Origin of the sequence: Herbaspirillum sp. GCM10030257 (assembly GCF_042666555.1) — a bacterium.
GTDB lineage: Bacteria > Pseudomonadota > Gammaproteobacteria > Burkholderiales > Burkholderiaceae_D > Noviherbaspirillum.
The window spans coordinates 55,972-110,446 of record NZ_JBHTDH010000004.1 but is presented as its reverse complement, the minus strand read 5'-3'; the positions used below and the strand labels follow the sequence as shown (position 1 = coordinate 110,446).

The 54,475-nt window shown below is 57.1% G+C and carries 60 protein-coding genes; 38 read left to right on the top strand and 22 right to left on the bottom strand.

Going from position 1 to position 54,475, the window contains the following annotated elements:
* The first annotated feature begins 16 nt into the window (after positions 1-16).
* The 6 genes from ACFQUU_RS07475 (at position 17) to ACFQUU_RS07450 (ending at position 5,787) form a co-directional block, all read left to right on the top strand.
* Positions 17-1,255: a CaiB/BaiF CoA transferase family protein gene (locus tag ACFQUU_RS07475; RefSeq protein ID WP_382244939.1), complete on the top strand. Its 1,239-nt coding sequence runs from the start codon at positions 17-19 to the stop codon at positions 1,253-1,255.
* A 197-nt stretch (positions 1,256-1,452) separates the two neighbouring features.
* A complete protein-coding gene (locus ACFQUU_RS07470) occupies positions 1,453-3,051 on the top strand; it encodes a gamma-glutamyltransferase family protein (protein ID WP_382244936.1) in 1,599 nt (532 codons plus the stop codon).
* Between the two features lie 147 nt (positions 3,052-3,198).
* Entirely contained in the window at positions 3,199-3,579 is a 381-nt protein-coding gene (locus ACFQUU_RS07465) for a DUF2306 domain-containing protein (RefSeq protein WP_382244933.1), read from the top strand.
* Positions 3,580-3,635: 56 nt separating this feature from the next.
* A complete protein-coding gene (locus ACFQUU_RS07460) occupies positions 3,636-3,911 on the top strand; it encodes a 2TM domain-containing protein (protein ID WP_382244930.1) in 276 nt (91 codons plus the stop codon).
* Positions 3,911-4,990, top strand: coding sequence for a sensor histidine kinase (locus ACFQUU_RS07455; protein WP_382244927.1), 1,080 nt, complete (start codon positions 3,911-3,913; stop codon positions 4,988-4,990). Before ACFQUU_RS07460 ends, ACFQUU_RS07455 begins: the two co-directional genes overlap by 1 nt.
* A complete protein-coding gene (locus ACFQUU_RS07450; RefSeq protein ID WP_382244924.1) occupies positions 4,987-5,787 on the top strand; it encodes a LytR/AlgR family response regulator transcription factor in 801 nt (266 codons plus the stop codon). The genes ACFQUU_RS07455 and ACFQUU_RS07450 overlap by 4 nt, the downstream gene beginning before the upstream one ends.
* Positions 5,788-5,842: 55 nt before the next feature.
* Here ACFQUU_RS07450 and ACFQUU_RS07445 read toward each other — a convergent pair whose 3' ends face one another.
* Together ACFQUU_RS07445 and ACFQUU_RS07440 are read right to left on the bottom strand one after the other, a co-directional pair.
* Complete coding sequence (locus ACFQUU_RS07445) at positions 5,843-6,256, bottom strand: hypothetical protein (protein WP_382244921.1); 414 nt, start codon at positions 6,254-6,256, stop codon at positions 5,843-5,845.
* Between the two features lie 398 nt (positions 6,257-6,654).
* Positions 6,655-7,737, bottom strand: a complete 1,083-nt coding sequence (locus ACFQUU_RS07440; RefSeq protein ID WP_382244918.1) for a DUF2157 domain-containing protein — start codon at positions 7,735-7,737, stop codon at positions 6,655-6,657.
* 152 nt (positions 7,738-7,889) lie between these two features.
* Here ACFQUU_RS07440 and ACFQUU_RS07435 point away from each other — a divergent pair, with 152 nt between their 5' ends.
* From ACFQUU_RS07435 to ACFQUU_RS07420, 4 genes are all read left to right on the top strand, one after another.
* Complete coding sequence (locus tag ACFQUU_RS07435) at positions 7,890-8,222, top strand: YnfA family protein (protein WP_382244915.1); 333 nt, start codon at positions 7,890-7,892, stop codon at positions 8,220-8,222.
* Between the two features lie 18 nt (positions 8,223-8,240).
* The gene (locus ACFQUU_RS07430) at positions 8,241-8,831 is read left to right on the top strand and encodes a class I SAM-dependent methyltransferase (protein ID WP_382244912.1); all 591 of its coding nucleotides are present in this window, start codon (positions 8,241-8,243) and stop codon (positions 8,829-8,831) included.
* A gap of 99 nt (positions 8,832-8,930) precedes the next feature.
* Positions 8,931-10,697: a glutamine--tRNA ligase/YqeY domain fusion protein gene (locus tag ACFQUU_RS07425; protein WP_382244909.1), complete on the top strand. Its 1,767-nt coding sequence runs from the start codon at positions 8,931-8,933 to the stop codon at positions 10,695-10,697.
* Between the two features lie 216 nt (positions 10,698-10,913).
* A complete protein-coding gene (locus ACFQUU_RS07420; RefSeq protein ID WP_382244906.1) occupies positions 10,914-11,291 on the top strand; it encodes a hypothetical protein in 378 nt (125 codons plus the stop codon).
* Between the two features lie 132 nt (positions 11,292-11,423).
* On the opposite strand, the gene ACFQUU_RS07415 is transcribed toward ACFQUU_RS07420, so the two are convergent.
* The 3 genes from ACFQUU_RS07415 to ACFQUU_RS07405 form a co-directional block, all read right to left on the bottom strand.
* Complete coding sequence (locus ACFQUU_RS07415) at positions 11,424-12,224, bottom strand: DUF3014 domain-containing protein (RefSeq protein ID WP_382244904.1); 801 nt, start codon at positions 12,222-12,224, stop codon at positions 11,424-11,426.
* 184 nt (positions 12,225-12,408) lie between these two features.
* Positions 12,409-13,260, bottom strand: coding sequence for an endonuclease/exonuclease/phosphatase family protein (locus ACFQUU_RS07410; protein WP_382244901.1), 852 nt, complete (start codon positions 13,258-13,260; stop codon positions 12,409-12,411).
* 235 nt (positions 13,261-13,495) lie between these two features.
* On the bottom strand, positions 13,496-13,894 hold the full coding sequence (locus tag ACFQUU_RS07405) for a hypothetical protein (protein WP_382244898.1): 399 nt from the start codon (positions 13,892-13,894) through the stop codon (positions 13,496-13,498).
* 322 nt (positions 13,895-14,216) lie between these two features.
* Between ACFQUU_RS07405 and ACFQUU_RS07400 the strand changes: the two genes are divergently transcribed.
* Entirely contained in the window at positions 14,217-14,831 is a 615-nt protein-coding gene (locus tag ACFQUU_RS07400) for a hypothetical protein (protein ID WP_382244895.1), read from the top strand.
* Positions 14,832-14,942: 111 nt separating this feature from the next.
* On the opposite strand, the gene ACFQUU_RS07395 is transcribed toward ACFQUU_RS07400, so the two are convergent.
* Positions 14,943-15,755, bottom strand: coding sequence for a CBS domain-containing protein (locus ACFQUU_RS07395; RefSeq protein WP_382244892.1), 813 nt, complete (start codon positions 15,753-15,755; stop codon positions 14,943-14,945).
* A 474-nt stretch (positions 15,756-16,229) separates the two neighbouring features.
* Between ACFQUU_RS07395 and ACFQUU_RS07390 the strand changes: the two genes are divergently transcribed.
* The 3 genes from ACFQUU_RS07390 (at position 16,230) to ACFQUU_RS07380 (ending at position 18,741) form a co-directional block, all read left to right on the top strand.
* Entirely contained in the window at positions 16,230-17,300 is a 1,071-nt protein-coding gene (locus ACFQUU_RS07390; protein WP_382244889.1) for an SDR family oxidoreductase, read from the top strand.
* Positions 17,301-17,441: 141 nt separating this feature from the next.
* A complete protein-coding gene (locus ACFQUU_RS07385) occupies positions 17,442-17,810 on the top strand; it encodes a hypothetical protein (protein ID WP_382244886.1) in 369 nt (122 codons plus the stop codon).
* A 256-nt stretch (positions 17,811-18,066) separates the two neighbouring features.
* Positions 18,067-18,741: an alpha/beta hydrolase gene (locus tag ACFQUU_RS07380; protein WP_382244883.1), complete on the top strand. Its 675-nt coding sequence runs from the start codon at positions 18,067-18,069 to the stop codon at positions 18,739-18,741.
* A gap of 7 nt (positions 18,742-18,748) precedes the next feature.
* Here ACFQUU_RS07380 and ACFQUU_RS07375 read toward each other — a convergent pair whose 3' ends face one another.
* Positions 18,749-19,732 carry a lysylphosphatidylglycerol synthase domain-containing protein gene (locus ACFQUU_RS07375; RefSeq protein WP_382244880.1) on the bottom strand — a complete coding sequence of 328 codons (984 nt, stop codon included), beginning with the start codon at positions 19,730-19,732 and terminating at the stop codon, positions 18,749-18,751.
* The gene (gene clsB, locus ACFQUU_RS07370; RefSeq protein WP_382244877.1) at positions 19,729-20,964 is read right to left on the bottom strand and encodes a cardiolipin synthase ClsB; all 1,236 of its coding nucleotides are present in this window, start codon (positions 20,962-20,964) and stop codon (positions 19,729-19,731) included. The genes ACFQUU_RS07375 and clsB overlap by 4 nt, the downstream gene beginning before the upstream one ends.
* A 205-nt stretch (positions 20,965-21,169) precedes the next feature.
* On the opposite strand from clsB, the gene ACFQUU_RS07365 reads away from it, so the two are divergent.
* Entirely contained in the window at positions 21,170-21,742 is a 573-nt protein-coding gene (locus ACFQUU_RS07365; RefSeq protein WP_382245763.1) for a hypothetical protein, read from the top strand.
* A 40-nt stretch (positions 21,743-21,782) separates the two neighbouring features.
* Here the strand turns inward: ACFQUU_RS07365 and ACFQUU_RS07360 are convergent, their stop codons facing one another.
* Entirely contained in the window at positions 21,783-22,058 is a 276-nt protein-coding gene (locus ACFQUU_RS07360; RefSeq protein ID WP_382244874.1) for a hypothetical protein, read from the bottom strand.
* A 290-nt stretch (positions 22,059-22,348) separates the two neighbouring features.
* A complete protein-coding gene (locus ACFQUU_RS07355) occupies positions 22,349-22,573 on the bottom strand; it encodes a hypothetical protein (RefSeq protein WP_057293471.1) in 225 nt (74 codons plus the stop codon).
* A gap of 282 nt (positions 22,574-22,855) precedes the next feature.
* Between ACFQUU_RS07355 and ACFQUU_RS07350 the strand changes: the two genes are divergently transcribed.
* Genes ACFQUU_RS07350 through ACFQUU_RS07340 form a run of 3 tightly spaced genes read left to right on the top strand, consistent with a single transcriptional unit; the run spans position 22,856 to position 25,707 of the window.
* Entirely contained in the window at positions 22,856-23,791 is a 936-nt protein-coding gene (locus ACFQUU_RS07350; protein ID WP_382244871.1) for an ABC transporter ATP-binding protein, read from the top strand.
* Positions 23,788-24,549 (top strand): ABC transporter permease, encoded by a 762-nt coding sequence (locus tag ACFQUU_RS07345; protein WP_382244868.1) that lies wholly within the window; start codon positions 23,788-23,790, stop codon positions 24,547-24,549. The genes ACFQUU_RS07350 and ACFQUU_RS07345 overlap by 4 nt, the downstream gene beginning before the upstream one ends.
* Positions 24,550-24,579: 30 nt before the next feature.
* The gene (locus ACFQUU_RS07340; protein ID WP_382244865.1) at positions 24,580-25,707 is read left to right on the top strand and encodes a glycerophosphodiester phosphodiesterase; all 1,128 of its coding nucleotides are present in this window, start codon (positions 24,580-24,582) and stop codon (positions 25,705-25,707) included.
* A gap of 9 nt (positions 25,708-25,716) precedes the next feature.
* Here ACFQUU_RS07340 and ACFQUU_RS07335 read toward each other — a convergent pair whose 3' ends face one another.
* The 5 genes from ACFQUU_RS07335 to ACFQUU_RS07315 all read right to left on the bottom strand — a co-directional run bounded on the left by ACFQUU_RS07335 (position 25,717) and on the right by ACFQUU_RS07315 (position 29,064).
* Positions 25,717-25,908 (bottom strand): hypothetical protein, encoded by a 192-nt coding sequence (locus ACFQUU_RS07335; protein WP_382244862.1) that lies wholly within the window; start codon positions 25,906-25,908, stop codon positions 25,717-25,719.
* 24 nt (positions 25,909-25,932) lie between these two features.
* Positions 25,933-26,586: a DsbA family oxidoreductase gene (locus ACFQUU_RS07330; RefSeq protein ID WP_382244859.1), complete on the bottom strand. Its 654-nt coding sequence runs from the start codon at positions 26,584-26,586 to the stop codon at positions 25,933-25,935.
* Entirely contained in the window at positions 26,583-26,951 is a 369-nt protein-coding gene (locus ACFQUU_RS07325) for a hypothetical protein (protein ID WP_382244856.1), read from the bottom strand. Before ACFQUU_RS07325 ends, ACFQUU_RS07330 begins: the two co-directional genes overlap by 4 nt.
* 162 nt (positions 26,952-27,113) lie before the next feature.
* Positions 27,114-28,121 carry an HDOD domain-containing protein gene (locus ACFQUU_RS07320; RefSeq protein WP_382244853.1) on the bottom strand — a complete coding sequence of 336 codons (1,008 nt, stop codon included), beginning with the start codon at positions 28,119-28,121 and terminating at the stop codon, positions 27,114-27,116.
* A 409-nt stretch (positions 28,122-28,530) separates the two neighbouring features.
* Positions 28,531-29,064, bottom strand: a complete 534-nt coding sequence (locus ACFQUU_RS07315; RefSeq protein WP_382244850.1) for an RBBP9/YdeN family alpha/beta hydrolase — start codon at positions 29,062-29,064, stop codon at positions 28,531-28,533.
* Between the two features lie 124 nt (positions 29,065-29,188).
* Between ACFQUU_RS07315 and ACFQUU_RS07310 the strand changes: the two genes are divergently transcribed.
* The 7 genes from ACFQUU_RS07310 (at position 29,189) to ACFQUU_RS07280 (ending at position 34,806) form a co-directional block, all read left to right on the top strand.
* Entirely contained in the window at positions 29,189-29,656 is a 468-nt protein-coding gene (locus tag ACFQUU_RS07310; protein WP_382244847.1) for an Lrp/AsnC family transcriptional regulator, read from the top strand.
* The gene (locus ACFQUU_RS07305) at positions 29,653-30,696 is read left to right on the top strand and encodes an HDOD domain-containing protein (RefSeq protein ID WP_382244844.1); all 1,044 of its coding nucleotides are present in this window, start codon (positions 29,653-29,655) and stop codon (positions 30,694-30,696) included. The genes ACFQUU_RS07310 and ACFQUU_RS07305 overlap by 4 nt, the downstream gene beginning before the upstream one ends.
* A 108-nt stretch (positions 30,697-30,804) precedes the next feature.
* Positions 30,805-31,713: a PRC-barrel domain-containing protein gene (locus tag ACFQUU_RS07300; protein ID WP_382244841.1), complete on the top strand. Its 909-nt coding sequence runs from the start codon at positions 30,805-30,807 to the stop codon at positions 31,711-31,713.
* Between the two features lie 188 nt (positions 31,714-31,901).
* Entirely contained in the window at positions 31,902-33,077 is a 1,176-nt protein-coding gene (locus ACFQUU_RS07295) for a glycosyltransferase (RefSeq protein ID WP_382244838.1), read from the top strand.
* Positions 33,078-33,335: 258 nt separating this feature from the next.
* Positions 33,336-33,686 (top strand): CzcE family metal-binding protein, encoded by a 351-nt coding sequence (locus tag ACFQUU_RS07290; protein WP_382244835.1) that lies wholly within the window; start codon positions 33,336-33,338, stop codon positions 33,684-33,686.
* A 167-nt stretch (positions 33,687-33,853) separates the two neighbouring features.
* The gene (locus ACFQUU_RS07285; protein WP_382244832.1) at positions 33,854-34,204 is read left to right on the top strand and encodes an antibiotic biosynthesis monooxygenase family protein; all 351 of its coding nucleotides are present in this window, start codon (positions 33,854-33,856) and stop codon (positions 34,202-34,204) included.
* On the top strand, positions 34,201-34,806 hold the full coding sequence (locus tag ACFQUU_RS07280; protein WP_382244829.1) for a LysE family translocator: 606 nt from the start codon (positions 34,201-34,203) through the stop codon (positions 34,804-34,806). Before ACFQUU_RS07285 ends, ACFQUU_RS07280 begins: the two co-directional genes overlap by 4 nt.
* 91 nt (positions 34,807-34,897) lie before the next feature.
* Here the strand turns inward: ACFQUU_RS07280 and ACFQUU_RS07275 are convergent, their stop codons facing one another.
* The 3 genes from ACFQUU_RS07275 to ACFQUU_RS07265 form a co-directional block, all read right to left on the bottom strand.
* Positions 34,898-35,737, bottom strand: coding sequence for a MipA/OmpV family protein (locus ACFQUU_RS07275; RefSeq protein WP_382244826.1), 840 nt, complete (start codon positions 35,735-35,737; stop codon positions 34,898-34,900).
* Between the two features lie 156 nt (positions 35,738-35,893).
* Entirely contained in the window at positions 35,894-37,189 is a 1,296-nt protein-coding gene (locus ACFQUU_RS07270) for a hypothetical protein (protein ID WP_382244823.1), read from the bottom strand.
* Positions 37,190-37,250: 61 nt separating this feature from the next.
* Positions 37,251-37,700, bottom strand: coding sequence for a DUF2846 domain-containing protein (locus ACFQUU_RS07265; RefSeq protein ID WP_382244820.1), 450 nt, complete (start codon positions 37,698-37,700; stop codon positions 37,251-37,253).
* 243 nt (positions 37,701-37,943) lie between these two features.
* Between ACFQUU_RS07265 and ACFQUU_RS07260 the strand changes: the two genes are divergently transcribed.
* Together ACFQUU_RS07260 and ACFQUU_RS07255 are read left to right on the top strand one after the other, a co-directional pair.
* Complete coding sequence (locus ACFQUU_RS07260; protein WP_382244817.1) at positions 37,944-41,090, top strand: NEL-type E3 ubiquitin ligase domain-containing protein; 3,147 nt, start codon at positions 37,944-37,946, stop codon at positions 41,088-41,090.
* Positions 41,091-41,233: 143 nt separating this feature from the next.
* A complete protein-coding gene (locus ACFQUU_RS07255) occupies positions 41,234-41,425 on the top strand; it encodes a hypothetical protein (protein ID WP_382244814.1) in 192 nt (63 codons plus the stop codon).
* 116 nt (positions 41,426-41,541) lie between these two features.
* Here the strand turns inward: ACFQUU_RS07255 and ACFQUU_RS07250 are convergent, their stop codons facing one another.
* From ACFQUU_RS07250 to ACFQUU_RS07240, 3 genes are all read right to left on the bottom strand, one after another.
* Entirely contained in the window at positions 41,542-41,721 is a 180-nt protein-coding gene (locus ACFQUU_RS07250; protein ID WP_382244811.1) for a hypothetical protein, read from the bottom strand.
* A gap of 123 nt (positions 41,722-41,844) precedes the next feature.
* Positions 41,845-42,087 (bottom strand): GlsB/YeaQ/YmgE family stress response membrane protein, encoded by a 243-nt coding sequence (locus tag ACFQUU_RS07245; RefSeq protein ID WP_382244808.1) that lies wholly within the window; start codon positions 42,085-42,087, stop codon positions 41,845-41,847.
* A 250-nt stretch (positions 42,088-42,337) separates the two neighbouring features.
* The gene (locus ACFQUU_RS07240; protein WP_382244806.1) at positions 42,338-42,742 is read right to left on the bottom strand and encodes a nuclear transport factor 2 family protein; all 405 of its coding nucleotides are present in this window, start codon (positions 42,740-42,742) and stop codon (positions 42,338-42,340) included.
* Between the two features lie 155 nt (positions 42,743-42,897).
* Between ACFQUU_RS07240 and ACFQUU_RS07235 the strand changes: the two genes are divergently transcribed.
* The 4 genes from ACFQUU_RS07235 (at position 42,898) to ACFQUU_RS07220 (ending at position 45,911) form a co-directional block, all read left to right on the top strand.
* Positions 42,898-43,407 (top strand): DUF1993 family protein, encoded by a 510-nt coding sequence (locus tag ACFQUU_RS07235; RefSeq protein ID WP_382244803.1) that lies wholly within the window; start codon positions 42,898-42,900, stop codon positions 43,405-43,407.
* Positions 43,407-43,658, top strand: a complete 252-nt coding sequence (locus ACFQUU_RS07230; protein ID WP_382244800.1) for a hypothetical protein — start codon at positions 43,407-43,409, stop codon at positions 43,656-43,658. The genes ACFQUU_RS07235 and ACFQUU_RS07230 overlap by 1 nt, the downstream gene beginning before the upstream one ends.
* Before the next feature lie 80 nt (positions 43,659-43,738).
* Positions 43,739-44,365: a DsbA family protein gene (locus tag ACFQUU_RS07225; protein ID WP_382244796.1), complete on the top strand. Its 627-nt coding sequence runs from the start codon at positions 43,739-43,741 to the stop codon at positions 44,363-44,365.
* Positions 44,337-45,911 (top strand): glycine betaine ABC transporter substrate-binding protein, encoded by a 1,575-nt coding sequence (locus ACFQUU_RS07220; protein WP_382244793.1) that lies wholly within the window; start codon positions 44,337-44,339, stop codon positions 45,909-45,911. Before ACFQUU_RS07225 ends, ACFQUU_RS07220 begins: the two co-directional genes overlap by 29 nt.
* Positions 45,912-45,939: 28 nt before the next feature.
* On the opposite strand, the gene ACFQUU_RS07215 is transcribed toward ACFQUU_RS07220, so the two are convergent.
* Positions 45,940-47,979 carry a fused MFS/spermidine synthase gene (locus tag ACFQUU_RS07215; protein ID WP_382244790.1) on the bottom strand — a complete coding sequence of 680 codons (2,040 nt, stop codon included), beginning with the start codon at positions 47,977-47,979 and terminating at the stop codon, positions 45,940-45,942.
* A gap of 282 nt (positions 47,980-48,261) precedes the next feature.
* Between ACFQUU_RS07215 and ACFQUU_RS07210 the strand changes: the two genes are divergently transcribed.
* The 7 genes from ACFQUU_RS07210 (at position 48,262) to ACFQUU_RS07180 (ending at position 54,125) form a co-directional block, all read left to right on the top strand.
* A complete protein-coding gene (locus ACFQUU_RS07210; protein ID WP_382244787.1) occupies positions 48,262-48,588 on the top strand; it encodes a hypothetical protein in 327 nt (108 codons plus the stop codon).
* 111 nt (positions 48,589-48,699) lie between these two features.
* A complete protein-coding gene (locus tag ACFQUU_RS07205) occupies positions 48,700-49,770 on the top strand; it encodes a flavodoxin family protein (RefSeq protein WP_382244784.1) in 1,071 nt (356 codons plus the stop codon).
* Positions 49,771-49,890: 120 nt separating this feature from the next.
* Complete coding sequence (locus tag ACFQUU_RS07200; protein WP_382244781.1) at positions 49,891-50,742, top strand: SMP-30/gluconolactonase/LRE family protein; 852 nt, start codon at positions 49,891-49,893, stop codon at positions 50,740-50,742.
* 252 nt (positions 50,743-50,994) lie between these two features.
* The gene (locus tag ACFQUU_RS07195; protein WP_382244778.1) at positions 50,995-51,636 is read left to right on the top strand and encodes a LysE family transporter; all 642 of its coding nucleotides are present in this window, start codon (positions 50,995-50,997) and stop codon (positions 51,634-51,636) included.
* A gap of 162 nt (positions 51,637-51,798) precedes the next feature.
* On the top strand, positions 51,799-52,077 hold the full coding sequence (locus ACFQUU_RS07190) for a hypothetical protein (protein WP_382244775.1): 279 nt from the start codon (positions 51,799-51,801) through the stop codon (positions 52,075-52,077).
* A gap of 201 nt (positions 52,078-52,278) precedes the next feature.
* Positions 52,279-52,899 (top strand): class I SAM-dependent methyltransferase, encoded by a 621-nt coding sequence (locus ACFQUU_RS07185; RefSeq protein WP_382244773.1) that lies wholly within the window; start codon positions 52,279-52,281, stop codon positions 52,897-52,899.
* 119 nt (positions 52,900-53,018) lie between these two features.
* The gene (locus ACFQUU_RS07180; protein WP_382244770.1) at positions 53,019-54,125 is read left to right on the top strand and encodes an S-(hydroxymethyl)glutathione dehydrogenase/class III alcohol dehydrogenase; all 1,107 of its coding nucleotides are present in this window, start codon (positions 53,019-53,021) and stop codon (positions 54,123-54,125) included.
* Positions 54,126-54,475: the final 350 nt, after the last annotated feature.

Here is a 54,475-nt window from a genome sequence, read left to right as displayed (position 1 = left end):
CCGACCCCAATCGAACATGACTGACCTGCCTGTCAAGAAAGCACTTGGACATATCCGCGTACTCGACCTGACCCGCGTGCTCGCGGGCCCCTGGTGCGCACAAAACCTGGCCGACCTCGGCGCCGATGTGATCAAGGTCGAACGCCCCGGCGCAGGTGACGACACCCGTTCCTGGGGCCCGCCCTACCTGCGCGATGCGCAAGGCAAGGACACCAGCGAAGCCGCTTATTACCTTGCAGCCAATCGTAACAAACGTTCGGTGACGCTCGATATCGCTTCATCCGAAGGGCAGCAGATCGTGCGCGAACTGGCGCGGCAATCGGATGTGGTGCTGGAAAATTACAAGGTCGGCCAGCTGAAGAAATATGGGCTGGACTACGACTCCCTGAAGAAGGAAAAGCCGGACCTGGTCTATTGCTCGATCACCGGTTTCGGCCAGAGTGGTCCCTATGCGCAGCGCGCCGGCTACGATTTCATTATTCAGGGCATGGGCGGCTTCATGTCCATCACCGGCGAGCGGGACGACCAGCCGGGCGGCGGTCCGCAAAAGGCCGGCGTGGCCATTTCCGACCTGATGACCGGCATGTACGCCACCATCGCGGTGATGGCTGCACTGACGCACCGTGACCGGACCGGCGAAGGCCAGTACATCGACATGGCGCTGCTTGACGTACAGGTCGCCATGCTGGCGAACATGAACACCAACTATCTTGCCAGTGGCAATCCGCCACATCGCTGGGGCAATGCTCATCCCAATATCGTCCCCTACCAGACCTTTCCTACTGCGGACGGCCATATCATCGTGGCAGTCGGCAATGACGGACAGTACCGTCGCTTCGTGGAAGCCGGTGGGAGGCCGGACCTGTTTGCCGACGAGCGCTTTGCCACCAACCCAATGCGAGTACGCCATCGCGATATCCTGGTGCCGCTGCTCGCCGAGATGGTCAAGACCAAGACCAAGCAGGAATGGATTGACGCCCTCGAATCAGCGGGCGTGCCCTGCGGCCCAATCAACAACCTCGACGAAGTCTTCGAAAACCCGCAGGTGGTCGCGCGCGAACTGCGGGTCGATCTGCCGCACCCGACAGGCGCCCAGGTCAAACTGGTCGGCAGCCCGATGAAAATGTCTGCCACGCCGCCGCGCTACGACATGCCGCCGCCGCTGCTGGGCCAACATACCGACGAGGTGTTGCGCGACGTGCTCGGCCGCAGCGCGGAACAGGTGGAAGAATTGCGAAAGAAGGGCATCGTCTGACGCCCACGAATTGAGCTGATCGCTGCATCGCCAGAAATTCACGCACAATTCCAACAGATTCTAAGAGCATCTATCAAAATGACGATGGCAAGGCGCGCCGACGAAGACAGTACAGGCGTACGGCTAGGAGGCCTCGGCGGCCCCAAGCAACGCGGCAAGCGGCATTTTGATAGGTGCTCTAAAACTCGGGAGCAGGCATGGTCGACTTTAACTGGAGCAACCCCTATCCGACGAACCGCAGTCCGCTGCTCGCCCGGAATGTCGTCGCCACCTCCCATCCGCTGGCGGCGCAGGCGGGATTGCGCATGCTGGATGCCGGCGGTAATGCGGTCGATGCGGCGATTGCCGCTGCCGCCACGCTGACCATTGTCGAACCGGTGTCCTGCGGCCTCGGCGGCGATGCGTTTGCGATCCTGTGGGATGGCCATGAGCTGCATGGACTGAATGCATCCGGACCGGCGCCGCAAGCCTGGACCACCGAGTATTTCAGGCAACGGCATGACGGGCGTATTCCCTCCCATGGCTGGGATACCGTCACGGTGCCCGGCATGGTTGCCGGCTGGGTCGCCTTGTCGGAGCGTTTCGGCAAGCTGCCTTTTACCCAGTTGTTTGAAACGGCGATCGACATTGCCCAGCGTGGCCATCTGGTCGCACCTATTGTGCAGTCGAAATGGGCCCGCGCAATACCCCAACTGAAGGACCAGCCCGGATTTGCCCGTGCGTTCATGCCGCATGGCCGGGCACCGCATGTTGGTGAGAACTTTGTCTTCGCCGAAGCGGCGCATACCTTGACCCGCATCGCCGAAACCCATGGCGAAGCGTTTTATCGCGGCGAACTGGCGGAAGCCATGGCATCGCATGCGAAACAGCATGGTGCCGCACTCGGCATCGATGATCTGGCCGCTTTTGCCCCCTCGTGGGTCACACCGATTGCGCGCGACTATGGCGACTACACCGTCCACGAAATCCCCCCCAATGGTCAGGGAATTACCGCACTGATCGCGCTCGGTCTGATCGAACAACTGGATATCGGACGCTTTGCACTGGATTCGGCGGATTTCCATCATTGCCAGATTGAAGCGATCAAGCTGGCATTTGCCGATACCTACCGCTGGGTCGCCGACCACCGTGCAATGACGGAAGTCACCGCCGCCCACTTGCTTGACAATAATTATCTGGCCGAGCGTGCCAGACGCATCGACCTGCATCGCGCGGGAACGCCGGAACATGGCTTGCCGCCCCAGGGTGGCACGGTCTATCTCAGCGCTGCCGATGAAAGCGGCATGATGGTCAGCTTCATCCAGTCCAATTTCCATGGCTTCGGTTCCGGCGTCGTGGTGCCGGAAACCGGGATCAGTCTGCACAATCGCGGCCGCGGCTTTTCACTCGATAGCCGCCACCCGAACTGCGTGGCGCCGGGCAAGCAGCCATTTCACACGATCATCCCGGGATTCCTGACACGGGATGGCAAGGCGCAAATGAGTTTTGGCGTGATGGGCGCCAACATGCAGCCTCAGGGCCACCTGCAAACGCTGTTGCGCATGTTGACTTACGGACAACAGCCACAGGCGGCGTGCGATGCGCCGCGCTGGAAAGTCAACAGCGGCCTTGACGTCGATATCGAAGCCACGATGCCGGCGGACGTCGTGGCCGAGCTGGCGGCACGTGGCCACAAAGTCAATACACGCACCGACAGCAACCATGATTTCGGCTCCGGCCAGTTCATCTGGAAAACGGATGATGGCTACATCGCGGCCAGCGACAGTCGGCGCGATGGCCAGGCGGTAGGCTTTTAACCGGCATTTTCCATTAGTCTGTCCTGCATTTCGCTCCCCAAATGGCAGGGTTTGCGGCGAAGTTCGGCAGCTCGTCGCATTCCGCTGTAAAAGTCTGCCGCCCATGTCCAGAATGGCTCCATCGAAACGCACTACCGGGAGCGCATCATGGCCTTCACCCCGATCATCCTCACCCATGTTCTGGCAGCAACGTCGGCCATCGCCGTTGGTGGCGCGGCCCTGTTGTCGAAAAAGGGGACACCCCTGCACCGCCTGCTTGGTCGTGGCTGGGTAATCCTGATGCTGATTGCCGTATTGTCTTCCTTCGGCATCAAGACCCATGGTCATTATTCCTGGATTCACCTGCTGTCCCTCATCACTATCGCAGGACTCGCCGGTTCCATCTATGCGGTGGCGAAAGGAAACATCCACGCCCATCAGCGCGGCATGCGTTCCCTTTACATCGGTCTGGTGGTTGCCGGTAGTTTTACGCTGCTGCCGCAACGTCTGCTCGGCCATCTGGTGTGGCAGTCGGTAGGCTTGATCTGAACCGATCGACGACCCAGACACGTTACCCTTTCAACGCATTACCAAGGAGATCCATCATGGAAACCAATGACGCCTACCGTGCAGCCAAACGCCATGTCGAACGCAAGATCGGCTTTGCCATCCATCTCTCCGTCTATGTGCTGGTGAACGCCGGACTGATTCTGACCAATGTCTTGTTCTCGCCAGACAAGGTCTGGGCGGTATGGCCGCTGTTTGGCTGGGGAATCGGGTTACTATTCCACGGATTGGCGACCTACCTGCACGGCCCGGGCATGAACTGGAAGAACCGGATGATCGAACAGGAACTGAAAAGAAATCACGCTTCGCATTAATGAACACCACCGTACTTCCCGCTCTTGCCGCTTATCCGCGCCTGCGTCGCTTTGTCATCGATGTGGCGATCACCAGTGTGTTCAACACGGCGATCGCCCTGATGATTACCTATGTGATGCGCATACACAGCAGCTTCTATATCAACTTTGTCATCTCGATGTGCATCGGCACCCTGATGGTGACTCTGCTTGACGGCGGCAGGCTGCTTATCTGGGGACTCGAAAAGCCACCTCGCCTGCCCTTCCTGTTGATGTTTCTTGTCGCGTTACCGTTATCGCAGTATGGCGGCAACAGCATTGCGAGCTGGCTGCTCGACATTCCCAGGGAAAGCTTCGCAGCGGCGCGCTCCAATAACCTGGTAGGTTTTCTTGTGCTGTTTGCGGTGGTTTGCGGCAGCATCACCTGGTTCTTCTGGAGTCGCAGCGTGATGGAACACTTCAAGGCCGAAGCGGCCAATGAAAAGGCGCGTGCGTCGGCGATCGAGAAACAGGCATTGCAGGCGCAGCTGCAGATGCTGCAGGCGCAGATCGAACCGCACATGATGTTCAATACGTTGGCGAACCTGCAGGGGCTGATCGCCATCGATCCACCGAAGGCGCAGCACATGCTCGACCAGCTGATCCAGTACCTGCGTGCGACGCTGGCATCGTCGCGCTCGGACAAGACTTCGCTGGCGAATGAATTTTCATTGATGGAAGCCTATCTGGGGCTAATGCAGGTACGCATGGGTGCGCGCCTGTCGTACCAGCTCGATTTGCCGGACGAACTCAAGCAGGTCGGCATCCCGCCGATGCTGCTGCAACCACTGGTGGAAAACGCCATCAAGCACGGCATCGAACCAAAGGTCGGCGGCGGACGGATCACGGTGCAGGCGGCGCGTCACAAGAACATGCTGCATCTGGATGTGATCGATACCGGCCTCGGACTTGGCGCCACTCCGGAAAACAAGCTCAGTACCCATCTCGGCGTCGAAAATATCCGTGAGCGTTTGCGCGCCCTGTACGGCGACGCGGCGCAATTTACACTTGGTTCCAACACGCCGGAAGGCGTGATTGCCGCATTGAGGATACCCGTATGAATCATCCACGCGCACTGATCGCAGAAGACGAACCGATTCTTGCCTATACCCTGCAGCAGACACTGCAGCGCCTGTGGCCCGAGCTGCAGGTATGCGGTGTCGTCGATAACGGCGCAAGCGCGGTGCAGGAAGCGCTGGCGCAACGTCCTGATGTGCTCTTCCTGGACATTAAAATGCCCGGCAAAACCGGGTTGGAAGCCGCTCAGGAACTTGCCGAAGACTGGCCCGAAGGCCCCCATTTTCCACTGGTCGTGTTTGTCACCGCTTACGATGAATATGCCTTGCAGGCCTTCGAGTATGCGGCGGCAGACTACGTCCTCAAGCCAATCAGCGATGGCCGCCTCGGCAAGACCGTCGAGCGGCTCAAGGCGCGCTTGCAGCACGATGTCGAACGCGGTGCCGAACTGGAGCGTATCGTCGGCCAGCTTCGCTCACTGGTGCCGGGTATGCCGGGTGCGCAGGGTGCGGGCGAACGCCTGAACATGATACGGGCCGCTGTTGGCAACCAGATCCGACTGATTCCGGTTGACGAGGTCCAGTATTTCGAGGCGACCGACAAATATGTCAACGTCGTCACCGCTGAAAGCGAATCCCTGATCCGCACCAGCCTGAAGGACTTATTGCCGCAGCTTGACCCATCGCGCTTCTGGCAGATACATCGCGGAACGGTGGTGAACGTGCATTGCATTCAGGCCGCGCTGCGTGACGAGACCGGCAAGCTGTCGCTCAAACTGAAGAATCGCGAACAAATGCTACCGGTCAGCCGTGTTTATGCGCATTTGTTTAAACAAATGTGATCTGGCAAGCGGCGCGATCTTTGCAATGAGACGAAGCCCGACGCGATCAAAATCTTTACACCTGCTGGAGAGCGAACACGGCAAGCGGCGAAGCGGTCAGCAGAACAGCGAGCGATACCCGCGCACGGCCACCCAGACCCTGGCGCTTGAACCAGCTCGATACACCAAATCCGCCCAGCGCATAAAACAACGTGATGAAAAACAACGCACCCACGCCCATGGTCTGCACCGCCCGACCAGTGAACAGCACGGCAAACATCGCTGCCGTGACCAGACCCAATGCAATCGCGATCCACGATAGCGTCGTGGCGAGGCTGCCGGGCTGTCGCGGATGTAGATGTGCGCCAAGTTCGAGACGCTTCTTGATCACGTCACGCTGAAGCAGGAAAACCAGCAGCGGATCGATCTGCCTGTATTGCAGCAAGCCTACGGCAGCGGCGGCTACCAAGTCCTCGCGTTGGATAGTCATTCTCGCTCCTTTGATTTTCCGACGTTCATCGTGAGCGGCTTTGCGCTGTCGGACTCCACTTTCCTGTGGCTTGCCTGACCATCGTCAGGAGGCTGGCTAACGGGTCGCTGGCCCTGATGGTTTCGACGGTCCTGACGAGGAAAAACCTCGTTAGATTAAAAGCGGCAAAAGTCGTGAAAACGGAGGAATTCGACGGAATGAAACGTCCTGCCTGCACATCGTCGATAGATTCTCATAATGTATTTAAGCGACTTTCAAAACACACCAAATAGATATACATCAAGCGCTTAGCCGACATTGACGCCTGATTTACGCACCATCAAACCAGAGTTACCAACAGTTAAAAATGGATAGCGTTTGGCGGTGCACCGCCTTTCCATGACGCACCGCTGGATGCCTCACATCGGGCGATTGTCGATGAGCTCACGCACATTCCTAGGCAGGAGTCCACGCAGGCGCGACGAGATGCGTGCTTCATGCTTGCTCCACCACACGCCGACACCGATCAGCGCAAAACCGAGCACGGTCAGCACAAGCACAAACGCAATACTGTTCTTGAACAGGTTCCATGACAGATCGCCCAGCACCATCGCGATGCCAATGCCGCCAAACACGGCAAATACCCGTCGCCCCAGCAAGGCGCCGACAAAGACCATGCCAAAGTTGATACACAGATAAACCAGTTTGCCAGGCAGTTTGCCGGACCCCATCATCGACAATGCGCCCCAGAAGCTTAACAAGCCGAACAGGTAGAGCCAGTACGCGTAGTCCCTGTCGTGCCGGAACCGCAAATCAACAAAGAACGCCAGCAGCAGCATGGCCATGCCAAAGGCGAGCGATATCTGTTTGCGCATTTCCCATGTGGCACCGCTGAACCAGTCGTTTTCGTTCCCTGCTTGTGCGAGGAGTGCCGGGATGATGTCCATGCCCATGTACCACAGTGTGATCGCAATCGGCATCATCAGGAAAGGATAACGAAAGCGCCACAGCAACAGAGCGCCGGCGGCCAAGGTAGCCAATTCCATGATTAACCAGCGCCAGTCGATGTAGCGATGATAGTCACGATAGTGCTGGGCATGCGCGCCATCGACCCAGAAGCCGAGGACATGCTGGAGCGCAAACACGGCCAGCGGAACCAGGGCCACCGCAAGGGTTGCGAAGATACCGGCCGGAATACCGTAACCACGCTTTTCCAGTATCGCCGCAATCGCCACGGCCGCCACCATGTATAGCAGTGACAGGATGAACAACGCAGGCATTCCGGCCGCTTCGACTGCCAAAGTCGCGAACAGCGACGCCGCGCCGATTGCCAGCATGCCGCCCAGGTAGTACAGGACATGCGTGCCGGAAAATCGCGGCGAAGCCCCCTGTCCCGGCAAGCCCTCGTATCGGCTCAGGAAGGCCAGCAAGCCATCAATTTCAAGGGGATTGAGCACGCCGGCATCGGCTGCCGCCTGCAGAACTTCACGTTTTATTTTCATCGAACGCTCCGGGTTATCATGCGCAGGTAATGTAGCGCAACTTCCTGCGCCCGGAAGACTAAATGCGTGATCCCGAGCCAGGATGCTCTTCCCGCTACCCAGGGTCGCGTTTTCTGATACAAGCGACTGGTCAGCCTCTACAGATAAAACCCATGTTTGCCGCAAAAACCCTGTTACTGTTCGTCCTGACCGCGATCGCTGAAATTCTTGGTTGCTACCTGCCCTATCTTTGGCTGAAGAAAGGCGCAAGCGCCTGGCTGCTGATTCCGGCCGCATTGAGCCTTGCAGTGTTCGCCTGGCTGCTTACACTGCATCCTGACGCCGCCGGTCGTATCTATGCCGCGTATGGCGGGGTGTACATTACGGTCGCGCTCGCATGGCTATGGCTGGTTGACGGCATGCGTCCCACGACCTGGGACGTCGTCGGCGTGCTGGTATCGCTGGCCGGCATGGCAATCATCATGTTTGCGCCGCGTGGCGCATAGGGACCTTTGGGAACAGGCATGCAAACGGATCTCTGGCTGGAAAGATGGATTCCCTTCATCAGGGCGCAGGCTCCGGTGCCGGCGGTGCTAGAGCTTGGCAGCGGTCCCGGTGGCGACTCGGCTTACCTGGTTGAGCAGGGTATCACCAGCCTTATCTGCACCGACGTCTCGCCCAAGGCACTCGCGCGCTGCGCCCGTGCCGCGCCCGGCGCGCTGACGGTATGCCATGACCTGCGTGAGCCGCTGCCGTTTGCCGAACGCAGCTTTAATGTGGTGATTGCCAGTTTGTGCCTGCATTACTTTGCATGGGACAAGACCGGGACGATACTGCGCGACATCGCACGCTGCCTGACATCAGGGGGCATCCTTCTGTGCCGGCTGAACTCGACGCGGGATGTCCATTACGGTGCGGTCGGACATGAGCAGGTTGGGCAGAATTATTATCTGGTGGACGGTTTTCCGAAACGCTTTTTTGACCGGGAATCCGTCGATCTTCTTTTTGCGCATGGGTGGGAGAGAATTTCCACCGAGGAATTGTCGATCGCCCGCTATGAGAAGCCGAAGATTGTGTGGGAAGTCATCCTGCGACAGGCAAACGGCAAGGATTAACGCAGTTTTCCGATATGCAGCCTCTCGGAAGCGCCGAGCTTACCCTGCTACGGTAAAATGCCCGTCAATCCATTCATTTCAACGCATTTTGCGAAGCACATGAGCACCGACTCCAAGAACACCAGTAAACCAGCCCCAGCAGGCGCTGCGGACAACGCACCGGCCTCCAATTTCCTGCGCGGCATCATTGAAGCCGACAACGCCGCTGGCAAGTACAGCAACCGCACCGACTCGCTCGGTCGTCCGCTACCCCCTGTCGTCACCCGTTTCCCCCCTGAACCGAACGGTTACCTGCATATCGGCCATGCCAAGGCAATCTGCATCGACTTCGGCCTTGCACGCGATTTCGGCGGACGCTGCCACATGCGCTTCGACGATACCAATCCGACCAAGGAAGAACAGGAATACGTCGACACCATTCTCGACAGCGTCAAGTGGCTGGGCTTCGACTGGAAAGACGACACTGGCGAGCATTTGTATTTCGCCAGCGACTATTTTGACAAGTTCTATGAAATTGCCGAATACCTGATCAGCGCCGGTCACGCTTATGTCGACAGCCAAAGCGCCGACGACATGGCAAAGAATCGCGGCAATTTCGGCGAGCCCGGCAAGAACTCGCCCTTCCGCGACCGCCCCGCCGCCGAATCGCTGGACCTGTTGCGCCGCATGAAGGCAGGCGAGTTCAAGGATGGCGAACATATCGTACGCGCCAAGATCGACATGGCGTCGCCCAACATGAACATGCGTGATCCGGCGATCTACCGTATCCGCCATGCGCATCATCACCGCACCGGCGACAAGTGGTGCATCTATCCGATGTACGACTACGCGCATCCGCTGGAAGATGCGATCGAACACGTCAGCCACTCCTTCTGTACGCTGGAATTCCAGGATCATCGTCCATTCTATGACTGGGTACTCGAACGCGCGGCGGAAGGCGGCTTCTTCAAGCATCCGCTGCCGGAGCAAACCGAGTTCGCGCGCCTCAACCTGACCTATGCGATCACCAGCAAGCGCAAGCTGCGCCAACTGATCGATGAAAACATCGTCGATGGCTGGGACGATCCGCGCATGCCCACCATCGTCGGCATCCGCCGTCGCGGCTATACGCCGGAATCGATTCGCCTGTTCTGCGAACGTGTCGGCGTCGCCAAGGCTGATAGCTGGATCGACATGAGCACGCTCGAAGGCGCATTGCGTGACGACCTCGACGAGAAGGCGCCGCGTGCTACCGCCGTACTGCGTCCGCTCAAGCTCATCATCGACAACTTCCCCGAGAACCTGATCGACGAATGTACTTCACCGGTGCACCCGCACCATCCGGAACGCGGCAATCGTCACTTCCCGATCACCAAGGAACTCTGGATTGAAGCGGAAGACTTCATGGAAGTGCCGAGCAAGGGCTACTTCCGCCTGTTCCCAGGCAACAAGGTCCGTCTGCGCTATGGTTACGTCGTTGAGTGCACCGGTTGCAACAAGGATGCGGATGGCAAGGTTATCGCCGTACACTGCAACTATTTTGCCGACAGCAAGAGCGGCACCGAAGGCTCCAACAACTACAAGGTCAAGGGCAATATCCACTGGGTCAGCGCAACACATGCGCTGGAAGCCGAGGTACGCCTGTACGACCGCCTGTTCACCGATCCGCATCCCGACGCCGGCGGCAAGGATTTCAAGGCGGCATTGAACCCGAACGCAAAGGAAGTGATTACCGCTTACCTGGAACAAGGGATGAAGGCCGCGCAACCGGACGAAAAATTCCAGTTCGAACGGCACGGTTATTTCGTTGCCGACCGCGTGGACTCGCAACCTGGAAGACCGGTGTTTAACCGGGTGGTGACGCTGAAGGATTCGTGGAGTAAGTAAACGTTTTTCGGACTGCTGGCGATACGGGTGACGAACGATACCTCATTCCGCATGGCCGGCGTTACTGGTCTCGCTGCAGTTACCTGCATTTACCATGGGCACCTTGATGGTGCCCATTTTCATCGTAGAAGTATTTTGCCAATAGCCTTGTTGCCATATTCGCCGACGCGTACCATAGCACGCACTGCAAATGACACGATGCGCAAAGGATAACAATTGAACGACAGCCTTACCAAAGACGAATACGACGCGCTTTTCCAGATCACCAAACTGAAACGTGGCGAGCGTCCCAATGCTTGCGTCGCGCGAAATACCAAGCGGCTGATCGGGCTGAAGTACGCCGCGTTTGAAAAGAGTGGACAACTGATCCTGACGGAAAAAGGTCAGACGACCTTATTCATCAAGCGTTGTATCGATGGCCTGCGTGCGGTCGCTAATGATCCTCTTACCAAACTGGATACCGGCGTCGCAACCTTTCTCAGCAAGAAGGGCCATATCATTCCGAGGCCATCGGGCGATGGCTTTGACATTACACAGCGCGGACAGGAATCGCTGGCGGATATCGATTCCAAGACAGCCCCTAAAGACGTTTAGGTAAACGTCCAATCTATCATCAGCGGTTCCTCGCCAGCTTCGCGGACCATGGTTCGTCGGACCCATGTGCCGTGGCCCCAATGACAGCGTGATGGCAGGTTGGATGAGGCGAAGCGCACGAGGCGCTCTGTCTCACTTCGACTTCGTCTTCGCCTCCTCGCTGGCCCTCACCAGTTCCCCGCGGATTTCACGCAGCTTCTTCTTGATCCTCGCCGCGTTGTCATTCCCGACCCGCAGCATCAGCTTATGGCCCGCTGATAAGGACTCCAGCTCAGGGTCTGCGAATTTGTAAAAGACATGCGGCTGCTCCAGCATGATAGGTCCATCGCTTTGCGGCGCCTGCAGCATATGGTCGATGACAGCGACCAGCCTGTCGTTAAAATAACCCTTGGGATAGCCAAGGTCACGATAGGCTTTCTGGAACAAGGGATAGTAGTGGATATACAGGTCCGTCAGCTTCTTCGAATCCACCCTCTCCAGCAATCGCACAAAGGACGTATAGCGCTCGGTATTAAGTGCGGACATGGCGAGATTGTCGCCCTTGCCCGTCGTGCGGAATTTGCCTGGTACCGGTGTTGTCGGCATCAGTTGGGCCGATATGACGCTGCGCGGAATATTGTCGACCGTGACCACGATGCGCCTGACGATTTCCTGGGGCTGGATAAACTGCTTGACCGCCGCATTGCCGATCAGGTCACCCAGCGCAGACAGCAGCGGCACATCGCTTTTCTCCAGCGTCGGCAACGGCTCGGTTTTCGCTTCAGGCAGCGGATAATGGGTCTCCGGCTCTGTAGCGGCCACGGGCGGCGGCGGGACATCGGCCGGTCCGGTGGGCGGCCCCTTCAATGTCGGGCCTTGCTGCCATAACAGGACGGCGAATGCCGCGGCACCCAGCAACAGCGCAATCAACGCCCACTTCATAACCCTTTTCATTTGTCTGGTCCTTTGCATTACCAGGGAAAACGGCACGGGATGTATGTCTCCCATGTTCCTGCAGTCTAAGGTAGATCATTTTCGTACGAGATACAAAGTTCCTTAAAACAGTCGTTACATTTTCTCAAGGAGGCAGCAATATATTGAATATCAGCAATGCATCCTGTCGGCGCTGCAAAGCAAATCAATCAATGTCAATCATGACAGGCTGATGATCCGATGCATCAGTTTCCTGATCGACACGGATGTCTCGCAAGCGCCCCATGAGATCTTCGCTGACAAAGACGAAGTCGCAGGTGAAGGGGGCGTCGGGCCACTGTACTTTGTCATAAAGACCAACGGTTGCCGGATGCGATTGTCCGGGGCGAAGGACCTGCCACGCATCGTGAAAAGCCGGTGTTGCATTGTCAAAGGACACCAGCAGGCGTGCATGTTCTTCCGATTCCGGCCTGCAGTTGAAATCACCGGTAAGGATCGCGGGCTTGCCACGCTCAGGCTGGAAAAAAGGCCCGTCTGCAGGTTTGCCGACGCCGGGATGATGGGCATGACTGACTGCTTCCTGCTGCAATGCACGCAATTGCTCCACTTGAGCCCACCGCTGTTTTGCCGAATAGTATTCAAGATGCGTCGTGATTACCCGCACTGCGCCGGCAGGAGTTTCAATGCTGGCTTCAAGGGCAATGCGCTGCATGGTTTTGGTTGTAGGATCGGCGGGCCATGCCAGCAAATGGCGATACACCGGACCAACCGGCAAGCGTGACAGAATCATGTTACCGAAGCGCTTACGTCCGCGCTCAGGATGCGGAAGATCGACGGCGATACCATCGATCGCCTGATAGCCGGGCAAACGTCGCGCGATGCCCTCGAACTGATCGCTATCATCATTACCCGGGAGTTCGGGGAAACCGGCAGAAACTTCCTGCAGGCACAGTACATCGAAATCTGCGAATCGCCGGGCATGCGCAATAATACGGTCGAGATCGACGCGCCCATCCGCTCCACGCCCCCACTGGATATTCCAGGTCATCAGTTTCATTGTTACCTCATGATGACGAACAACGCCCACAGCACGGACACCGGGCTGTGGGCTAACGTTGTAGTGATTACTTTCAGGGATGCTGTTACTGCAGTATAAGTACCATGAATTACCAGCATGAACTAGCAGCAGTAAGCAGGAGCGACACTGGTACAGGCCAGCAAAACTCGTACGCCTGGCGGAAGGCTTCTGTCACGGTGTCGCTTGCTATTCGGGTCGAACCCGGTCTGCCTGCTTATGACGTGCCGCCTGTGCCGGACGCTGGTGTACCGAATGGCGGTGCACCTGCTGCGGGAGCAGCCGGTGGTGTACCTGGGGGAGTTCCCGGCGTGGTGGTTGCAGCCGGTATCGGTTGTGTCGTACAAGTAAAGGTTTGCGTACCTGAAGGGGTACCTGTGCCACCAGCCGATTGTGAACAGAACACGACCTGCCGGTTCGTCACATCGATAAACCAAGTGGATGCATTTGCGGTTCCACCCGCGGAAGAGTTGCTGCCGGTACTTCCGAACAGAGGAATAAACAGCTCCTGTGTGCTTGGTGTGGTCGGCGTTGTAGGGGTGGTTGGGGGAATTTGCGCGATGGCAAACGAGCTCGATAGCGCAAGGGCGGGAATGATGAAGGGAAGAATTTTCATTGATTGCTCCTGAAGATGGACAAGTTGGATAAACCAGGCGTGAAGTTCAGTATGACGAACAGGATGCAAAGCGCAATGTGACGCTGGAAAGCATGCAGGTATTCGCCAGAAAAATACCGTTGCTGAACGCTTTTGTTCGCTCTTTGATGATGAGGCTTTCCGCGGCTCATGCATGACTCCGATGCCCGACTTGTGTTATCGCATCGCTGTACGCTGACACAGATGTATGCGTTGCAATGCACGCAGTGCCATGCATTCGTCACAGGAAGACCGAGTTGAACGTTTTTCCGGAATGGACGCCAAACCGTGTTTTGGAGGCACTATGAGCCAACATAGCCCTGACGGTATTAATCGTCTGGTAGGCGACTTCATGGATTTGCAGGAACAATGGGAAAACGATCGGGAAAATTTCGATTGGCGCGTCTTGCAAGAACTCGCCCAACGCAGTGTCCATGCCTATAACGAAGGCGCGGGGCCTTCCTTTCAAGCACTGGCGCTCGACGGCATGCGTCACAACGAATTCCATGAACGGTTTTTGAGCTATCTATTACAGGCCGGATTTGATCCCTTCCATCTTTCCAGTGCCGGATCGGGAGCGGCAGAAATTCCTGTGATCGATCACGCCAGTCTTGCCGAAGCCGCAGAGTCGAATCCATTCTCCGCACGCATGCGATCCATGCTGATGGATCTTGCGCGAAAACATTTTGAACCGCTTGCGCGGGATGTCGAGTCGGGCATGCAGGCATCCGCTGCGCCACTATTCCCGGCGGCAAAGGCGTGTGCCGAATCGATACCGGAAGACCTGATGCAAAGAATTGCACCGGAACTGGTTGCCCAAGTTGGTGCGATGCCATCACGCCAACAGATTAATCCGACGGAAGGTTACCTCAGCGCCGCAGAAGTAGAAACTGATAACAGCAGGCGTCCTTACGGTTAAACACTATCCCCGTTATCGGCACTTCCAGTGTCATTTCAGCCTGGTCGCGAAGGCAACTCAGCACAAGACTGGCGGTCTTGCTCCGCGATCAGACCGACATGGCATTGTGTTTCAAGGTTTGGCGCCGATACCCGTACCTGCCGATCCTGCTGTACCGGCCGTTCCACCCGAAGCCCCTACCGCGCCCGCGGCATCTGTCCCTCCCGGTGCACCTGACTCACCGGAAATGTCAGTGGTGCCTGCCGTCTGCGCCATCTTGGCGCCGCCTGTAGCAGCGGTATTCTTTGTTGCGCGTTCGGACCCGATTGCGACCTCCTTGCCGGCATCATCCCGATCTTCGAGCGGATGCTCGTCTTTCGCGAGCAGCGCATCGGTACCCGCAAAGCCGGTGGCGGTACCGGTGTTCGATGCAAGGCGCTCATTGCTGGCCGCACTATCATCAACATGGCGTGAATCAGGGCGTGCGCCAACCACCGAACGGTCGGGCTCGGAAGGTGAAGAAATTTTTCCCACCACTTGCTCCGCCCGGTCCCGGCTTGTTCCGTCCGCAGTCTTGGTCACCAGGTCGCCGAGCGCCACGATGCCAACCAGCTTGTGCGATTCATCATGCGACACCACGGGAATACGGCGAACCTGCGTATCGGACATTTGTCGCATCACCTCATCCAGCGGCTGATCCTCGAAGCACCAGCGCACATCGGTACTCATCACTTCGTCGACATGGGCTTCGCCCGGCGCGCGCCCTGCCGCCGTCGCACGAACCGTGATATCGCGATCAGTTACCATGCCGACCAGGCGCTCGCCGTCGCACACCGGCAGTGCTCCGACATTCAACTCATCCATCATTTGTGCGGCACGCTGCAGACTTTCCTGCGGCGACACAAAACGTACGTCCCGGGTCATGACTTCTGAAACCATCTGCATCACTTTCTCCTCAACGTAAGTTTCAAACCTGATGTACACCAAACGAAAGCAGTCAAGCGTTAATGGGCGTAGCGCCCATCGGTGACATCTGCTTCAAGAGTGGATGAGTAAGACAACATGTAATGAAAAGGTTTTCAGCACGTGAAGATATCGTCAACGCTGACTGGCGTTCCAGGGCAAGTGCGTATCGTCAAGTTGCTGCAAGGTTTCCACTTCTTGCATGTGACGGCCACACACTACAAGCCAGGAGCAAAGTTCGTGTCACCGGTCGTGGGAAAATAGACACACTCACCTTCGCTGCGCCATGTGTAGAAAACGCGCATGACCGCGTAATAACTTCATGGCGATCTTGCGATCCCGTTTATCTGTCGGCACGTGCATCGACGACGCTGCAGGCGTATCCAACGGCTTTCCGTGGTACAGCAACACTGGCATGCTTTTCGCGCCTGTCACCGCTTTTCACGGGAGACCATTATGGCTATGCAACTCAAGAAATTATCGGAGCAGGTAATCGTTATCACTGGCGCCAGCAGCGGTATCGGGCTGGCAACGGCACGCAAGGCAGCAAGGCAGCGCGCCAAACTGGTGTTGGTAGCGCGCAATGAAAATGCACTCAAGCAGATTTCGGACGATATCAATATGCAAGGCGCGGAAGCGATCTACGTAGCAGCCGATGTTGCCAACGAAGCCGACATGCAACGGGTCGCCAGCATGGCGATTGAACGCTTTGGCGGTTTCGATACCTGGATGAACGTTGCCGGGGTGAGTATTTTCGGCAAGAATGAAGAGGTATCGATGGACGACATGCGCCGCCTGTTCGACATTAATTTCTGGGGTGTCGTGAATGGATCGCTGATCGCTGTAAAACATCTCAAGACCCGCGGTGGCGCGCTGATCAATATGGGGAGCGAAACGTCCGATCGGGCAGTGCCGCTGCAGGGCATTTATTCGGCATCCAAACATGCGGTAAAAGGCTTCACTGATTCGCTGCGCGTCGAACTGGAAGAGGAAGGCGCGCCAGTATCGGTGACGCTGATCAAGCCGGCTTCCATCGATACCATGCTGGTCACCCACGCAAAAAATTACCTGGAAGTCGAGCCCAAGCTTCCTCCGCCTATCTATGCACCCGAGATTGCCGCTGATGCACTGTTGTATGCAGCGGAACATTCTGTCAGGGACATGTACGTCGGAAGTCGTGCCCGCCTGATGGGCGCCAGCGCCCATTACATTCCGCGCTTGCTGGACAAGGGCATGCAGCGTTTCATGTACAAGCTGATGAAGTCCGACAAGCAAGCCGAACACCGTGAAAACAATAATCTCTATACCCACAAGACCGATCTGCTGGAACGTGGAGGTGTCGGCGGGACCGCGCGGGAAACCAGTGTTTATACCAGTGCTGTCACCCATCCCCGCACAACAGGCGCGGTGATGCTGGGATCCGGTCTGGCGCTGATGGCACTGTGGCAAATGAAGAAGCGCCGCCAGCATACTTCTGGCACCTCCGGCACTCTCAACACATCCAGCTATGGCAGGACGCGCTGGTGAAACCTGCCGCGCGGTGAGCCCATCTGCGCACTGAAGTTGCGGGCGTTCCCGCCCGCACGGTGTAGCGTGGGCTAGCGTCCAATGCCGTTTGTCGGGCCGCTGACGCCAGGGCCCGTCGGTGATCCGCTGGAGCCGCTACCCATGGTGCCCACCCCCTGTGTGGCCGGGCTGGTCGCGGTACTGAGTCCCGACGCGCCGGTGCCACGTGTTCCTGACGTTCCTCCCGATGCCGCTGATGCACAATTGGTGTTGCCGGCCGATGAAGCTGTTCCCGCGCCGCCTGTGCCACCGGTGCTGTTGTTGCGACCGTTGGCTTTGGCATCGCTGCTGGTGGCGCCGCTGGTGCTCCCTGGAGCACAATCACTGCTGCTGGCGGCCGATGTTCCCGGGCCACCGGCCCCTGCCGTTGAACCGCTGGAACCGGAGCTTGGTTGGGTATTGGGTTCTACCGAACTGCCGCTGCCCATCGTCCTTGAACTCACGCCGGGAGAACTTGGCGTGGAGGTTTGAGCCCAGGCTAGTTGCGAAGCTGCCAGCAATGCAGCCAGCAACATCGATGTTGAGGTCTTCATGTTTCCTCCATGGGGATATATCAGTGAATCCCCATGTGCAGCAAGGAGCATGCCATTTTTACTGCCAACACTAGCCGGGAATGATTACTGGAATTAAAACGCGCAGGTCAATTTCCCCGCGCGGTCAGGAACCAAAACAAGAATGCGTGGCCAGTCCTGATATAAGTGCATGTACCAGTTTCACGATGCCGATCATGTCCAGGCAAGCTCACTTACACGCCCGCCCATCAGCTGTTAGCAAGCTGGCCCCAACCGGCCGCCATACCTTGCCATCCGGAACAGCACGGGACCATTATCTCTATGTACCGCCGCAGTATGGTCCTGATACACCGTTGCCGCTCGTCTTGTTGTTGCATGGCGCCGGCGGGCATGCGCAGCATGGCCTTGACTTGCTACAGCACCTTTCCGATGCTCATGGGCTGATTCTTGTTGCCCCGGCATCGACCGCACCCACCTGGGATGTCATCATGGCACGCGAGTACGGACCGGACGTCGAACTGGTCGACCGTGCACTGGATCACGTGTTCAGCCACTATGCGGTCGACCGCGATCATCTTGCTATCGGTGGATTTTCCGATGGCGCTTCCTATGCCCTGTCGCTAGGTCTGGCAAACGGCGAATTGTTCTCGCATGTGATTGCCTTTTCACCGGGTTTCATCGCTCCAATTACACCAAGCGGGCAACCGAAGATCTTTATTTCGCATGGAACCAGGGATACGGTTTTGCCGATCGAACCATGCAGCCGACGCATTGTTCCTCAGCTAAGGCGTGCCGAATACACCGTCAGGTATGAAGAGTTTGAAGGTGGGCACATCATCCCGGCCGACATTGCAGATATTGCCGTGGACTGGTTTCTTGACACGGCTTGAAGCACTGTCATGTGTCGGCGGCCGCCGATTGCCGGGCACGCGCTTCCATCGCAAGATAAGCTACCGTCGCCACCGCAAGCGGCATCAGGTAATAAATCGCGCGATAGGCAATCAGCGCAGCAAGCAGTTCGCTCTTTGGCAGTTGCTCCGACAATAGGGCAACGAACACGGTTTCGAGCACACCGAGCCCTGCAGGCACATGGGTAATGACGCCGGCAATCGCCGCCAACAACAACACACTCAATACCGTCAGAAAATCAATCTTTTGCCCCAGCAAGAAGTAGATTGCACACGTGATGAACAACCAGTTCGTCGATGACATCAACAGCTGCAATGCCGTAAGACGGAGAGAAGGCAAGGTAAAATCCTGCCCCTTGATGGTCCAGGTACGTTTACGCGACATGGCGCAGCAGAGAACGTAGGCGAGGATAGCGATGCAGAGCACACCGCCCAGTACGTGCAGGCCCAGCGTATCGAGATTCCAGCCCAGCGGCAACGGCGGCGGCTGCAACAGATAGACCAGGCCAGCCAGCAATACGTAGCCGAGCCAGTTGGTCAGCATGCTCATGATAACGACGCGCGTGGTGACGGCTGCCTCTAGTCCGAAACGCGAGTACAACCGGTAGCGGAAGGCAACCCCGCCGACCAATGAACCTAGATTGAGATTGAATGCATAAGAGACAAAATTGACCAGCATGACCTTGGGTACCGCAAGGCCATGCCCGGTGGTGTAACGTCCAATCAGGTCAAAGCAGCTGTACAGCGCATAGCTCGCCGCACCGAATGCGCAGGCAATGAAAATATCCCGCAAGGGTCGGCGCTGCACAGTGTCGATGACTTCGCCCCATTCGACGGTGCGTGCCTGTGTGAAAAGCAGGTAGGCAACCAGGATGAAGAACACCAGCGAGCCGCCCCGTTTCAGCCATGGCCACCAGGGCTTTGATGTCAGTCCATGCTTTTCATTTCGCTTGGTTTGCGTGGCCCCCCTCATTGTATGGCCTTGTCATCGAGGCGGTCCGCACCGTCGCGTTCGATGACGGCCTCCGGCAAGGACGCGAGTCTTGGTGCATGCGCCGGCAGGTATCCGGCCCACGACGGGTAGCGTCTCAGCACATGGAACAGGAAAAAGCTTCTGACCTGCCACCAGGCGGTGGACTCGGTCAAGTCCTGTGTCTCGATGCGCTTGCAACTATGGTTCATCAGCTGCTGCAACTTATCGCTCAACTGACGGTTGAAATCGCGATCACGGATCAGGACGTTCGCCTCCAGGTTAAGCGAAAGGCTGAGCGGGTCCAGATTGCTAGACCCGACCGTCGCCCACTCATCGTCAACCACGGCAACCTTGCCATGGAGGGGCCGGTCGCAATACTCGAAAATCTTTACTCCACCACGAAGCAGGTAGTGATAAAGCATGGCAGCGGCAGTCTGCACAATGGCCATATCCGGTTTGCCCTGCAGGATCAGGCATACTTCCACGCCACGTCGAGCGGCCTTGCGCATATCACGCAGGAAGGTATAGCCCGGAAAAAAATAGGCATTTGCGATCACGATGCGCTTGCGAGCAAGCCGTATGGCGATACGATACTGACGTTCGATATCATTGGTGTGTAGCCGGTTATCGCGCCAAATAAACAGCGCGTCGGCATTACCGGCGCGGGGCGGCGTCGGGATTTTCGGCACGGCGTGGCGACGCTGAAACCAGTGACTGCGCGGCAAGCCGTCGCGAATTGCCTGATGCATGAATCGATGGATTTCCGCCACGATGGGCCCTTCCGCTTCTACCGCATAATCCTGCTTCGCCTCCGGTCCATAGTCGGCAAGATGATCGGCCGAATAATTGATGCCACCGATAAAAGCGCGGATGCCATCAATGACCACAAGTTTGCGATGCATACGGCGGAAGTAATTTACCCGGCGAAACAGGCGCGGTGCCGGGTCGAATACATGCAAGCGTACACCCGCACCAGTGAGAGAAGAGATAAATTCGTCCGACAGATCAGGCGAACCGAATGCATCGATCGTGAGGTCGATCTGCACACCGCGACGCGCGGCTGCCATGAGTACTTCATGCAAGCGCTTTCCCACCTTGTCTTCATACAGAATAAAGGTCTCGATCAACACCTCGTGCCGGGCAGCAGCAATCATCTCAAAAACGCGCGGAAAGAATTCCTCACCATTTTCGAGCAAGGAAAACTTATTGCCGCTAATCCATTGGTACCTCACTGCTTGTTTCCTTCCGTAAGACCAGAAGCCTGAATGGGCTACAGCAAAGTATGTCGCCTTGCTTTATGCGGGCGTTGCAATTGCTCAATCAAACGGATATTCAGAGGAAAGAGGAAGTCTTAATGCCATGCTCTACGAGCTCTTTGCTGATTATCATCAAGCGTCGATTTGAATTTGCTAATGTATGCAAGAAAGGAGTGCCGTCATGAAATCACTGTTTTCATCACGCGTTGGCGTACTGCTGCTGATATTGGTGCCGCTGATCGCCCATTCTGCCGAAGAGCTACAACTGACGGCGCCAGCAAACATTGGCAAACCGGCCTCCAAGGTGTACCGGCAGGTCTTGCCTAATGGGAAAATTATTTATTCCGACAAACACATCAAAGGCGCAAGGATCGATGAGACGATTGTTCCCGATCCTGCAAACATGAATACCTGGAAGTCGGAGACAGGAAAGCGTCCTGTAGTTCCACCGCGTGTAGAATCAACGCCGGTGTCCAAACTTCCGCCGGTTGCTTCCGTATCGACGCGCAAGAGCATCGATGAAGCAAATGCACATGTGATAAAAGCAGAGATGCTTCTCGAAGATGCACGAAAAAAGCAGCAGAACGGCGTCGAACCTTTGCCCGGCGAACGGACCGGCAACGCCAATGGCGGTTCGCGTCTCAATGACAAGTACAAGGCGCGACAGTTAATGCTGGAGCAGGAAGTGGCCGAGGCTGAGGCGATGCTGAAGAAAACAATCAGGGAGCGTGATGCATTGCAGGGTAGTCGCTAGAAAGCCGTACCAGGCCCCATTGATGCAGTACAGCTAATTCTTAACGTCCCCCTGTCCAGGGGGCGTTCGATGGTGTGGCATTACGTCCGCAATCACATTCATCCCAGTGATGCTGATCCCAGATCCCAGGATTGAAATCACTCGCCGTCCCCGTCAGTTTCTGGCTGTGATATGCCTGTATCGGTGCGCCTAATAAATTGGCATCTTCATCCGGCATGCCGCCACCGCATGCGCTTAACGCGGCTGCGGCGCACACCGTAACGATCATTGATGTCCATGCCTTGCTGTTAGTTGATGTCAGTTCTGTCAATCTCATTTTCGCAGGTTCCGTTGCCTTGAGTCATGTTGACTCGGTGCACGCCTTCTCTGAGATTTCCGGACAGAAAAGGTTCCTGACGTCAATGAGAAAAATGATTTGATACAACAATGTTTCAAAGCATTGTTATATGCTTGCCAAGGCTTCTTAGAAGCTTGGCAAATACCCTGCTAATTAATGGAGAAGATGTGGAAATTCGTTCTCCGTTATAGGGGCTGGCCTTGCAGAAACAACAAGGGCCGAAGAGACAATGTCTCTTCGGCCCTTGTTTGATCAATCAGTAAAGCAGTTTAGTGGTTTGGCACAGGCCGGAACACGCCCTCCTCATGCGACGCCGACGCCATGCCTTCCGCATGGGCCTGCGCCAGCGTCTGGGCAATCAGTTCAGGATCGATATCCGGCAGACGTTGCGACAAATCGTCGATCGCCATCAAATTGCTGCGGTCCTGATCCCATTGTTGATAGACATCCGTAATCTTTTTCCACACGCGACCGTGGTCCTGGCTCAAGGGCATGCTGCATCTCCTTCATGGTTAACTACTCCTCAGTCCCCGTCGCGACAAAACAGTTCTCATTGCACAACGGAAGCTAGACCTGCATCAAGATTTACCTGCCTTGTTGCGGTTTGCCTGCTTTACGCCACCTGCCCGGTTGACAGCTTCACTTGCGCTGCCTTCCAACCAGACTTTCGCCAATGCCTTAACATGCTGCTATTGTCGTGCCATAAGGAGAACAACATGCCGCATTTCCTGCGCTACGCGCGCCTACCCATGATGACGTGTTGCTAAGGAGTCCCAGTGCAACCCGCCACCTCTGTTATCGCAATCAATGCCGTCACAAAAACCTATGCGTCCGGATTTCGGGCGCTCAAAAATATCAACCTCCAGATCCGACGAGGCGAAATCTTTGCCTTGCTCGGCCCGAACGGCGCCGGCAAAACCACACTGATCAGCATCATTTGCGGCATTGTCAATGCAAGCAGTGGCAGTGTGCTGGCCGATGGCCACGACATTGCCCGTGACTACCGTGCGGCACGCACAAAGATCGGCCTGGTACCGCAGGAGCTTTCCACCGATGCGTTCGAGACGGTGTGGGATACCGTAAAGTTCAGCCGGGGCCTGTTCGGCAAGGGTCCCGACAATGCCTATCTGGAAAAGGTATTAAAGGATTTGTCACTCTGGGAAAAGCGCGATTCTAAAATCATGACGCTGTCCGGAGGCATGAAGCGTCGCGTGATGATTGCCAAGGCACTCAGCCACGAGCCGAAGATTCTTTTTCTGGACGAACCGACCGCGGGGGTCGACGTCGAATTGCGGCGCGATATGTGGGCGATGGTCAGGCGCTTGCGTGAAAGCGGTGTCACGATCATCCTGACCACGCACTACATTGAAGAAGCCGAAGAGATGGCGGACCGCATCGGCGTCATCAACAAGGGGGAAATTCTCCTGGTAGAAGAAAAGACGGCGCTGATGCAAAAGCTCGGCAAGAAGCAACTGACGCTGCATTTGCAGCAACCGCTTGCCGCAGTCCCAGCAGACCTTGACGACTACCGTCTGGAGCTGTCCGCGGATCGCAGTCAACTGGTCTATACCTTTGATGCCCAGGGCGAACGCCTCGGCATTCCGGAACTGTTGCGCCGACTGGACGAGCATGGCATCCATTTCAAGGATTTGCAGACCAGCGAAAGCTCGCTGGAAGAAATCTTTGTCAGTCTGGTAAGGGGGAACGCATGAATTTCCATGCAATCAGGGCGATCTATATTTTCGAGATGGCGCGCACCTGGCGCACGATATTGCAAAGCATCGCTTCACCGGTGATCTCGACGTCGCTGTACTTCATCGTTTTCGGCTCGGCGATCGGTTCACGGATGGCCCAGATCGATGGCGTCAGCTATGGTGCCTACATTGTGCCGGGCCTGATCATGCTGTCGGTGCTCACCGAAAGCATTTCAAATGCCTCGTTCGGCATCTATATGCCGAAATGGGCAGGCACCATTTACGAAGTCCTTTCAGCACCAATCTCGGCGTTCGAGATCGTGATCGGCTATGTGGGCGCGGCCGCCAGCAAATCGGTGATATTAGGACTAATCATTCTTCTGACCTCGTGGCTCTTTGTCGACTACACCATCGTGCATCCGTGGTGGATGCTGGGCTTCCTGATCCTGACCTCCATTACCTTTTCACTGTTCGGCTTCATCATCGGTGTGTGGGCCGATGGCTGGGAAAAACTGCAGGTGGTCCCAGTCATGATCGTCACGCCGCTTACTTTCCTTGGCGGCAGCTTCTATTCGATCAATATGCTGCCGCCGTTCTGGCAAAAGGTCACGCTGTTCAATCCAGTCGTCTATCTGGTCAGCGGATTCAGATGGAGTTTCTATGGTGTTTCCGATGTGGGTGTCGGCATCAGCCTGGGTATGACACTGGCGTTCATGCTGTTATGCCTTGGCGGTATCTGGTGGGTGTTTCGGACCGGATACCGGCTCAAGCATTAAACACTCAAGCTGGTGCGCTTAGGAGATGCAATGAAATCTTTTGTCTATACCTCTCTGATTGCCGTTGCTGTAGACATCGGCATCTTCATCTCACCGGCATTGGCGCACGATACGACTGCATCCATTGCGCCTCTGCCCATACGCCTGGTCATCGGCCATCGCGGCGCCAGCGCCCTACGGCCGGAACACACGCTGGAGTCCTACGCTAAGGCAATTGAAGATGGCACCGACGCCATCGAGCCCGATATCGTGAGCACCAGGGATGGCATACTCGTCGCACGCCACGAGAATGACATTACCCGCACGACCGACGTCGCGGAAAAGCCCGAGTTCGCCGACCGCAAGACCACCAAGCTGATCGACAATGTGTCTGTGACCGGCTGGTTCACTGAAGACTTCACGCTGGAAGAACTCAAGACCTTGCGCGCCACTGAGCGCATTCCGGACAACCGTCCGGATAACACGCGCTTCAATGGGCAGTTCGCCATTCCGACGCTGCAAGAGATCATTGACCTGGCAAAGGAAAAGACGCAGCAGACACGCCGCACCATCGCCATCTACCCGGAAACCAAACACCCGAGCTATTTCAAATCGATCGGCCTGCCCCTCGAAAAACGCCTGATCGATCTGTTGCACGCCAATGGTTATCGGGGCCGCTATGCGCCGGTCTTTATTCAGTCGTTCGAAGTCGGCAGCCTGAAGGAAATGCGCACCTTGACCGACCTGCCGCTCATTCAGCTGATGTCGGCATCGGGTCAACCGGAAGACTTCCGGCTCGCCGGGGACAAGCGGCGTTATCGTGACATGGCGACCGCCGAGGGATTGATGGAAATCGCGACGTATGCCAATGGCATCGGGCCGGCGAAGGACATGGTGATCCCACGCGATGAAGAAAAGAATCTCGGATCAGTGACCAGCCTGGTGCGCGATGCACACGCAGCGAAATTGTTGGTCCATCCCTATACCTTCCGCCCGGAAAATCCATTCCTGCCGATGAACTTGCGCAAGGGCGACCCCACATCGCCGTCGCAGCGTGGCGACCTCGCGGCAGAGATCCGGGCCTATCTGAAAGCGGGGGTAAACGGTTTCTTTACCGACGATCCGGCCATCGGACGCGCTGCGATGGACAGCTTCTTCGTAAAGCCGCGCAGCAATTAACCGAGCTGATTAATCTTTATATCTGGCGGTCTGCTTCGGCGGTTTCGCGTTATCGGCATTACCGGGACTGCCGCCGTTGTCGGGCGGCGGCAGATCTTGCGGCACCGGTTGATAGCCGGGATTGATCAGCGGGTCTTGTCCGGGCGTATTGGTTCGTGGCTGGATGGGACTCGGATCGGCGCGGGGCTCTTCGCGATTCATTGGCATTCTTTCCGGATACACGCGTCAGACAGCTTCGGCAACCCGCCGCAATGCATCTTCAAAGACCTCGATCGGCTGCCCGCCCTGGACCAGGTAGCGATCATTGATGATGACTGCCGGTACTGAATGGATACCCTGGTCGAGGTAAAACTTTTCCTGTTGCCGTGTTTCTTCGGCATATGCATTCGTGGCCAGTACTTCCTGCGCGTGTTGCGGATCCAGGCCGGCCCGCGTGGCAGCCCGCACCAGGACTTCATGCGAACTCGGATCTTCGCCCTGCGTGAAATAGGCGTCGAACAAGGCATGCTTCAGGGCCAGCTGACGTTGTTGGCCTTCGGTTTCGGCCCAGTGCAGCAGGCGATGGGCATCGAAGGTGTTATAGATGCGGCTGCGCTTGTCCATGCTGAAGGTGAAACCGACCGCTTCGCCACGAGCGCGGATCGCTTCGCGGTTGCGTTCGGATTGTTCCGGCGTGGCGCCGTATTTCTCGGCCAGGTGCTCGGTAATGTCCTGGCCTTCGGGTGCCATCTGGGGATTGAGTTCGAACGGTTGAAAGTGCAAGTCAGCACTCACCTTGTCGCCAACGCGCTCCAACGCCTGTTCGAGCGACTTGAGTCCGATGATGCACCATGGACAGGACACATCAGACACGAAGTCGATTTTCAATTTGGTCGTCATTTTTTGTTGCCTTGATCTGGGTCGGTCGCATTCTTGCCGGACTTGCCCGGCTTTTCGGTTTTTCCGGTTGGGCTATCACTCCCAACCACGGCCTTGAGTCGCTGGATTCTCGCATATTCGGCGGGGTCTTCCTTGGCAAGCTTGTTTTCGCGCCACTTGTAAAAGACCGCGAGACCCAGCATGGCGGCAGCGCCTACCGCCAGCTTGCCCTTGTGATTGCCCAGCATGGCGGAAACCGCAGCGGCCTGTTCCCCCAAGCTGCTTTGCGCTGGCTCGGTACGTTCGACATCCGCTCCCGAGCCGGTCCCCGGATTGTCGGACGCGACGTCGGGGTTATTTGGATCGGGGAGTTCTTCGATACGCATGTAAATTGGCCTTTCGTGAGCGGATTGCATGACAAGGCATGTCAAAATGCTTAGTCCTCAAGCGGGACAACTGGTTCAGCCCGGTAATTGAGCGTAGCGAGTCAACCATGTTTTCGGTCAATGTGGGTGAGTGGTTGCTAGAGCGTGCTGCTCACAATGCGTTCAGCGTGAATTGCCACCCGAGACCGTCACCCATTCGCGTTCTTCGACTTCAGTCAATTGGTGAAGGCATGCCATTTCCTTGTCCGACAGCCCGTCAACCATGCGCGGATCATCGATGTCCACCACACCATGGCGGGACAACAGCTCAATCTTGCTGAGATAGTTACCCATCAGCAGGACCTTGCCAACCGGCGATAAATTCGTGCTTCGCTTGTTCTCGCCCTGCTCACGGATGGCGGTCATCACCGACTCCGGAAAATGCCATTCGCTGCCGATATTGTGCGCCAGGGTGCGGCCATAGCTTGCCAGTGCATTGCAAAAGGTCGGCGAACCGATCGGCTGACGACCGTCTGACAGCTTGTCTATCACCCGCAGTGAAACGGTCAGCCCGACGTTCTGCACCAGTCCGGCAAGGAAGACTTCCAGCGGCTCGACCGGCTCGTCCGCCGCCAGTAGCCGATTCGCGAGGGCGCAGCGTTCCGATTGCGCCCACAGGCGCGGTGCGACCATCTTGGTAAAGCTGCCTGAGTTGAGATTGATGATGGGTTTGAAGGCAACGCTGGTGATCAGCTGATGCAACCCATCCTGACCGAGCACAAGGATGGCATGGTCGATACTGGTGATCGGCTTGCCGGTACTGTAGGCAACACTGTTGGCGAGGCGCAGCACCTCGGCCACCAGTACCAGATCCGAGGAAATCTTGCGTGCCAGTTCGGGGCCTGCAAAATCACCGCTGCGCAGGCTTTGCAGTAGTTGCGGAATCACTCCGGGCATGCGGCGTACGAGGTGCGCACCGGATTCATTCGATTTCACCACGCCATCCAGCGCGATCAGGATGGCGTCTTCGCTGCCGTTGGTGAAGATATCGGGATGGCTTTCCGCTTCGAACAGCCAGCTCGCAAAGATAAAGTCCACCTGGTCACGCTGCATCGAGGTCACGCTATCGGATGCGAAATGTGCAGTCCTGGCGGACGCCGGCACAGCCGACGTGCTTGCCGCGGTAGCCATGCTAGCTACTCGGGGAAGTGACGCCACAGCGGTCGCGCCACCTTTGGCGGAATCGGAAAAAATACGGCGAAGCCAGTCGTACATAAGGGGGTCGGTCGCTGAGAGGCCCTGGCATGCTTCCAGGAAAGCTTGCCTAGATTTAAACACGCTATTGCCGTGGCGTCGACTGCCTGATGCGCAATACCAATCCCAACCCATAACGCAACATGAGATCGCGTCTTTTTCCGTCTGCCTGCGTTGCACTCGTCGTCAATAGCTCGCTATTGACTCCTCCTGCGCCTTGCCAGTCAAAAAAATCCATCGATCTCATTTGTCACGTTATAGCTTGGGATTGGTATAAGCCATGCAACTGCCATCGAACCGTTGTGCAAAGGTCGTGCAACAGTCGTGCAAATCCTCCGCAGGTCTCTCAGCGCAAACTATCGAGCAGCGCCCTCCCCATCGGCCAGTCGCCGACATCGCTGGCGGCATTGATATGACCAAGCAGTCCGGCGTTAACAAAACGGCATCCCCAGGCATCAGCGCAGGTCCGCATATAGGCTGGGGCACCATAGGGATCGTTTTCACTGGAGACGACAATGCCGGGCGTTGGCAAAAGCTGTAATGCAGGGCGGGAGAAGCCCTTGGCATCGGCAGGGAAGTTCGGACCCAACGGGTCGGGAACGGAAACCAGCAGGAGGCCACGCAGCTTGTCAGTCCTCTCCGCCTGCATTGCCCAGGTTACGGTCGCCAGGCATCCCAGGCTATGCGCAACCAGAAGTACAGGCGCCGGTGCGGAAGCGACCGCTTCATCAATGGCAGCGACCCAAGACGCGCAGTGTGGATGATCCCAGTCATCGACCTGTATCCGGCGATAGTCCGGGTCTTGCGTTTCCCACAGCGTTTGCCAGTGTTTGGGCCCGGAACCATGTATCCCCGGCATGACCAGTACCTGCGTATCCATGCGTATTCCTTACTCGGTTGAACTTGTAAAAAGTCTAACGGCAAAAATCGTCGCCGGACATGGAGGAGCCATGGTTTTAATCGTATGATGCAAGGAAATTCCTGTTTTCTTGGGGTGCTTACGAATGAAACCAAAGTTTGATGCCGACAGGCTCGATTGGAAGATCATCGAACTGCTGCAGCGCGATGCAAGGATGAGCAATACCGAAATCGGCAAGATCATCGGCCTGTCGCAACCTGCAGTGACTTCGCGCATTCGCGCACTCGAACAAGCGGGCGTCATCGCAGGCTACGGTGCCCGCATCAATCCGCGGGCGCTCGGCCATGAAATCACCGCGATCATCCGCTTGCGCACCACGCACGAAAAGATCAGCCAGTGTCTGGCTGCGTTCGAACGCACGCCCGAAATCCTTGAAGCGCATCGTGTCACCGGCGAGGATTGCTTCGTCGTGAAAGCCAGCTTTGCCCATATGCCGAAGCTCGAAGCCACCATCGATGCGCTCGCCAGCCTGGGATCGGTGACGACATCGCTGGTGCTGGCAAGCTATCCATCCAAGCCGCTGACAGCGCCGCAAGGGATGCTGCAGCCATGAAGCGCTGGCTGCATCGCTTGCTCGGCATGGGTACCGCTTCTGTCCCGAAAGCGGAAATGACGGAAGCGCCGCAAATGCAGCCGGGGCCAAAGGGCTTTCCGGCGACACGGATCAGGGACGATGCCTTGTCGGCATCGACCCTGCATGCGGCAGTCGATATCGATCATCTGTATTTTGCCTGGATGCTTGGCATGGAAGCTTCGGTATCCGAACCGAACGACATGGAGCGACGCCTGTTGCGCGCACTTGAACGCATCTCCTCCACCGACACGCAGGCCGTGACCGCCCTTGTGCCCCGCATGCCGGCGGTGATTCCGATGCTGCTGCACAGTCTGCGCGACAAGGATGTCTCGAACGCACGCCTGTCCGAACAGGTCGCACGGGATCCGGTGTTGCTGGCGGCGCTGCTGAAGCAGGTCAACAGCTCCTACTATCGCAGGAACGAAGCAATTACCAACATCGAGCAGGCGCTCGCGCTGCTCGGCCAAAACAACTTGCGCCTGCTGGTGGCAAGCGTCGCTTTCAAGCCGCTGTTCAATATGCAGTCCGGGCATTTCATCGCACCCGCCGCACCGCGGCTGTCCGCACTGTCGACCGCCACCGCGATCGCCTGCCGTGCCCTGGCCACGCGGCGTCAGGTGGGGCCTTTCGAAGCCTTCCTCGCTACGCTGTTGCAGAACGTTGGGCTGATCGTGGCGTTGCGCATCATGGATCAGGTCTATGAGGGCGGCGAATTGCAGTCACTCTCCTTTTGCAGCTCGCTGGCGATCGAGGCACGCCGGCTTTCCTTGCGTGTCGGCCGCGAATGGCAGTTTCCACCCGCCGTGCTGCAGGCGCTTGCCGAACAGGATTCAGCTGCGGCCGCCGATTCACCGGTGGCGCAATTGCTGCGACTTGCGGACCGGCTTGGCAAACTACATGTGCTGGTCCTCAACGGGCAACTCGCTGCAGAAGAAGCGGAGGAATTTGCCGCTGTTGAAGGTGGGGCCGATGGCATTGCGTGTTACCGCCAGCTGACCCCCCGGGAGGAAGAAGCTTAGCTCTTTCTTTTTCCAACCCTCGCACGACTGCGCTCGGGCAGGCGCAAATTTTGCTCATTCTCCTCTCAAGCACATAACTTCTTTATGTAAGCCACGAGGAGTCTGATAATGAAATTGAACAATGGAAAAAAACTGGCGGGGTCGATTGCCGTTCTCACCCTGACTGCCGCAACTGCATTGCCGGTCATGGCGCAAGGTAACGCTGCTCCTGCGGCCGCCCCTGCCGCCCGTTCTTCCTACGGGCAGAGCGCGTCGCGCGATATGCGCGCCAGCGAACTGATCGGCAAGCAGGTAGAGAATGCGCAAGGCGAGAAGCTTGGCAAGATTGAGGACATCGTGCTCGACATCGACAATGAGCGCGCAATGTATGTGGTGCTATCGGTTGGCGGTGCACTCGGCATTGGGGACAAGCAAGTGCCCGTCCCCGCAAACAGCATTCAGGTACGCGGCGCGAAGGAGGCACCCATTCTTAATGTCACCAAGGAACAATTGAAAAATGCGCCGGCCTTCGATAAAAAGCAGGCCGCCAATTTTAGCCGGGACAGTTACCGCAGCGAAGTTGACCGCTACTTTTTCAAGGAAGAAACGGTTCGTCACGCCCCTGCCGGTGCACGCATGATGTCCGCCAGCGACCTGATCGGCAAAGAAATCAACGACCGCGCCGCGCATGATGCGGGAAAGATTGCCGACGTGGTTGTCAATTTGGGTAATGCCGGATCGTATCTGGTGATGCAAGCTGACAAGGCATGGAGCACCGAAGAAAAACTGGTAGCCCTGCCCTTTGCCTCATTTACCTTTCCAAGCCGACCTGATCTCGATGCCTACATCAATATCGACAGACCGAAAATCGAGACCGCAAAAGGCTTCCCGAAAAACAAATGGCCGGACCTGAACGCACCGAGCGCCCAGCAACAGATCCGGGACCAGCTTGCCGCTTTCCAGTCCACAACAAAATCGACGCCAAGCGCCACACAGACAGGACGCGAAACAACTACCAGCAGCGGCGGTTCGCGCTAACGCAGCGTGTCTGTAAGATCGGAGCCGCGCAGATTTAGACTTAGCACTTAACACTTAGCCGGCGACTCCCATCTGCACCTTCAAAGGCTAAGTTGCCCGGCATCCCGGCGCCTTGATGGTGGGCCGAGATGCCGGGCCGTGCTGCCCAGACTGTCCAGACTGCCTAAAGGTCAACACAAAGATTTAACGTGATCCTCTCCAACCTGCCGTTGTGGCTTGCTATCGTCTCTCTTATCGTCGTGGCTGCCGTCTGCATTGAAGTTGGCAGCGGCTGGAGACGGATCGCTCACTTGAAAGACATGCCGCCCGCTGACAGCGAGGCACTGCCGCGTGTGTCGATCATTGTGTCGGCACTCAATGAAGCCGATACGATCGAACCGGCGTTGCGCTCCCTGCTGCGCATCGATTACCCCAATCTCGAAGTCATTGCGATTGACGATCGCTCGACCGATGCAACCGCTGCGATCCTCGACCAAATCGCTGATGAGCATCCCGGCTTGCGGGTTGTACATCTGACCCATCTGCCGCATGGATGGCTTGGGAAGAACCATGCATTGCAGCAAGGCGCTAATTACGCTCAGGGCGACTACCTGTTGTTCACCGATGCCGATGCGGTGTTCGAAAAAAGTGCGCTGCGGCGCGCTATCGGCTATTGCGAACAGTATCGTGTCGATCACCTCACGCTGTTCTTTGACCTGGTTGCGCGCACGCAGCTGCTGCGCATCATGATCCTCAGTTTTGCCACCGGCTTCATGTCGCGATTTAAACCTTGGAAGGTGAATGAATCGCCCAGTCATTATGTCGGCGTCGGCGGGTTCAACCTGCTGCGTCGCCGCGCCTATCTGGATGTCGGCGGACATGCGGCGATGCCTCTCGCGGTGCTTGATGACATGGTGCTCGGAAAGCGAATCAAGGAGCATGGCTATCGCCAGCATGTATTGTTCGGCACCGAGATGGTGACCATCGAGTGGTACCGCAGCACGCAGGAGATGGCACGGGGAATGGAAAAAAATATCTTTTCAGCCTTCGATTATCGATTGAGCCAGCTGGTCGCCGTGACGCTATTGATGATTACCCTGCGTGTGTGGCCATGGATCGCATTGTTTGTCACTACTGGCATCACGTGGTGGCTGAATACAGCGATCATTATGATCGGCCTGGCACTGTATGCGGACCTGCTGCATGCGCGCGGCTGGAGCTACCGCTGCCTCTTCTTTGCGCCGGTGGCACCGCTTGTCGAACTGGCCATCTGGTGGCGCGGCAGTGTCCTGGCACTGGCACGGCAGGGAATAGACTGGCGCGGTACACGCTATCCTCTGAAGGATCTCAGGCAGACGCATAACAAGCAAGCGCCGATACGCTGAGAGCGATTAATCACTAGAAAATAGTCAATTGCGCGCTGCATGCGCAGTCCAAGTCAGCACGACCGCAACCAGTCAACGCAACCCCGACTTGATAGATCTACCGCGCAAGATCCCATCCGACTCGCTTGTCGTCGCCCCAGCGTATCGGCGTATCAACGGCCAACATCCACGGCTTGCGGCGTTTGAATTTTTGTGGATCGCCTGCAGTCTATTACTCTTTAATGCCCGCGCGTTTCTCAAGAGTCTTCATCCAATGCCATGAAAACCTCGCTTCTACTTTCCCCAGTATTTGCCGCCGTATTGACGGCAGCCTTGCCGTCCTACGCTGCCGAGCCGCGTATCGATCTGCTGGGCATGTCCGCGCCGGACACTGCGGCAACGCGCACCATCGCAATCACGCCGGGCACTCGGTACGTTAATGTTACCGGCGGCGATATCGTGAAATTCGTTGTTGGTGAGAAAACCTTCACCTGGAATTTTTTGCTGCCGATCGGCATGTCGTCGTTCGAATTGAATCGTGTCGCACCACCCGGACTGCTTGATCACACCGTTACCGCCTATGTCGCGCCGGACCCGCGCTATATGGGTGGCGGCGACCGCAGCAAGTAAGGGGGAGTAAGCACCACAGCGGCAACGGTCGCTCCTTCCCTGGACTCGCCCGCGGAACTGTACCGGTGCCCCGGACATGCCACGTCGTGAATTTATTTCATGGACTGTACCGGGGCATACCGGATGTTGCACGCTAAGGTAGTCCTTCACCATTCGGGGAGATGGGCATGTTGACTGCCGCTTTTATTTTTAAACCGGGAAAACGCGACGCAGAGTTCGATCGCCTCAATGCACTGATCAGCGAAGCCGCACGCGCAACGGGCGGGTTTCTCGGTGAAGAATCCTGGCAGTCCGCCGATGGCCAACTACTCAACGCCACCTACTACTGGGACAGCATGGAAGCGCTGAAACGCTTCTCCTCCCATCCCAAGCACCTGGAAGCAAAACGCGAGTACCAGCACTGGTATGGCCAATTTCATGTTGTGATTTCGGAGGTGGTCCAATCCTATGGCGACGGCGGACTGGAGCACTTGACCCCCAACGAACGCATGAGCACGTCACCGATGGCGATGCCATGAACGACTATCTGGTCTTTGCACTGGCGTTCGCCGCCTCGGCCGCAGCGCCGGGGCCGGAAGTCGCCGCCCTGCTGGGGCGCGCACTCTCCGGCGGCATGAGGTCCAGCTTCCCTCTGGCGGTTGGCATTGTCAGCGGCAAACTGTTGCTGATGACTGCGGCGGCCATCGGTCTGGGTGCGCTCGCGACGCTACCCGGCCCTTTCTTCCTGCTTCTGAAAATCCTGGGTGCCGTGTATCTGTTCTGGCTGGGCATACGGCGCTGGAGAAATGCGGGACGGGTACTCGAACCCAATGCGAACGCGAAATCCGGCCGTGTCGCGGATGCCGGCCTCGGTCTGGCGATGACCCTGTCCAATCCAATGGCGGTGATGTTCTACATCGCCCTGCTGCCGACCGTGATTGACCTGCGTGGACTGAGCATGAGCAGCTATGCGGTACTTTGCCTGATTATCGTCAGCGTCATGTCGGCAGTGGCGATCTCTTACGGCATGGCAGCGGAAACCGCGCGCAGGTGTCTGACATCGTCGGCGCAGAAGGCCATGGTCGACCGCGTTGCCGGCGCCATCATGATGGGTGCCGGCGTACTGGTTGCGTTTTCATAGTCGCACCTTGCCGAATGGCTCCTGCTCCTGGCCGGCTAAGAGAACCTGGCAGCGCGCAGTACGCGACCATCGAACTGATCTGGTTAATTCGCTAATCTTCCGCCTCCACCCTCTCGGACGAGGTGCCGAACACCCATGAGACGGCCAGTCCTCCGGTGACGGCACTATTTCGCTGCATCAATGGACTATCCTCAAATACTGCGCCACCCAGATGATCGTAACGCAGGAAAGCACCGACCCAGTACCGGCTGAAACGCCGTGACAGGGTAGTCGTCAGTTGTGTGCCGGCGTAGCCGCCGGGTGCCGCGTAGGCCGGACGACCGGGTAAGGCATCGGCTGCGCGGACCGAATACAGGTAACCGTTGTAATCGCGCGTAGCGTACAGCGGTCCGCCCTGCACGCCCAGTTTCCAGCCACGCAAGCCTGCCGGGTCCTGCAGTTGCAGCAGCAGGTTTGGCGAGAACAACCAGCCGATGTGGCGCGGCGATGACTCGATGGTGACACCGGCGCGTACCGGCAAGCGGAATGCAACACGTACCCGATCGTCTGCCGAATTCCATAGTCTGAGGTCGGCCGTCGGGCCAAACTCCAGGACGGGACGCAAATCTTCCATGCCCCGCCGCAAGGCATTGTCCTTGCTGCGCCCCGGCAGCGAAGCGTTCAGGCTGAGGTTGATTTCCACCCGGTCGTTTTCGAACAGAGATGCCCGCATGCCGCTGCGATCAGCATGCAGGATGTCGCCGCGATACACAAAGTACGGAGTCGGAAAAACATAGCTGGAACGGGTGTCGGCACCACGATAATCGGGAACGCTGAGGGTGCCGAATCCGGCGCCGATCTCCCATTTGGGTAGCGAATCCGCGTAGGCAGGCCCGTACGTCAGGGATGCGGCCAGCATAAGGGCTGGCACAGGCAGAAGGGTTTTGTTCATCCGCGGGAGTCACTCAGGGAAATAATCCGGTTTGACACCGAATGACCTGATTGACTCCCGCCAAAAGCACGGGATGGTTTGACCGTTGTCGGATTGAATGCCAGTGTGGGCTAATACCCAGGCCATACTGGCTGAGCCGGTCGCGCGAACCGTAGGTCAGCTGCCGAACAGTCCGCGAAGCAGCTTCATCGGATTCGGCACGTCAGGAACCGGGATGCCGGGCGAAGCGTCGCGCGTCTGGTCGCTTTCGTAGCCTTGATTGCTGCTGCCATTGTTACTAAAGTTGCCGCCACGCTGCGCACTCGCACTGTCTTCGATTCCCAGCATCGCCATGCCGGTGGACTTTATCCTGACCCGCGCGGTCCATTCCGGTTGCCAGTCAGCCGGTGCCTTGGCCGGACGCTGCGGATAAGACACATTGAGTTCCGGACCATAGGCGATCATGTTCACCATCGCGCCTTCGGCCTTGTCGAAGATGCCCTTCGGTACCGTGCAATCAGCGGTTGATGGCTGCAGCACGATTTTCTGCTGCAGCAGTTTAGTAATGTGTGCCGGCGACTGGTAGTTCATCAGCGCTGCGCCATTGTCGGGCTTCTCGCTGGAAGTCCAGAAAACCATGTCTTTCGCGCCGTCCGGGCCGCTTGCCGCACCTTGTGCCAGTAAAAAGTACGCTTTGGCGTTTTGCATCGTGTTCCAGCTTACCCGAACGCCATCTTTTGGCATACCGCGTGTGCTCATCTGCACTTTAGGCAGGAAGTCATGTTCGGCACCGACATTGAATTTCAGGCTGGCCGGCACGCCGTCGCCGCTGATCACCTGCTCACCCTGCAGTGAAGCATTGTCCGGTACCCGTTTCGGATCCTTTTCGTTGGGCCACAGGGCATGACCGGGGCGATTTTCCACACCCCGGCTGGCGCTGGCACCCGCATGGCTGCCAAAAAACTGGGCGTAGTCGCTCATGTGTTGCTGCTTGCTGAAATCGAACACCTTGGGCTGGCCAGGACGAATACTGTCGCCGCAACCCCAATAGATCAGAATACGGCCCTTGGGTTTTTCGATCGTGTCCGGCCTGTCTTCGCGCGTCGTATCACGGCTTCCCTGCTGGGGACGGTAAGGCGTCAGGAGTAGCGACGGCCCCATGTTCATGCCGGCAGGGATTGCATGCGTCCCTTCCACACCCGCCGGCTTTGCGCGAACGAACAGTTCGGCATCGAGCGTCTTGCTGCGGTTACCGCCGCCCGGCATCGTGCTGCCGGCATTACCCATGAGACTGCCTAACAGCCCGCCACCCATGCCACCTATGCTTCCTTCTTCCGGCATGCCGGGGATCGAGAAGCTGGTGGTTGCGAGATCGACCCAGTACTGGGCAACGGGGCCGCGCGATTGTGCGTTGGCTGCAATGCTGGCGATACCCAAGCAAAGGGCGAGCGTTGTGCTTCTAGATACTGACATGAATTCTCCCTGCTTCTTATAAATTGTTATCCGGTTGTTCACTGGCAGCCTTGCAAGGCAGTCAGAACCATTGTTCGATCAGCGCGCATTCCTGCACGGCTTTCATGCCGGTTGCTTCATCGACCAGCGATAGCATCGAACGCGGTGCGGACATGCCAGCGTGGACCTGCTGCCAGATGAAATAGTGTTTTCCCGCATCGGCCCTCACCGACAGGACGGCATCGTTTTCAGCGCGCGACACCAGGGTATGCTCGCCCGGAGTGACTTCCAGGCGTATAAACGTCTTGACCGCCGTGTCCCCGATTTTCCTGCCATCCATGATAACCGGTAGCGTACTCGCTGCACCCTTGGTCTCATGGCGGTAGACGTAGATAGTGGCTTTTTTGCCATCGATCCGGAATGCCTTGGCGTCCGCATCCCGCTCGGAGCTGGCCATTCTTACCGAAGCGCATCCGGCACACAGCAAGAGCGTGGCAAGCAGCGCAGCGATACAGCGTAAGGCGTTGGACATGCGATTTCCCGGGACGTAAAAAAGCGCGCATAGGTTACCTTAAGACAAATTTCTTGTATCTCCCACGTTCATGGGAAAGCGCGGGGAGTATTCCATGTTGGCTGATGCAATTAGAGCGCCTTTCGTCACAGTGAAATCTGGTTCGCATGGAACTCTTCGCATTAGGGAAGCCACATAGGTGACATTTATCTTTTTAAATACTTGTCCACATCATCTTTTGCATACATTCCTTGAGGTCACCATATGGCTTTGCATCGCTTAGGGCTCGTCTCACCCGCATTGTCGACTTCAGCTCATCGAGCTGGCGGCAATCAGGATAGCCCACCCAATTCGCAAGCGCTGACAACAACCCCAAGTCCTCAGTTGCGAGACACAGACAATCGCCAAACGCGCTTCACGCATAAAAATCACAAGCATATCAGCGAGCATGATCGACAAGAGATTCTTGCTTTTGATACGCAGCTCCAGCAGGTACTTGCTGGCGGGGCCGATGCTCAGAAGGTTGCGCGAGAGCTCAAGGCTTTGCTCGACAAGTCCTTCTTTGGCGCGAGGCTGTCGTCGCGTCTACCAGATGAATTGTTTTCCGGTATACAACGGTGTCCGCTGGATGCCGACGACGCCGCGCGTGCACCGCTTATCCAGACTTTCGTGGAAAAATGTCTGGCTTTTGTAAATGCCGACGCATCCTCCAGCCCGGACCACGAACAGCTTCGAGCCGAGCTTACGGAACGAGCAAGGAATTTTTTGACATCAGACCGCTTGGGGGGATTGCATTTCGCGAGCGAAATCCGGGAATTGCTGCGTGGCTCGTCGTTGGACCCCGCTCAGCGATGCTCGGCCCAGAAAATGGCTTTGGAAACATTTCAAAAGGCATTCCCTTTAGCCATCTCGACTTCAGGCCGCCATCATATCGACCTGCTCAATAAACTCATCGACGTCTTGCCGCATCTGGAACATCATCCTATCGTAGAACGCAATGCGCAGCGCCGTGGCTTGCGCGTTCTGGAAACGGCTCTTGATCGCCTGCCGTCGGACGCGGTTGCCGAAGTGACAGCGCACCTGATGAACGTGGTAACGAAACTGAGCTCCCGATACAGCCAACGTGCAGTCAATACAGCAATTGGAACCAGCGCCTTCGTCACAGGCGTTGCAAGCTCGACACTTGGCGTGTTTGCCTTGATGGGCTCCTCAATCGTGGGACCGTTCGCCGCCATCCCGGTCGGCGTTGCTTTGACAGCCTTTGCGGCATCAGGGTATCTCGGTACCGAAAAGCAGACACAGGGAACGGCCCTCTATACCCTGAACCGACAATTGTCCAGGCTAGGGGATAACTGGCACAAGGTGGAAGATAAGAACCAGCAGGCGCTGATCACAGCGTTCAGCACAATGAAAAACAATATTGTTCTTCTGTTGGGCACAAAGGATCGCACATTGACCCGGTTCTTCAACGACCCTACCATCGATCCGTCGACCTTCTCTTCCAAGCATTCGCAGAGGTTGCTGGGAACAATGCCGAAACGATTTCATCGCATCGTCGTGCCGTTGACATCGCGCCTCAACGGCGTATCTGAATTGATTCCCAATGTCTCCTCACTACAGCGAGGCTCAAAGCATCTCGTTTTATTACTTCTGAAATTCCAAATTGAACTCAACCACATCGCATTGCAAGACAAATTTCCTCAAGTTGATGTCAACTGGACGGGCCTCATCAAGAGACTTGGGAGTGGCGAGAATGATCAACATGCTGGCCCAATACTTACCTGTTTCCTGCGATTACGGCAGTCAGCAGAGTATGCAAATGCCGATTTCAAGCCATACCTGCAGTTTCAAGCCGTAAAGATGGCCAAGGCATTAGCCGACGGTGGGGACGAGTTCCTCCAGCTCTTCGCCGAAACGGCACGGTTCGCGTCGGCAGATTGCAGCAATAATGTGCGCCAGATTTTTAGACAGTTATGGAACGCCACGTTATCCCAGTTTGCCATGAAGGGCGAGGATGGACTGGGTGACCATGAGGCCCTGTTGCGGCTTGCACATGACACTTTTCGCACGGATGTGCTTCGCGAGGTAGTCACCGCCGACATTCGAGAAGCAGTCGCCAAAGGCGTCGAGGTCGAGAACTACATTGCCGTTGAGATTGCGTTGTCGAGCCGCCTTGGACTGATGAATCCTATCGCTGGAATGCGACATGACGCCACGGTTTCGCAGACCATCAAAGATAAGATGGTGGAATTTGAAAAGCGCGCTATCGCGGGGATTGAAAATCGCGAGGCCTTTATTGAATTCCTGATGGATTATTCGCCCTTGACGGAGAGAATCAAGAGGGAGCCAAGTTTCAAATACGAGGAGCTGATGGAGGCGGAACAGCAGGTCATCGCCACATTGAAAAACGAATACGATGCTGCAGAAGAAGAATATTTCGCAATTGAACGCAAGCCCACAGAAGAGGAAAAACTTGCTTTCGAAGTAGCAGGCATGAAGTACCAAAGCCGTTTGAAAGAGGGGGAGAAGGGCGTGCTAAGGAACATCATTAAGGAGCATATCGCAAAATATCCAGACGTCATGCGCATCAATCCCTCGACCGGTCCAGACTTAGATACAAGTTCCGTCGATGGGCCTGTTCAGTTGTCCCAAGAGATGATCAGCCCAGAGCTTTTTGCGAAATTCAAGGCATCAATTGACCAAGTCCACCGGGAGGTGGACTACGAAAAGCTGTCGAGCCACTTGCATGATGCTTTTAAAATCGGTGATTTTCAGCCCGAGGAAGTGGGGGCTTCGCAAATCAATGCATCGAACAACCAGAAAGACGTGTACCGGTCGCATCTTCAGTCTAATCTGGTCTCATCGCGGCAGCCTATCCTGTTGAGCAACCTGCCCTTCAGTGTTCAGGACAACCCCGGAGGCGGCGATTGCCTGCTGCATGCGCTGGGTGCTGCTTCTGCGGCAGACGTGGCCAAAATGCGAACGAACATTGCAGGCGTCGTCGCCAGTCGTCATGATATCCCACGGCAAATGAGCTACAACGCGAATCAGATTACAGCCATCTTGCTGCAAACGCCGCAGACCAGCGCCATGGTGCAGGATCTGACCTTCGGCCGGTATTCCATACCGAACCAGGTGTATGCAGATCTGGTGCGTATTCCCGGTATCTACATCGGGGACGAGGAACTTACCGCATTCAGCGAACTGGCAGAAAATCATGGCAAGCTTTTCGTTGTCGTTGATAGCGATGGTACGCTTATGCGCATTCAGGATGGTAGTCGAGTCACCATTGATTACACGCCAGAAAACCGGGAGAAAGTCCTCGCGACCACCATTAACGAGGCCGATATCGCGCTGTACAAGACTTCCCAGCACTGGCAGCGCATCGAAAAGCCGATCACGGAGGCGTGAGGTCTTTGACGGAGAATAGATGCAATTAATTTTCTGTTAGATGTCAAACAACTTCCTGCCTGTCGCGTGTCGTCCGAAAAAAATTTTATTGCATGGCAGAACCAAAATTGATTTTTGGAAACCAAGCTTTCTTTGGAGGTGCTATGCGTGATCGTAGAAACAGTGGAATGGTGGATGCCGCGACAGTGTGGTCGCGTCTGATGGATAAATGGGCAGGAAAAAACGTCGACGCGTCGACGCGAGACCTGCCGCAGGCAATGGGACCCGAGTTTGCCGGAAAGTCCATTGTAGAAGTCACCGAAGCCTTGCTGCGACAGGTCAGCAAGCGCGACTAAATTGAAATCGGATTAATTGCGGCACTGGAAAAGCACAAGGCGCCTTACGGCGCCTTGCATACTTGTACTACGCGACAACAAACGCCAAGCCGTAAGCCGGCCTGGCTGTAAGTCTGTCAATGGTGGCGTTCCTGCTTCTTGCCACCACCAGCACCTTGATCAGAGCCGGCTTTGTTATGGCTCTTTTCATCATGGCTGGTTTGGTTGCTGCGACCGGACTTGCCATCAATAGACTTCGCATCAGCCTCGGTGACTGGTTCTGCTTTCTTCGGGGGAGTTGCATTGTCATTGTTCATGGGATACCTCGACAGTTGTCGAAAAATAAAACGTTGAGTTATCGTAGACAATTCGTCATGGCGAAAGATTCAGTTTTATTCTTCCTGTCGAAGCAGAGTCCCATGGATCCATGCAACTTCAAACTACGCTCGCTTTACCAGACGTAGCAGCAGTATCAGCACGATGGCACCTACCGTTGCCACGATGATGCTGCCCAGCATTCCACCGCCGGCCGATACACCCAGGGTACGGAACAGAAAGCCCCCAAGGAAAGAACCGACAATCCCGACGACGATATCGCCGACCAGACCAAAGCCGCCACCGACAATGGCGCTGGCCAGCCACCCGGCTATCAGGCCAATCAAAATAAACCACACTAGTTCCATTTGCTTCTCCTTTTCGATCAGGTTGCCCTTCGATCAATTCCCGCCAGCGGACAGCATGACGACAAGTCGCCAGGCAGGACGTAATCGCTAAAGACACCATACGTTGCCCGCCATCTTGTCGATTGACTACTCTCAATCGGAAAGGTCAGCAAATTGACTATCGCGCAATGATTCGCTCAATCATCCATGGTGTGTTGCCTTGAAGCAGATTCCAATGGACGCCGGCCGCAACCGGCTGGTTCAAGCAGGCTTACTGCGGCCGGTAAGCGGCAGCGCCAGCCGCAGTGTCGGTGAACTCGCGGAAGGCTGCAATTTTGCCGTCGCGGATCGTGAAGATTTCCGCCCAGTCGCTTTCAAACACGCGGTCAGTGGACTTGACGCTCCACGCATAGTGTCCCAGTGCGACGACTTTGTCGCCTTGGGCAATAAACTCGCGTGGTTCAAAATGCAGCGGATGTTGCGACTGGTCCAGGGTGTTAAAAAATTCCATGACAGCGCCCTTTCCGCGCCTGGCACCAGTGAAAGGCACGCCTTCAGTGGGGTCAAGTTTCCACTCAATATCTTCTGCGCACAAGTCCATCAAGCCTGGAATATCACCTGCCTGAAAGCACTCATAAGCCTGACGGACCAGTTGCGTATTTTGCTGTTCATTCATGACGCTCTCCTTGGTGATGGCGCATCACAAAGATGCACCCGCTTCACGATAGGTCGCCAGACGGGCCTGCGTTTGTGTCAGATCAAGCCCGCGCATTGCCTGCAGTGTCGCGCTGGCAGGGCTATACTCGGCGAACCAGTTTCCAGGAGAGCCTCATGGCAATATCAATGTACGCCGCATCCGTTCCCGTTTTTCGTCAACTGCTGACCAGCCTGAATGAGCTTCTCAACAAGGCCGAAGCGCATGCCGCCGCAAAGAAAATCGATCCGAACGCCTTATTGCAGGCACGGCTTTTCCCGGACATGTTTGCGTTCACGCGCCAGGTGCAACTGGCCAGCGACTTTGCCAAGGCGGCCACGACGCGTCTGGCGGGTGTACCGGTTCCCGGCTATGAAGACACGGAACAGACGTTTGAGGAATTGCATGCACGGATCAACAAGACGCTGGCCCTGATCGATGGCGTCACCGCCGCGCAGATCGACGGCAGCGAAGAACGTGAAATCGTGATCCAGCCCGGCACACCGCGTGAAAGAAAGTTTACCGGCCAAACTTATCTACTGCATTACGCCATGCCTCAGTTCCTGTTCCATGTCACCACTGCCTACGCCATCCTGCGCCACAATGGCGTGGAGGTTGGCAAGCGTGATTTCATGGGCAGTTTCTGATGCGTGCACAGGGCAGCAAGCCACACACGCGGATCGGGAATCGACCGGTGCTTGCCACAGCAGCGCTTCTGCTCGTACTTGGTTGTGCCGCTGTCACAACGCATGGCGCACCCGCTGCGTGGCACAAATGGCGCAGCAAGGTGACCCGCACGGACACCTGTGCGCAGGTATCGCCGGGCGAAGGGTGGGAACAGGTAGCAGGGCCGTTTCGCGATGCGCAGTGCACGCTGCCGGGCAAACCCGGTCAATAGTTCCTGCGAACAGATTGGTTCGACGACTGTAAACCCATGGAAAGAACGCATATGGGCAGCGTGACCGAGAAAGGAAAACCATGGCTTTCGCCTCCCCTGTTCTGATCGACATCTGGAGCGATTATGTATGTCCATTCTGCTATCTCGAATTGCCTGCGGTAATCAAGCTGCAGCAACATTTCGGCGAAGGCGTCACCGTGCGCTGGCATGCGTTCGAACTGCGCCCCGAACCCGTTCCCACGCTTGATCCCAACGGCGCCTATCTGCACGACATCTGGGCGCGTTCGGTATATCCGATGGCCGCGGAACGCGGCATGCACCTGCGACTGCCGCCGGTACAACCGCGCAGCCGCAAGGCATTTGAAGCAGTAGCTTATGCACGCAATGTCGGCCGGTTCGACGCCATGCATGCAGCCCTATTCCGGGCGTTCTTCGAGGAAGGCATGGACATCGGTGACACCGCAGTGCTCTTGCATATTGGCGACTCGATTGGACTCGATCGGCAGCGACTCCAGCGTGCGTTTGACGAAGACGAGTACACCCGCGAAGTCCTGGCCGAAGAGGAGCAGGCTCGGCAGCTTGGCATCAGCGGCGTTCCGCTGATCCTGGTGCGGCGTACCGCAGACCCGCTTGCTGAAGCATCGGCTCTGCGCGGTGCGGTTTCCTATCCCATGTTGCATGCGACGGTTGCAGATCTTGTCGCGTAAGCAATGGCAAGCTTGGGCTGCCTGTGCAATCGCCTTACTGGCTGGTGCGCAGGCTCACGCGGCTGACACCCTGCGCGTCGGCTCCAAGCGGTTTACCGAATCGTACATTCTCGGCGAAGTTGTTCGGCAGACAGCGGCACCTTACACAGGGTCAGCCAGCGTGGAACACAAGCAGGGACTCGGCAATACGGCGATCGTATTTGAAGCGCTCAAGTCCGGCAGCATCGATGTCTATCCCGAATATCTCGGCACCATCTCGCAGGAAATACTGAAGCATACAAACGCCGTGTCGCTGGAAGACATCAATCGCGAACTTGCGCCGCTCGGTCTCGCTGCCGGCATTCCTCTGGGCTTCAACAACAGTTATGCGCTTGCCATTCGCGGAAAAGAGAGCAGTGCTGCTGGTGCTACCCATGCTGGTGCTGGGCTCACTACACTCAGTGAACTCGCACAGCATCCGGGCCTGCGCTTTGGTTTGTCGCACGAGTTCATTGGTCGCGCGGATGGCTGGCCGGGCCTCGCGAAACGTTACCGCCTGCCGCAACAAGCTGTCGGCCTTGATCATGGCGTCGCCTATGAAGCCTTATCGGCCGGACAGGTCGATGTCATCGACATCTATGCGACAGATGCCAAGATCCGCCAGTATGGTTTGCGCGTACTGAAAGACGATGCCGGATACTTTCCACGCTATGACGCCCTGCTGCTTTACCGGCGCGACATCGCACAGCGCTTCCCCGAAGCATGGCGCGCGTTGCAGGGTTTGCAGGGCAAGATTTCAGAATCGCAGATGGTGACGATGAATGCAGCGGCTGAACTGGACGGCAAGTCTTTTGCATCCATCGCCAGTGCCTTCTTGGCGCCGGCAACCCAGTCTGCTGCCGCAGGACGGGCAAAGCCGGCGACGGGATTATGGTCCAGGCTGTTCGATGGCCAACTCTGGCGGCTGACCCGCGAGCACCTGCTGCTGGTCATGCTCTCGGTGCTGGCGGCCACTGTCGTTGGTGTACCGCTCGGCGTCGTCGCCGCCTTCATGCCGCGCCTGCGACACGTTGTCATGGCGGTCGTCGGCGTACTGCAGACCGTGCCGTCACTGGCCCTGCTCGCGATGCTGATCCCCTTACTGGGAACCATCGGCATGGTGCCGGCATTGATTGCCCTCTTCCTGTACGCCTTGCTGCCTATCGTGCGCAATACCAGCATCGGCATGGAACAGGTGCCGGGTGGCTTGCGCATGGCAGCGCAGGCGCTCGGCATGACGACCGGCACTCGCTTGCGCCATATCGACCTGCCGCTTGCGCTGCCGGTCATACTTGCAGGCATCAAGACTGCCGCAGTAATGAGTGTGGGCACGGCCACCATCGCGGCCTTCATTGGCGCAGGTGGATATGGTGAACGCATTGCGACGGGACTGGCGATCAATGACAACGACATGCTGCTGGCCGGTGCACTTCCGGCAGCCGCCCTGGCGCTGGTGACGCAAGTCGTGTTCGACGTCATCGAGCGACTTCTTCCCGGCTATCGTGCCAATGCGCATGCGCGGCGCTAGGACTTAAATCGGCACGCTGAGGCAACCTTCACTTCAGAACGTCAAACAGATTGTTGAAATCATCGGTCCATGGACGCAAGCCCGGAATGACCGGGATCAATGTGCTGCCCTTGCGATAAACCTCCGCATCGAGCGTGCGCGCATCGCGCGCCACTAGAACCCAGTCGGTCTTGTGCCGTGTAGTGCGCATGCCGTCGTCATGGATCAGTAAGGCCTTGAGGCCATGCGCCACGGCGATTTGTTGCACCACCGGCGCCAGCGACAGAAAACGATTGGTCACATGAAAGGCGATGATGCCGTCCGGTCGCATGTGACGCAGGTATACATCCATCGCTTCACGCGTGAGCAGGTGCACCGGTATGGCGTCACCTGAAAAAGCATCAACCGCCAGCACATCGAATCCCTGCGGCGCTTCCTTTTCCAGGGTCAGGCGCGCATCGCCCAGCACGGTGTCGATGCGCGCCTGACTGTCTTTGAGGAAGCTGAATTCTGATTGCGCCAGCTCGATCACTTGCGGATTGATTTCGTAAAAACGATACACATCGCCGGCTCGTCCATACGCGGCCAGCGTACCGCTTCCCAGTCCGATCAACCCGATCTTGCGCGCATCCCTGCGCGCATTGTTGATCGCAAGACCTATGCCGGACTCCCGGCCATAGTAACTGGTCGGCTCCCTGCGCCGTGCCGGGTCGAGATATTGCTCGCCGTGCCGGATCGAGCCATGGTACAAGCCACGCACGTTGTCGATAGTGTTGACATGATGCGTATCGGCAGTGCGCAGGCTACCGTAAAAGCTACGCACCAGCGTATGGGCATCTTTGCGGCCGGCTGCAACTTGCTTGTAAAAAAAGCTGCCGCACAGCAAGGCCAGCAGCAATGCTCCAATCATCAGCAACAGCTGTTCCCGAAACAGCCAGCTTCCTAGCAAGGCCACGATAACCAGTCCGATGCCGAGTTCGTAATAACCAGGCAAGAGCCGCGGCGCCAGCAGGCCGACCGCAATGCCGCCGAGTGCACCGCCCAGCGATAGCATCAGGTAAAAACGGGTCAGATAGCGTGGCGCCGGTCGCAGCATGGCCAGTTCCCCATGCAAGAACATGCACATGAAAAACAGTCCGGTTGCATAAAGGGGAATCGCGGTACGGATATTGAAACCCAACACCCCATCCTGCAAACCATAGGCACACAGCGTCAGTGCACCGGTAACCGGCAACAGGAACAGTTTGCGCCGGTACCAGCGATCGCTTTCGAAACACAGGATGAAGCTAAGAAGATAAATCGTCAGGGGCAACAGCCACAGGAAAGGCACCGCCGCAATGTTCTGAGTAATGTGATTGGTCACCGCCAGCAGCATCCACGCCCCCATTGCCGACAGGGCAAGCCAGGTCGCATGGTCGCCCAAAGTGGGCGTGCGAGCGGCAGCGGCTTCAGGCAGTGCATGCGTATCGTCTGCGGTTGAATGGTGAAGAGGACGCAGTGTCGCATGCCGTGCAAACATGAGGCCCGACAAAGCACACAACACGGCAAACATGCCATACAGCACTGACCATGCCATTGCCTGCGACAGCAGCGTCGCGCGCGGCTCGATCAAAAAGGGATAAGCGACCAGCGCCAGCAAGGACGCAAAATTCGACAAGGCATAAAAGCGATACACGCGGGCATCGACAACCGAACGCGTCAGCCAGGCCTGTACCAGTGGCCCAGTGGTCGACAGAAGAAAATACGGCAAACCTATCGTCAGTATCAGCAGGAGCAGGATGCGCAACGCCGGATCGTCGCCTCCTGCCGGCTTCAAGCCGGGATCGGCGACGATGGGTAACAGCATGGCACTGGCCAGCAATAGCACAATATGCAAGCCCACCTGGCGGCGCGGACCAAGGTGGCGTGTCGTCAGGTCCGCATAAGCGTACCCGGCTAGCAACACGACTTGGAAAAACACCATGCAGGTTGCCCAGACCGCTGCCGAACCACCAAACCAGGGAAGAATCTGTTTCGACATCAGCGGCTGCACCAGAAACAACAGGAAGGCGCTGGTAAAGATGGTGCCGGCAAAGAGGAGTCTGGTCATGGGTGTGGAAGAAGGTAAGCCGGCGTGGCGCTGATAATGAATAATCTGGTATCAAGCCGATATGACCGCCCGGAGGAAACCGAGTTTGCGTGCTTGGTATCGGTCAATCGACATTGACCCGCGCCTACGCGCAGTCAGAACTGAACCATCCAACGCTATGTGATCTCCAACCGGTATGAACCCTTCCTTCTTAGTCTGGCGGGGCCGTACATGCAATCAGTTTTCAGGTTGCGACAGCGCATCTGGTATTCTTGAGTTACAGCCGCATCGCCGAAAGGAGGCATGATGACCCGTAAGGCCCGCTTCGGATTTTTCGCTCGCGTCCTGACCTGCGTGATCGCGATTTCCGCCATTATTATTTTCTTTGCCCGCAAGACGATTCCAGACGTATCGCTGGTTATCGTATTTGCATGGATAGGCGCTGCGGTCCTGCTTGCCCTGACTGCCATCGCTCTGGGGTTCTACGCGACCATGCGCTGGCATACCTGGTGCCTGAATCGGGGCGCGACCGATCCGCAATGGATGTGGTTTGGCGGCGAACCGCCGGGTCTCCAGAAGCTGCGTCATGACGGTGATCGCCGTCACGCGCAACGGCGTTTCCACCAGTAAGCATGTATTTCTGACCCAGGCGGAACCCTTGGATTCCGCTTGAGCTTCAGCAAGTCCACGGCGGGAGCCGGTGCGTAGAATCGACGCATCACCTCTTCTTTCCCGTCGACAATGACCAAACCGCGCACCGGACAAGCTCCGCCCAAACTGACACGCGATGAATTCCGCGTCCGCTTCTACCGCTCCTATATGGACCCTGCTTTCGACAAAGCGAGGGATGCGCTGCGCAGCGTCGAAGAAATTGCATGGGACAACTATATTCAAGGCCACAAGGCGCCGGTCATCGCCAAGGCCGGGCCAGGTTTTGCCGATCCCGATTACGATCTGTCGCTCGAATGGCGTGAAGCGCACGAGCGGCTGCTCGCGGCGGAAGTGCGACAAAAGGATCCCGCGACGCCTTCACGTGTATTGCTGATCTGCGGCTCGGCACGCAATGACGGCTCCTGCCCCGGCGAAATGTCGAAGACATTCCGCTTGACCCAATTGGCAAGCGAAGTACTTGCCGGGCAAGGCATCGAAGTGGACCTGCTCGACCTGAGTCTGCTGATTTCAGACTATGACCGCCATATCCATCCGTGCAAGGGATGCGCATCGACCGCGATGCCGCTGTGCCACTGGCCCTGCAGCTGCTATCCCCACCATGGACTGCGCATGACCAATGACTGGATGAATGACATCTACGAAAAGTGGGTTTCCGCACACGCGGTCATCATCCTCACACCCGTGTACTGGTACCAAGCGCCAAGCGTGCTCAAGTTGATGATGGACAGGCTGGTCTGCGCCGACGGCGGCAATCCCGATCCGACCAGCACTTCGGGCAAGGACGCCGAAAAAGCCAAGGCCATGGAAAATGCCGGCTGGTCATATCCAAAGCATCTGGCGGGACGTGTGTATGGTGTAGTCGTGCACGGCGATGTCGCCGGTATCGAAGGGGTGCGGCGCAGCCTGTCCGACTGGCTTGACTGGATGGGCCTGATTGACGCCGGCAAGCAGTCGCGGCTGGATCGTTTCATTGGCTATTACGAATCCTATGCGCAGAGCCATGAAACTCTGGATCTTGACGACAAGGTGCAGGAAGAGACGCGCAATGTCGCGCGTGCCGTCGCCAATGCCGTACGCGACCTGCGGGCAGACCGCCTGTCGCTGCCCGGCAGCGACCTGCAGGATCCCCGGCCAAAGTAACGCGTCTGCAGAGCATCACGGATGCGCGCGCAGCGTGGCATGCATTCATTCCAGTCGGCAAGATAAATGATAAAAAATACCAACCACAATTAAAAGCCCTATCGCACCCAGGAGAGACCCATGCAGCCAGGCATACACATCGAGACGGTCGTCGACGGACTCGCCTTTGCGGAGGCGCCGCGCTGGCACGATGACATGTTATGGTTTTCCGACTTCTATACGCGCAAGGTGACGCGACTGCGAATGGGCGGCGAACCCGAAACCGTGTGCGAAGTCGCAGGCCAGCCATCGGGCCTGGGTTGGCTTCCGGATGGACGCATGCTGGTGGTGTCGATGAGCGACCGCCGCTTGCTGCGCCTGGACAACGACGGCCTCAATACCGTGGCCGATCTCAGCAGCATCCTGCCGCACCATTGCAACGACATGGTGGTCGACCATCGCGGCCGTGCCTACATCGGCAATTTCGGTTTCGACCTGCTTAATCGGGCACCGGTGCAATCGACGGTGCTGATGATGGTTGATACCGACGGCAGTGTCCGTCAGGTTGCCGATGATTTGCTGTTTCCAAACGGCTGCGTGATTACACCGGACCATGCAACGCTGATCGTCGCGGAAACCTTTGGCAAGCGGCTGACGGCATTCGACATCGCCGACGATGGCACGCTCAGCCGCAGGCGGGTGTGGGCAGCGCTGGGCGACGCCTCGCCCGACGGCATCTGCCTGGACGCCGAAGGTGCAATCTGGGTGGCGTCGCCGCCTACCTCTGAATTCCTGCGCGTACGGGAAGGCGGCGCAATCCTGGACAGGATAGCGGTTCCTGAGCAGGCGATCGCCTGTGCGCTGGGCGGCCCCGAGCGCCGCACATTGTTCATGGTGACCGGCCGTGTCTCCGGGGAGCAACGTGCACTCGCCGAACGAACCGGACGCATACAAGCCATGCGTGTGCAGGTACCGGGAGCCGGTTTGCCCTGAGCGTACACAAGGCGCACCCAGCGAGCTGATCAAGTCGAGCAACGCGATGATGGAATCCGCACGCACTATGTGCCAATACCAACCCACCCCATAACGCGACATGAAATCGCTTCTGTCGCCCTCTGGTTGCCTTGACTCGCCATCAATAGCAAAACGATTGGCTCCTCCTGAATTAAAAACAAAGACAATACCCAGGCCGTGCAAGCTCGCAGGCAAACACGCATAATGTGCCGTCTTGCCTAGGAATTGATCATGAGCCTTACCACCTGGATTACCTTCTTCTTTGCATCCTGCCTGATTGCAGTCTCGCCCGGCTCCGGCGCGGTGCTGTCGATGTCGCACGGCCTCTCTTATGGCGTCAGGAAAACGACCGCCACCATCCTTGGCTTGCAGGCCGGCCTCCTGCTCATCCTGTTTATCGCCGGCGCGGGTGTCGGCTCGCTGCTGCTTGCGTCTGAATTAGCCTTCAGTATCGTTAAGACCATTGGTGCCCTGTACCTGATTTATCTTGGCTTCAGCCAGTGGCGATCACGCGTGAACGTTCAGCCCGACCTTCGCTCGCACGCAAACCTGGCGGTCCCGGCTACACGTCGGCGCGTACTTCTTGGCTTCCTGACGAACGCGACCAATCCCAAAGGCATTATTTTCATGGTGGCGGTGCTGCCGCAATTCATCTCGCGCGATGCGGCACTGCTGCCGCAATTGCTGATCCTGGCGGCAACCACTTGTGCGGTCGATCTGGTCGTCATGCACGGCTACGCGTTAGCAGCCTCGTCCATGCAACGTTATTTCCGTGACTCCGCCGCGATCAAGAAGCAGAACATGTTTTTTGGGGGTGTCCTGATGGCAGTCGGCGCCACGCTTTTCTTCGTCAAGCGAAATCCCGCAGCATAAAAGGACTGCATGCTTGCGGCGTTGTGACAGAGGACAACTGGCAAGCAGGAGCAATGTCCGTCTTGACCTGCACCTGTTTCATCCTGGTCAGGATCTCATCGACCAGGCGTAGGCCGTCATCGCCTGGCATCGTGCCTGCCGGGCAAATGCTACGATAGCGCGATGGAAACCTGTCCTCTCTGCGGTCGCGAACTGATTCAAGGTCCGTCGGTCAACGAGCATCATCTGGTACCCCGAACCTACCGCGGCCGGGAGACGGTCAGAATGCACCGCATTTGCCATAATAAAATTCATTCGGTATTCAGCGAACGCGAGCTTGCCCAGTATTACCACACGCCCGAGCGGCTGCTAGAAAATGAAGAGATACGTAAATTCGTGAAATGGGTACAGAAAAAGGACCCTGCTTTTTACGATTCCCATGACAAGGTAAAACGGCGATAAGTCCTGATCCGCAAAGGGGAAGCGGATTAAACAGGGAATCTGTCGGTCAGGCAGCCTTGTAAAGGAAGAAGGCGTCCTTACCGCGTGACAGCGGCAATGAACTTTCTCGCGTCCAAATGTCTTAATTATCAGTTTGACCATAGCAAGACAGCTCACTGGTCTTTCCATAGAACACTCCGCTCAACTTACTTCCCAACGCGTATGGCTCAAATCTCAGTCGACAATGTAGTCAACACTTACCGTTTTTACGCGCCGCTTTACGACAGTTTGTTCGGCGCCGCATTCGAACCCGGCCGACAAGCACTGACCGATGCGGTTAACGCCGCACACCCCTCCTCCATTCTGGAGGTCGGCGTCGGCACCGGCCTTACCCTCGCCCGCTATCCCGCGACCGCTTCCGTAGTCGGCATTGATCTGTCCAACGAAATGCTGGAGATCGCACGCGGACGCGCCAGGGAACTGCACGGCCGAAATATCGAGTTGATAGCGATGAATGCAGAGATGATGGATTTTCCTGACGGCTCGTTTGACTGTGTGGCAATGCCTTATGTGCTGTCGGTGACGCCGCATCCGGAAAAACTTGTCGCGGAGATCCGCCGTGTCTGCCGCAAAGGCGGCACGATACTGATCCTCAATCATTTCAGCGGCAGCCGATTCTGGTGGGCGATGGAACGCGCGGTACACAAGCTGGCGGCACGTATCGGCTTTCGTTCGACCTTTTGCTATGACGAGCAGATTCTGAAATACGACTGGCACGTTGAGTCGGTCAAGAAGGTCAACCTGTTCGGCCTGTCGCGCCTGGTGACGATACGCAATACCTGATGTCCTGAAACAGGCTCTGCAAGCGATTACCGCAGCGTATGCGGCCGCGCGACCGGCTGCGCAAACTTCTTTCGTCAGCCGACATACAATAGGCGTTTATTCATTCCCGGGAGCTGTCGATGAAAACCAAAGCCGCGATTGCCTGGAAAGCAGGCGCACCGCTTTCCGTAGAAGAAGTCGATCTGGAAGGCCCACGCGCCGGCGAGGTATTGATTGAAGTAAAGGCGACCGGCATTTGCCACACCGATTACTACACGCTGTCCGGCGCTGACCCGGAAGGGATTTTTCCTGCCATTCTCGGCCATGAAGGTGCGGGCGTGGTGGTGGACGTGGGACCGGATGTGCGCTCCCTCAAGAAAGGCGACCATGTCATTCCGCTGTACACACCGGAATGCCGGCAATGCAAATTCTGCCTGTCGCAAAAGACCAATCTCTGCCAGGCAATCCGTTCAACCCAGGGCAAAGGTTTGATGCCGGATGGCACCAGCCGCTTCTCCATCGGCGGCAAACCGCTATTCCATTACATGGGTACATCGACGTTTGCCAACCACATTGTCGTACCTGAAATCGCGGTGGCCAAGATTCGGCAGGACGCGCCTTTCGACAAGGTCTGCTACATCGGCTGCGGCGTCACCACCGGTGTCGGCGCGGTACTGTTCACCGCCAAGGTGGAAGCCGGCGCCAACGTCGTGGTGTTCGGCCTTGGCGGCATCGGCCTCAATGTGATACAGGCCGCGCGCATGGTCGGCGCCGACAAGATCATCGGCGTCGACATCAATCCGGCGCGCGAAGACATGGCTCGCCGGTTCGGCATGACCCACTTCGTCAATCCCAAGGAAGTGGACAACGTCGTTGATACCATCGTGCAGCTGACCGATGGCGGCGCCGACTACAGCTTCGAATGCATCGGCAACACCACCACGATGCGCCAAGCGCTGGAGTGCTGCCATAAGGGTTGGGGCCAGTCGGTCATCATCGGCGTCGCCGCCGCGGGCCAGGAAATCAGCACCCGTCCTTTCCAGTTAGTCACCGGACGCGTATGGAAAGGCTCGGCGTTTGGAGGCGCGCGGGGACGCACCGACGTGCCGAAGATTGTTGACTGGTACATGGAAGGCAAGCTCAACATCGACGACCTCATTACCCACAAGCTTACGCTGGACAGGATTAATGAGGGCTTTGATTTGATGAAGAGTGGTGAATCGATTCGGTCGGTGGTGATGTACTGATGTGCAGGCGTGATGAAGCCTTCGCGGACGACCGAGGCGTGGTAATGCGGTATTAAACGATTGAGTTGTAGGTTACAACGATGGGATAGAACCCATCCCCACCCTAACCCTCCCCTTGAAAGGGAGGGGACGTTCTTGATGTTGGGAGGTAATGAGGATGGATTGCCGTCCGAGCAAAGTCCTAGGAGCCGCAACCGGCAATGCGATGCGCAGCGAGCGAGCCGAAGTTCCCTCCCTTTCAAGGGGAGGGTTAGGGTGGGGATGGGTTTAAAAATGCCCCTGTGCAGACGCCCGAAGGGCGGCGAAGCGGGGTCGCCTTTCTTGGCTTACCTTCTTTGGCGAAGCAAAGA

What these genes read in the sequence shown, in the direction of transcription:
- ACFQUU_RS07260 (WP_382244817.1), top strand. Translation starts at nt 37,944, where the DNA reads ATGGCTTTGCATCGCTTAGGGCTCGTCTCACCCGCATTGTCGACTTCA.
- ACFQUU_RS07240 (WP_382244806.1), bottom strand. Translation starts at nt 42,742, where the DNA reads ATGAATGAACAGCAAAATACGCAACTGGTCCGTCAGGCTTATGAGTGC.
- ACFQUU_RS07360 (WP_382244874.1), bottom strand. Translation starts at nt 22,058, where the DNA reads ATGAGATTGACAGAACTGACATCAACTAACAGCAAGGCATGGACATCA.
- ACFQUU_RS07270 (WP_382244823.1), bottom strand. Translation starts at nt 37,189, where the DNA reads ATGTCAGTATCTAGAAGCACAACGCTCGCCCTTTGCTTGGGTATCGCC.
- ACFQUU_RS07280 (WP_382244829.1), top strand. Translation starts at nt 34,201, where the DNA reads ATGAACGACTATCTGGTCTTTGCACTGGCGTTCGCCGCCTCGGCCGCA.
- ACFQUU_RS07235 (WP_382244803.1), top strand. Translation starts at nt 42,898, where the DNA reads ATGGCAATATCAATGTACGCCGCATCCGTTCCCGTTTTTCGTCAACTG.
- ACFQUU_RS07470 (WP_382244936.1), top strand. Translation starts at nt 1,453, where the DNA reads ATGGTCGACTTTAACTGGAGCAACCCCTATCCGACGAACCGCAGTCCG.
- ACFQUU_RS07410 (WP_382244901.1), bottom strand. Translation starts at nt 13,260, where the DNA reads ATGAAACTGATGACCTGGAATATCCAGTGGGGGCGTGGAGCGGATGGG.
- ACFQUU_RS07250 (WP_382244811.1), bottom strand. Translation starts at nt 41,721, where the DNA reads ATGAACAATGACAATGCAACTCCCCCGAAGAAAGCAGAACCAGTCACC.
- ACFQUU_RS07345 (WP_382244868.1), top strand. Translation starts at nt 23,788, where the DNA reads ATGAATTTCCATGCAATCAGGGCGATCTATATTTTCGAGATGGCGCGC.
- ACFQUU_RS07395 (WP_382244892.1), bottom strand. Translation starts at nt 15,755, where the DNA reads ATGCAGATGGTTTCAGAAGTCATGACCCGGGACGTACGTTTTGTGTCG.
- ACFQUU_RS07405 (WP_382244898.1), bottom strand. Translation starts at nt 13,894, where the DNA reads ATGAAAATTCTTCCCTTCATCATTCCCGCCCTTGCGCTATCGAGCTCG.
- ACFQUU_RS07400 (WP_382244895.1), top strand. Translation starts at nt 14,217, where the DNA reads ATGAGCCAACATAGCCCTGACGGTATTAATCGTCTGGTAGGCGACTTC.
- ACFQUU_RS07255 (WP_382244814.1), top strand. Translation starts at nt 41,234, where the DNA reads ATGCGTGATCGTAGAAACAGTGGAATGGTGGATGCCGCGACAGTGTGG.
- ACFQUU_RS07185 (WP_382244773.1), top strand. Translation starts at nt 52,279, where the DNA reads ATGGCTCAAATCTCAGTCGACAATGTAGTCAACACTTACCGTTTTTAC.
- ACFQUU_RS07335 (WP_382244862.1), bottom strand. Translation starts at nt 25,908, where the DNA reads ATGAATCGCGAAGAGCCCCGCGCCGATCCGAGTCCCATCCAGCCACGA.
- ACFQUU_RS07365 (WP_382245763.1), top strand. Translation starts at nt 21,170, where the DNA reads ATGAAATCACTGTTTTCATCACGCGTTGGCGTACTGCTGCTGATATTG.
- ACFQUU_RS07290 (WP_382244835.1), top strand. Translation starts at nt 33,336, where the DNA reads ATGAAAACCTCGCTTCTACTTTCCCCAGTATTTGCCGCCGTATTGACG.
- ACFQUU_RS07430 (WP_382244912.1), top strand. Translation starts at nt 8,241, where the DNA reads ATGCAAACGGATCTCTGGCTGGAAAGATGGATTCCCTTCATCAGGGCG.
- ACFQUU_RS07460 (WP_382244930.1), top strand. Translation starts at nt 3,636, where the DNA reads ATGGAAACCAATGACGCCTACCGTGCAGCCAAACGCCATGTCGAACGC.
- ACFQUU_RS07275 (WP_382244826.1), bottom strand. Translation starts at nt 35,737, where the DNA reads ATGAACAAAACCCTTCTGCCTGTGCCAGCCCTTATGCTGGCCGCATCC.
- ACFQUU_RS07340 (WP_382244865.1), top strand. Translation starts at nt 24,580, where the DNA reads ATGAAATCTTTTGTCTATACCTCTCTGATTGCCGTTGCTGTAGACATC.
- ACFQUU_RS07375 (WP_382244880.1), bottom strand. Translation starts at nt 19,732, where the DNA reads ATGAGGGGGGCCACGCAAACCAAGCGAAATGAAAAGCATGGACTGACA.
- ACFQUU_RS07435 (WP_382244915.1), top strand. Translation starts at nt 7,890, where the DNA reads ATGTTTGCCGCAAAAACCCTGTTACTGTTCGTCCTGACCGCGATCGCT.
- ACFQUU_RS07425 (WP_382244909.1), top strand. Translation starts at nt 8,931, where the DNA reads ATGAGCACCGACTCCAAGAACACCAGTAAACCAGCCCCAGCAGGCGCT.
- ACFQUU_RS07220 (WP_382244793.1), top strand. Translation starts at nt 44,337, where the DNA reads ATGCGACGGTTGCAGATCTTGTCGCGTAAGCAATGGCAAGCTTGGGCT.
- ACFQUU_RS07300 (WP_382244841.1), top strand. Translation starts at nt 30,805, where the DNA reads ATGAAATTGAACAATGGAAAAAAACTGGCGGGGTCGATTGCCGTTCTC.
- ACFQUU_RS07385 (WP_382244886.1), top strand. Translation starts at nt 17,442, where the DNA reads ATGGTGCCCACCCCCTGTGTGGCCGGGCTGGTCGCGGTACTGAGTCCC.
- ACFQUU_RS07475 (WP_382244939.1), top strand. Translation starts at nt 17, where the DNA reads ATGACTGACCTGCCTGTCAAGAAAGCACTTGGACATATCCGCGTACTC.
- ACFQUU_RS07315 (WP_382244850.1), bottom strand. Translation starts at nt 29,064, where the DNA reads ATGGATACGCAGGTACTGGTCATGCCGGGGATACATGGTTCCGGGCCC.
- ACFQUU_RS07330 (WP_382244859.1), bottom strand. Translation starts at nt 26,586, where the DNA reads ATGACGACCAAATTGAAAATCGACTTCGTGTCTGATGTGTCCTGTCCA.
- ACFQUU_RS07440 (WP_382244918.1), bottom strand. Translation starts at nt 7,737, where the DNA reads ATGAAAATAAAACGTGAAGTTCTGCAGGCGGCAGCCGATGCCGGCGTG.
- ACFQUU_RS07450 (WP_382244924.1), top strand. Translation starts at nt 4,987, where the DNA reads ATGAATCATCCACGCGCACTGATCGCAGAAGACGAACCGATTCTTGCC.
- ACFQUU_RS07380 (WP_382244883.1), top strand. Translation starts at nt 18,067, where the DNA reads ATGTCCAGGCAAGCTCACTTACACGCCCGCCCATCAGCTGTTAGCAAG.
- ACFQUU_RS07390 (WP_382244889.1), top strand. Translation starts at nt 16,230, where the DNA reads ATGGCTATGCAACTCAAGAAATTATCGGAGCAGGTAATCGTTATCACT.
- ACFQUU_RS07245 (WP_382244808.1), bottom strand. Translation starts at nt 42,087, where the DNA reads ATGGAACTAGTGTGGTTTATTTTGATTGGCCTGATAGCCGGGTGGCTG.
- ACFQUU_RS07190 (WP_382244775.1), top strand. Translation starts at nt 51,799, where the DNA reads ATGGAAACCTGTCCTCTCTGCGGTCGCGAACTGATTCAAGGTCCGTCG.
- ACFQUU_RS07465 (WP_382244933.1), top strand. Translation starts at nt 3,199, where the DNA reads ATGGCCTTCACCCCGATCATCCTCACCCATGTTCTGGCAGCAACGTCG.
- ACFQUU_RS07200 (WP_382244781.1), top strand. Translation starts at nt 49,891, where the DNA reads ATGCAGCCAGGCATACACATCGAGACGGTCGTCGACGGACTCGCCTTT.
- ACFQUU_RS07195 (WP_382244778.1), top strand. Translation starts at nt 50,995, where the DNA reads ATGAGCCTTACCACCTGGATTACCTTCTTCTTTGCATCCTGCCTGATT.
- ACFQUU_RS07455 (WP_382244927.1), top strand. Translation starts at nt 3,911, where the DNA reads ATGAACACCACCGTACTTCCCGCTCTTGCCGCTTATCCGCGCCTGCGT.
- ACFQUU_RS07320 (WP_382244853.1), bottom strand. Translation starts at nt 28,121, where the DNA reads ATGGCTACCGCGGCAAGCACGTCGGCTGTGCCGGCGTCCGCCAGGACT.
- ACFQUU_RS07215 (WP_382244790.1), bottom strand. Translation starts at nt 47,979, where the DNA reads ATGACCAGACTCCTCTTTGCCGGCACCATCTTTACCAGCGCCTTCCTG.
- ACFQUU_RS07355 (WP_057293471.1), bottom strand. Translation starts at nt 22,573, where the DNA reads ATGCCCTTGAGCCAGGACCACGGTCGCGTGTGGAAAAAGATTACGGAT.
- ACFQUU_RS07285 (WP_382244832.1), top strand. Translation starts at nt 33,854, where the DNA reads ATGTTGACTGCCGCTTTTATTTTTAAACCGGGAAAACGCGACGCAGAG.
- ACFQUU_RS07325 (WP_382244856.1), bottom strand. Translation starts at nt 26,951, where the DNA reads ATGCGTATCGAAGAACTCCCCGATCCAAATAACCCCGACGTCGCGTCC.
- ACFQUU_RS07305 (WP_382244844.1), top strand. Translation starts at nt 29,653, where the DNA reads ATGAAGCGCTGGCTGCATCGCTTGCTCGGCATGGGTACCGCTTCTGTC.
- ACFQUU_RS07445 (WP_382244921.1), bottom strand. Translation starts at nt 6,256, where the DNA reads ATGACTATCCAACGCGAGGACTTGGTAGCCGCCGCTGCCGTAGGCTTG.
- ACFQUU_RS07225 (WP_382244796.1), top strand. Translation starts at nt 43,739, where the DNA reads ATGGCTTTCGCCTCCCCTGTTCTGATCGACATCTGGAGCGATTATGTA.
- ACFQUU_RS07230 (WP_382244800.1), top strand. Translation starts at nt 43,407, where the DNA reads ATGCGTGCACAGGGCAGCAAGCCACACACGCGGATCGGGAATCGACCG.
- ACFQUU_RS07180 (WP_382244770.1), top strand. Translation starts at nt 53,019, where the DNA reads ATGAAAACCAAAGCCGCGATTGCCTGGAAAGCAGGCGCACCGCTTTCC.
- ACFQUU_RS07210 (WP_382244787.1), top strand. Translation starts at nt 48,262, where the DNA reads ATGATGACCCGTAAGGCCCGCTTCGGATTTTTCGCTCGCGTCCTGACC.
- ACFQUU_RS07205 (WP_382244784.1), top strand. Translation starts at nt 48,700, where the DNA reads ATGACCAAACCGCGCACCGGACAAGCTCCGCCCAAACTGACACGCGAT.
- ACFQUU_RS07415 (WP_382244904.1), bottom strand. Translation starts at nt 12,224, where the DNA reads ATGAAAAGGGTTATGAAGTGGGCGTTGATTGCGCTGTTGCTGGGTGCC.
- ACFQUU_RS07310 (WP_382244847.1), top strand. Translation starts at nt 29,189, where the DNA reads ATGAAACCAAAGTTTGATGCCGACAGGCTCGATTGGAAGATCATCGAA.
- ACFQUU_RS07265 (WP_382244820.1), bottom strand. Translation starts at nt 37,700, where the DNA reads ATGTCCAACGCCTTACGCTGTATCGCTGCGCTGCTTGCCACGCTCTTG.